At 36.7% G+C, this 57671-nt stretch carries 44 protein-coding genes and 1 pseudogene (1 of these 45 running past the window's edge); 43 read left to right on the forward strand and 2 right to left on the reverse strand.

Annotated features, from left to right (window positions below; translation table 11 throughout):
• From QUH73_RS18550 to QUH73_RS18585, 8 genes and pseudogenes are all read left to right on the forward strand, one after another.
• A partial coding sequence (locus QUH73_RS18550) for an FISUMP domain-containing protein (RefSeq protein WP_289531933.1) occupies positions 1 to 1469 on the forward strand: 1469 nt, incomplete at its 5' end.
• A gap of 1138 nt (positions 1470 to 2607) precedes the next feature.
• Positions 2608 to 3957: a peroxiredoxin family protein gene (locus QUH73_RS18555; protein ID WP_289531934.1), complete on the forward strand. Its 1350-nt coding sequence runs from the start codon at positions 2608 to 2610 to the stop codon at positions 3955 to 3957.
• A 137-nt stretch (positions 3958 to 4094) separates the two neighbouring features.
• Positions 4095 to 4679: a TMEM175 family protein gene (locus QUH73_RS18560; RefSeq protein WP_289531935.1), complete on the forward strand. Its 585-nt coding sequence runs from the start codon at positions 4095 to 4097 to the stop codon at positions 4677 to 4679.
• Between the two features lie 151 nt (positions 4680 to 4830).
• Complete coding sequence (locus QUH73_RS18565; RefSeq protein WP_289531936.1) at positions 4831 to 6270, forward strand: hypothetical protein; 1440 nt, start codon at positions 4831 to 4833, stop codon at positions 6268 to 6270.
• 655 nt (positions 6271 to 6925) lie between these two features.
• Positions 6926 to 10279 carry a leucine-rich repeat protein gene (locus QUH73_RS18570; RefSeq protein ID WP_289531937.1) on the forward strand — a complete coding sequence of 1118 codons (3354 nt, stop codon included), beginning with the start codon at positions 6926 to 6928 and terminating at the stop codon, positions 10277 to 10279.
• Positions 10280 to 10363: 84 nt separating this feature from the next.
• Positions 10364 to 11542 (forward strand): annotated as a pseudogene (locus QUH73_RS18575) (IS3 family transposase).
• A 35-nt stretch (positions 11543 to 11577) separates the two neighbouring features.
• Positions 11578 to 11751 (forward strand): hypothetical protein, encoded by a 174-nt coding sequence (locus QUH73_RS18580; RefSeq protein ID WP_289531938.1) that lies wholly within the window; start codon positions 11578 to 11580, stop codon positions 11749 to 11751.
• Positions 11748 to 12002: an IS3 family transposase gene (locus QUH73_RS18585; RefSeq protein ID WP_289531939.1), complete on the forward strand. Its 255-nt coding sequence runs from the start codon at positions 11748 to 11750 to the stop codon at positions 12000 to 12002. The genes QUH73_RS18580 and QUH73_RS18585 overlap by 4 nt, the downstream gene beginning before the upstream one ends.
• A 255-nt stretch (positions 12003 to 12257) precedes the next feature.
• Here QUH73_RS18585 and QUH73_RS18590 read toward each other — a convergent pair whose 3' ends face one another.
• A complete protein-coding gene (locus QUH73_RS18590; protein ID WP_289531940.1) occupies positions 12258 to 12842 on the reverse strand; it encodes a hypothetical protein in 585 nt (194 codons plus the stop codon).
• 386 nt (positions 12843 to 13228) lie between these two features.
• Here QUH73_RS18590 and QUH73_RS18595 point away from each other — a divergent pair, with 386 nt between their 5' ends.
• The 24 genes from QUH73_RS18595 (at position 13229) to QUH73_RS18705 (ending at position 47511) form a co-directional block, all read left to right on the forward strand.
• Positions 13229 to 14878, forward strand: coding sequence for a helix-turn-helix transcriptional regulator (locus QUH73_RS18595; protein WP_289531941.1), 1650 nt, complete (start codon positions 13229 to 13231; stop codon positions 14876 to 14878).
• A 113-nt stretch (positions 14879 to 14991) separates the two neighbouring features.
• Positions 14992 to 15378, forward strand: a complete 387-nt coding sequence (locus QUH73_RS18600) for a response regulator (protein WP_289531942.1) — start codon at positions 14992 to 14994, stop codon at positions 15376 to 15378.
• Positions 15379 to 15518: 140 nt separating this feature from the next.
• Entirely contained in the window at positions 15519 to 18023 is a 2505-nt protein-coding gene (locus QUH73_RS18605) for a PAS domain S-box protein (RefSeq protein ID WP_289531943.1), read from the forward strand.
• Positions 18024 to 18143: 120 nt separating this feature from the next.
• On the forward strand, positions 18144 to 19322 hold the full coding sequence (locus QUH73_RS18610) for a T9SS type A sorting domain-containing protein (RefSeq protein WP_289531944.1): 1179 nt from the start codon (positions 18144 to 18146) through the stop codon (positions 19320 to 19322).
• 258 nt (positions 19323 to 19580) lie between these two features.
• Positions 19581 to 20117: a hypothetical protein gene (locus QUH73_RS18615; protein WP_289531945.1), complete on the forward strand. Its 537-nt coding sequence runs from the start codon at positions 19581 to 19583 to the stop codon at positions 20115 to 20117.
• A 99-nt stretch (positions 20118 to 20216) separates the two neighbouring features.
• Positions 20217 to 21023, forward strand: a complete 807-nt coding sequence (locus QUH73_RS18620) for a hypothetical protein (RefSeq protein WP_289531946.1) — start codon at positions 20217 to 20219, stop codon at positions 21021 to 21023.
• A 194-nt stretch (positions 21024 to 21217) separates the two neighbouring features.
• Complete coding sequence (locus tag QUH73_RS18625; protein ID WP_289531947.1) at positions 21218 to 23752, forward strand: COG1470 family protein; 2535 nt, start codon at positions 21218 to 21220, stop codon at positions 23750 to 23752.
• On the forward strand, positions 23749 to 24282 hold the full coding sequence (locus QUH73_RS18630; RefSeq protein WP_289531948.1) for a hypothetical protein: 534 nt from the start codon (positions 23749 to 23751) through the stop codon (positions 24280 to 24282). The genes QUH73_RS18625 and QUH73_RS18630 overlap by 4 nt, the downstream gene beginning before the upstream one ends.
• Positions 24282 to 24779, forward strand: coding sequence for a hypothetical protein (locus tag QUH73_RS18635; RefSeq protein ID WP_289531949.1), 498 nt, complete (start codon positions 24282 to 24284; stop codon positions 24777 to 24779). Before QUH73_RS18630 ends, QUH73_RS18635 begins: the two co-directional genes overlap by 1 nt.
• 674 nt (positions 24780 to 25453) lie before the next feature.
• Complete coding sequence (locus QUH73_RS18640; RefSeq protein WP_289531950.1) at positions 25454 to 27211, forward strand: hypothetical protein; 1758 nt, start codon at positions 25454 to 25456, stop codon at positions 27209 to 27211.
• Between the two features lie 304 nt (positions 27212 to 27515).
• Entirely contained in the window at positions 27516 to 29564 is a 2049-nt protein-coding gene (locus tag QUH73_RS18645) for a glycerophosphodiester phosphodiesterase family protein (protein WP_289531951.1), read from the forward strand.
• 378 nt (positions 29565 to 29942) lie between these two features.
• Positions 29943 to 31454 carry a PAS domain-containing sensor histidine kinase gene (locus QUH73_RS18650; protein WP_289531952.1) on the forward strand — a complete coding sequence of 504 codons (1512 nt, stop codon included), beginning with the start codon at positions 29943 to 29945 and terminating at the stop codon, positions 31452 to 31454.
• Between the two features lie 128 nt (positions 31455 to 31582).
• Positions 31583 to 31885: a hypothetical protein gene (locus QUH73_RS18655; protein ID WP_289531953.1), complete on the forward strand. Its 303-nt coding sequence runs from the start codon at positions 31583 to 31585 to the stop codon at positions 31883 to 31885.
• Positions 31886 to 32372: 487 nt separating this feature from the next.
• Positions 32373 to 32561, forward strand: coding sequence for a response regulator (locus QUH73_RS18660; RefSeq protein WP_289531954.1), 189 nt, complete (start codon positions 32373 to 32375; stop codon positions 32559 to 32561).
• Positions 32558 to 32734: a response regulator gene (locus tag QUH73_RS20965; RefSeq protein WP_442913427.1), complete on the forward strand. Its 177-nt coding sequence runs from the start codon at positions 32558 to 32560 to the stop codon at positions 32732 to 32734. The genes QUH73_RS18660 and QUH73_RS20965 overlap by 4 nt, the downstream gene beginning before the upstream one ends.
• 91 nt (positions 32735 to 32825) lie before the next feature.
• A complete protein-coding gene (locus QUH73_RS18665) occupies positions 32826 to 33188 on the forward strand; it encodes a response regulator transcription factor (RefSeq protein ID WP_289531955.1) in 363 nt (120 codons plus the stop codon).
• 50 nt (positions 33189 to 33238) lie between these two features.
• Positions 33239 to 34363: a hypothetical protein gene (locus tag QUH73_RS18670; protein WP_289531956.1), complete on the forward strand. Its 1125-nt coding sequence runs from the start codon at positions 33239 to 33241 to the stop codon at positions 34361 to 34363.
• A 129-nt stretch (positions 34364 to 34492) separates the two neighbouring features.
• Entirely contained in the window at positions 34493 to 35884 is a 1392-nt protein-coding gene (locus QUH73_RS18675; RefSeq protein ID WP_289531957.1) for a glycosyltransferase family 2 protein, read from the forward strand.
• A complete protein-coding gene (locus QUH73_RS18680) occupies positions 35874 to 40757 on the forward strand; it encodes a PAS domain S-box protein (RefSeq protein ID WP_289531958.1) in 4884 nt (1627 codons plus the stop codon). Before QUH73_RS18675 ends, QUH73_RS18680 begins: the two co-directional genes overlap by 11 nt.
• 105 nt (positions 40758 to 40862) lie before the next feature.
• Positions 40863 to 43415: an LTA synthase family protein gene (locus QUH73_RS18685; RefSeq protein ID WP_289531959.1), complete on the forward strand. Its 2553-nt coding sequence runs from the start codon at positions 40863 to 40865 to the stop codon at positions 43413 to 43415.
• Positions 43416 to 43621: 206 nt separating this feature from the next.
• Entirely contained in the window at positions 43622 to 44752 is a 1131-nt protein-coding gene (locus QUH73_RS18690; RefSeq protein WP_289531960.1) for a hypothetical protein, read from the forward strand.
• A 31-nt stretch (positions 44753 to 44783) separates the two neighbouring features.
• Positions 44784 to 45239, forward strand: coding sequence for a bacteriohemerythrin (locus QUH73_RS18695; RefSeq protein WP_289531961.1), 456 nt, complete (start codon positions 44784 to 44786; stop codon positions 45237 to 45239).
• 392 nt (positions 45240 to 45631) lie between these two features.
• Positions 45632 to 46972, forward strand: a complete 1341-nt coding sequence (locus tag QUH73_RS18700) for a YaiO family outer membrane beta-barrel protein (RefSeq protein ID WP_289531962.1) — start codon at positions 45632 to 45634, stop codon at positions 46970 to 46972.
• 122 nt (positions 46973 to 47094) lie between these two features.
• Complete coding sequence (locus QUH73_RS18705; RefSeq protein ID WP_289531963.1) at positions 47095 to 47511, forward strand: hypothetical protein; 417 nt, start codon at positions 47095 to 47097, stop codon at positions 47509 to 47511.
• A gap of 74 nt (positions 47512 to 47585) precedes the next feature.
• On the opposite strand, the gene QUH73_RS20970 is transcribed toward QUH73_RS18705, so the two are convergent.
• Positions 47586 to 47729, reverse strand: coding sequence for a transposase (locus QUH73_RS20970; protein WP_442913428.1), 144 nt, complete (start codon positions 47727 to 47729; stop codon positions 47586 to 47588).
• A gap of 1229 nt (positions 47730 to 48958) precedes the next feature.
• Between QUH73_RS20970 and QUH73_RS18710 the strand changes: the two genes are divergently transcribed.
• The 11 genes from QUH73_RS18710 to QUH73_RS18760 all read left to right on the forward strand — a co-directional run.
• Positions 48959 to 50002 carry an RteC domain-containing protein gene (locus QUH73_RS18710; RefSeq protein ID WP_289531964.1) on the forward strand — a complete coding sequence of 348 codons (1044 nt, stop codon included), beginning with the start codon at positions 48959 to 48961 and terminating at the stop codon, positions 50000 to 50002.
• Positions 50003 to 50138: 136 nt separating this feature from the next.
• Positions 50139 to 50432 carry a helix-turn-helix domain-containing protein gene (locus tag QUH73_RS18715; protein ID WP_289531965.1) on the forward strand — a complete coding sequence of 98 codons (294 nt, stop codon included), beginning with the start codon at positions 50139 to 50141 and terminating at the stop codon, positions 50430 to 50432.
• A gap of 45 nt (positions 50433 to 50477) precedes the next feature.
• Positions 50478 to 50822, forward strand: a complete 345-nt coding sequence (locus tag QUH73_RS18720; protein ID WP_289531966.1) for a hypothetical protein — start codon at positions 50478 to 50480, stop codon at positions 50820 to 50822.
• Complete coding sequence (locus tag QUH73_RS18725; RefSeq protein WP_289531967.1) at positions 50785 to 51471, forward strand: ATPase; 687 nt, start codon at positions 50785 to 50787, stop codon at positions 51469 to 51471. Before QUH73_RS18720 ends, QUH73_RS18725 begins: the two co-directional genes overlap by 38 nt.
• Positions 51472 to 52416: 945 nt before the next feature.
• Positions 52417 to 52779 (forward strand): hypothetical protein, encoded by a 363-nt coding sequence (locus QUH73_RS18730; RefSeq protein WP_289531968.1) that lies wholly within the window; start codon positions 52417 to 52419, stop codon positions 52777 to 52779.
• 19 nt (positions 52780 to 52798) lie between these two features.
• On the forward strand, positions 52799 to 53113 hold the full coding sequence (locus QUH73_RS18735; RefSeq protein WP_289531969.1) for a DUF4134 domain-containing protein: 315 nt from the start codon (positions 52799 to 52801) through the stop codon (positions 53111 to 53113).
• Positions 53113 to 53409, forward strand: a complete 297-nt coding sequence (locus QUH73_RS18740) for a DUF4133 domain-containing protein (RefSeq protein ID WP_289531970.1) — start codon at positions 53113 to 53115, stop codon at positions 53407 to 53409. The genes QUH73_RS18735 and QUH73_RS18740 overlap by 1 nt, the downstream gene beginning before the upstream one ends.
• Positions 53410 to 53412: 3 nt before the next feature.
• Positions 53413 to 55824: a TraG family conjugative transposon ATPase gene (locus tag QUH73_RS18745; protein WP_289531971.1), complete on the forward strand. Its 2412-nt coding sequence runs from the start codon at positions 53413 to 53415 to the stop codon at positions 55822 to 55824.
• A gap of 17 nt (positions 55825 to 55841) precedes the next feature.
• Positions 55842 to 56492 carry a hypothetical protein gene (locus QUH73_RS18750; protein ID WP_289531972.1) on the forward strand — a complete coding sequence of 217 codons (651 nt, stop codon included), beginning with the start codon at positions 55842 to 55844 and terminating at the stop codon, positions 56490 to 56492.
• Positions 56493 to 56502: 10 nt separating this feature from the next.
• Complete coding sequence (locus tag QUH73_RS18755) at positions 56503 to 57222, forward strand: hypothetical protein (protein WP_289531973.1); 720 nt, start codon at positions 56503 to 56505, stop codon at positions 57220 to 57222.
• Between the two features lie 10 nt (positions 57223 to 57232).
• Positions 57233 to 57671: the 5' portion of a hypothetical protein gene (locus QUH73_RS18760; protein WP_289531974.1), read on the forward strand. Its footprint extends 512 nt past the window's final position; only the first 439 of its 951 coding nucleotides appear in the window; its start codon is at positions 57233 to 57235; its stop codon lies beyond the right edge, outside the window.

Raw genomic sequence — 57671 nt, forward strand, 5'->3', positions numbered from 1 at the left:
CCTCCTTAAAAGAAGTGGTGCAACTGCCCGTGCTGGCCATCGCCCCAGCCCCCGCCGGCTTAAGCGCAGGGGCCATGTACATAAACAGCGCCGGCAAAACCCTGCAGTTTTACAACGGCAGCGCCTGGGCCAGCCTAAGCTGCAACGCGGCACCTGAGGCACAAAGCCCGGCCATTAGCGGCTCTGCCATGGTGGGCAGTACCCTAACGGCAAGCTACACCTACTACGATGCCGATGCCGACCCCCAGGGCGCCACCACCTACCAGTGGTACCGTGCCAACGATGCTGCCGGTACCGGCGAAACCACCATTAGCGGCGCTACGGCAGCCACCTACCTGATTGTAGCTGCCGACCTGGACAAATACCTAACTGTAGCCATTACCCCCGTGGCTACCAGCGGGATATTAACCGGGTTGCCCGTGAAACCCGCTTATATTGGCGTTATGCCCAACGTGACAGCCATTGCTACCGGAACCGGAACCTTTAGCGGCAAAACCTGTTTCGACATTGCCCTGGGTAACGATGGAGTAAACGGCTGTGGACCTGTTAGCTCCCGGACGGCGAATAAATCGGACTTTAGCCTCGCTGCCGCCAACACGCAAAGCTACACCTTTACACCAAGCGGCACGGTAAGCAACGTACGCTTTTATTACGCCAACACCAATGGCGCGCCCGTTACGGCCATTAGTGGCAATAACACCGGCAATAACATTAGCGCTGCGGTAACGGCAACTGTTACGTACGACAATACTTTAAATACCCTGGCTGCCGGATTAACCAGAATTAATGCCCTAACGGCTAAAGTGTACGTTGTTTATAACGATGCTGCGACTAACACAGGTGTCGATAAAATTTTCGCTTTATCCACCGCGGTGAAAGACTGTGCGTGTTGCGGTGCTTTGGTGTCTGACACCGTATATAAAGAATTTATGTGCCACAACCTGGGCGCCGACCAAAGTTTAGATCCAGATGTACTCGTGCAAGGCATCGCTGGCGGTTATTACCAATGGGGACGGTCCGAGATGGTGGCTGACGCATATACCGGCGCAGATGATATCGTTGGATGGAACACTGTATTTCAAGCTTCACCTGGCTGGGACGCCGTTGACAAGCCCGCCAATGACCCTTGCCCTGCTGGTTTCCGCATACCTACGCGGGCTCTCTGGCTAAGCCTTGCCGGGTCTTATAACACTATTACTACTACTGGCACCTGGTTCGAGTCGTCCACAAACTTCTCCTCTGGGGTACACGTGGCTGCCGATATCATACAGATGACTTTGCCCGCTGCTGGGCACCGTCGATATCAGGAGGGTGCGCTTGAATGGCGAGGATATCGCGGTTATTATTGGTCATCTGCTGGTGATGCAGAAACTTGGACAGCAATCTATTATGTCACGGAATCATCATGCTCAGTAGTGGACGCTTGGGACGAACTAAACGGATTTAGCGTGCGGTGCGTCGCTGAATAATAAAATTCAGTTTGCTTCGTCACGTTACTGTGTGATACTGGGTGCTGCGATCGGTTTAACAGTATTGGTTGAACACGCCTTCTACCCCAGGGGTAGCCGCGTGCTACCCTATGCTGTGCCAAAACAGGGCGTAAAATAAAAAACAGCCCTAAGGGCATGTGTTACAGTGTGTTTGGCGTATTTTTGGCAAAATGCAATTTTTAAAAACAGGTAAAAATGAATAAAAAGCAAACAAAAAACCGGCTGCAAGCCACGCCCCACGGCGTGCACAGCCCATGCGACCCCTGGTGGAATGATGAATGATGAATTTTGAATGATGAATGAAAAATTACCCGGCTTGCGTTGGTTCGGAGCATCGAACGGGTGCGGCGATTTCCGAATCGCCGGCAAGTCCATCTGATCCGATGACTGGAGTTCATCGGATCAGAAAAACCGAGTTGTTTAACCCTTTGGAGGTATAAAACCGCCCAAAGGGATTCGGCAAAATGGGTGCCGTGCTAAATACCGTGTTACCGGCCTGTAAGGCCTTGATAACTTAGCACGGGGCAACGCCCCGGGGAACGGAATACCAGACGCCGCGGCGCGCGGTAGGTTTAGATTGAAACAATACATTCGTTCGCGCCGCAATCCGGTGAATCAGTACAGCGGTTCACCCGTTCCGCTTTAGACAACGGCATAATGGTATAGTTCTTTTTAATGATGAAAAACAAATGGAGCGGCTCAAGTCAGGGCTTGACTTGGAGTCAAACCCTGACTAATTACCTCCGAACTGACTGGCATACCCGCTGCTTTCATCATTCCGAATTTATTTCGGAATCCGACATTCAGGAGTTTAACAATCGGGGGCTAAAGCCCGGAGAATGGTGGCGCTGCCCGATCCGTCGCTTAAATGTGACGGCAAAGGATACTAAAGTTCCGCTTTTGGCGAATGGGCATGAGAGTATAGTTCTTTTAAATGATGAAAGCAAATGAAGGAGTGAAAGTCAAGGCTTCACTTGGAGTGAAACCCTGACTAAACAGCACGCGAACGGCCAGGAACGAATCAGAAATTAACTTAACATGAAATCAGGAATAAAAAACAAAAAAGGCTTTATTATTTATACATAAATTCGGCATATCTATTAAAACGAATAAAAAAATGAAAAAAAATCTGATGCTTGCCACGCTATTACTGGCATGCTTTGTTGTAAAAGCACAAACAATCGATCTGGAATTTCCATATTTTGCAGGAAAAACCTATGTATTTAAAATTTTTCAGGGCACGAAACAAATCACCCTTAGGGCTGATACCATTCCTGCAGGAGGTAAGGTGCAACTAAGTGTCCCAAAAGAATATGCGGGTTACAAAGGTATGGCTCAGTGGTATTTAACCAACAGCAAGACCGGTGGCGGACTGGATTTTGTTATCAATAACGAAAACTTTTCGGTTAGCTGTTTAGATTCGGTACCCGGTATCGAAAGCATTGTTTATAAAGGAACTGCCGAAAACATTTTTAGCCGGACGAACTATGAGCAACAAGAAAAATTGTTCGCAAAACACGATGCCATGTTAGCAGCTACACGTGCTTATGCCAATGACGATAAAATATATAAGGTATGTGCTAAAGAGTATGACCGCATTAAAGAGGCTTATGTGGTTTTTGTTAAAAATTTAGCGGCATCGCCACTCTATGCTGCCCGGTTTCGCGAAATAGTAAATCTTACAAGGGGCATTGGCCCTGTTTTAACGGTTAACGAAAACGAAAGAGCCCTTACGATTAACGATTTTATAGTGAATAAGTTAGATTATGAAATTCTTTACACCTCGAACCACTGGGGCGGTATAATTTACAATTGGATACAACTACAGGCAAGCCAGAATGACGATGCAAAATTTGTACAAGACACGAAAATTATTTTAAATAGGTTGACAAACAATGCTATTTATACCGATTTCGTATTCGAACTAACCAAAGGATTGACCAGAATGGGAAAAGACAATGTACAGCAAGAGTTGGTAGCTGAAATAAAAAACGCCGACCGTTTGTTAAATTACAATGGGGTGTTGCAAATATATCAGCAAGACTTATCGGGTAAAGCGCCTGATATTGTGATCGAAGAAACTGTTGAGCAAGGAGTAATACACACCGTAAAATTGGCTGTTGATCAATTAGAATCGGCATACAGCTGTTTGGTTTTTTACGAATCGGGTTGTGGTCCGTGCGAACAAACCATGCAGGCGTTGGAAGGTAATTATAACTATTTGAAGGATAACGGTTTTAAAATAATTGCGATTTCGGCCGATACCAACAGGCAGATATTTATAAATACCGCTACCCAGTACCCATCGCTCGATAAATATTGCGATCTCAAAGGATTTGAAGGAGTAAACTTCAAAAATTATGGTGTAAATGGTACACCTACTCTTTATATTTTGGATAGCGAAGGTATTATACAAACTAAATTAGCTACAGTACAACAGTTGTTAGATTGGGTTAAAGAACATTAGAAGCCTACTCTTACCCGCTATCCGCGATTTGCAATTGCGGATCAATTAAGTCCGCCGGCGTGGATTTATCCGGGCTGATTTTCGGTTATGCTCCGCGCCATTAATAAAATAAGTAAACCCTAAATAAAAAAAAGACGATGAAAACAAACCGGTTAGAAGCCTTTAGCGATGGTGTTATAGCCATTATAATCACCATTATGGTGCTCGAAATGAAAGTTCCGCACGGGAATGCTTTGCACGATTTATATTCGCTCTTGCCCGTGTTTTTAAGTTATGTGTTAAGCTTTATTTATGTAGGTATTTATTGGAACAATCACCATCATTTGTTACACATGGTTAAAAAGGTAACCGCACCCATACTTTGGGCAAACCTGCATTTGTTATTTTGGCTGTCGCTGTTTCCTTTTGCTACAGGCTGGATGGGTGAGAATCATTTCACCTCCATTCCAACAATGCTTTACGGTGTGGTTATGATGATGGCATCTTTAGCCTCATGGTTACTTGTTGCAGCTATTTCAGCTTCTGAAGGAGACAATTCATCATTTAAAACTATTGTTGGTAAAAATGCAAAAGGCAAAGCCTCTGTTTTTTTATACTTATTTGCTGCTATCCTGGCAATTTGGGTACCCTCGGTTGCGCTTGCTATTTATGTGATCGTCGCATTGTTTTGGTTTGTGCCCGACAAAAAAGTTGAGAGAGAATTGCATGTGAAAGTAAAATAAATATCTGTTTATCGGCCTGGAATTGCGAAGAAGAGGCGTTGGCCCATTAACCTCAATTCCTTTTTTGCCTGCAAAAGTAAAGGCTGATTATATTTCCGGAATACGATGAACGCGATAAAAAAGTTAAATCCTTGATTAAATGTAACTTGCTATGAAAATAAGATTTTTACATAATGGTATATGTGCCCTCTTGTTACTGATGGTAACAACAGCAGGTTTTGCACAAAAGAAAACCCTGTTGGTAACGCCCGACGGAAAGATAATCTCCGCACCGGGCGGGGCAACTGTTTTGTCCGGGCCCGGGATACCATCGAATTTTGCCCCAAATGTAGTCGCAATAAATATTACCGGCTGTACCACAGCCAGCGGCACCTTAACAGCAACTGCCTCCATGGCCGATGCTGAAGGCGATGCATTGGGGGTAGAAACCTACCAATGGTATTACAATGCGGCAAACACCGGAAACGGAACTCCAATAGGGGGCGCTGCCACCAATACCTACACGGTTACAACCCCGGTTAACGAGGGCACTTTTGTGCGCGTGGGCGTTACCGCGCATGCCTTGGCCGGTACGCTCGACGGTACCGAAAGGTATAGTGCTTGGCAGGAAATAACACCCGATTCTGCGCCGTATTTTACGGCATATTCTAACGCTGCCTGTAAAAATGAGGTAGGGTGGACTGCCTCCGCCAGCGGTACATATGCCGATTGCGAAGGCACCCCCATGGGAACACCCCTTTACCAATGGTACCGCTCTAACAATGCTGCCGGTGGTGGCGAAGAAGCTATTGCCGGGGCTGTCTTGGAGTCCTATAATTTTACCACGGCCGATCTGGGTAAATACATTCGCGTTGGCATTACGCCTGTAGCAACAGCTGGTACACTATTAGGCGCCGAAGTTAAGGCAGCCACTTTTATGGGCCCTATTGCCGCCGGCAACGGGGGCCTGGTGGTGCAGCACCGCACCACCGACGGGGTGTCTCCGGTTGACATCGACATTACCTACGGGACTACCGTTATTACATACCTTGGTACAAAACATTGCTGGATAACCCAAAACCTTGGAGCCAGTAGACAAGCTACATCGCTCTATGACAACTCTGATGAAGCTGCTGGTTGGTACTGGCTACGAACCAACCCTTCCGGCATAGCCTGGAACTCAGTAACTAACAGCCGAACTCCGGACGTGACCTGGACAGTACCACCAGAGTCTGATGCGGATTGGGACTCCAGCTCAGACCCTTGCACAATCCTTTTAGGCTCCGGCTGGCATATTCCGGAAATTACTAATGAATGGTTGTCATTCGGTTGGGAATATGAAGGCAACGGCCCGGAAACAGTTACCGAGAAGCTATTTAGACTCAAACTCGTATATGCTTATACCCTGTATGACGGTCAACGCACAACTCAATCGGATATGAATAATATGGAATTCGGTGGCTTTACCGTGAAAGAAACCACCCACTGGGGCAACGGACAGATAACCTCAGACGCCGCTTCATTCTATGAATGGGAGGGTGAGATGTATCAAGAAGCTATCTGGACCCGCTGGGGTGATGCTTACAATGTACGCTGTGTAATGGATCTGTGAGATTTTATCTGGAAATTTGCCCGTTATTTAGGTCTTTGTTGACCCGTGAAGATAATGCCGAAAAGAAGTGAATCTGGAAAACCGTCACTAATGACACGGCTGCCCCATACCGGGACAAAACCGGAAGTAAAATAAAAACTAGCCGTAACAGTATGTTTTTTCATTGTATTGAGCTTGTTTTTTGATTAAATACAAATATTAAAAACAGGTAGAAATGAGTAAAAAACAAACAGAAAACCGGCTGCAAACCGAATGAAATGATGAATTTTGAATGATGAATTACATGGCTTGCGTAGCTTAGGTTAAATATTAGATGTTTAAACCTTTTGGGGTATAAAAGCGCCCATCAAGGTTTCGACAAACCTGATATCGACCTTACACACTGTGTTTCCGGCCTGAAAGGCCTTGGTAATTCATCCCAGGGCAAGGCCCCGGGGAACGGAACACCCACCAACCGCCGTACGCGTAAGGGTTTGATTGAAACTATACATTAGTTCGCGTCGCTATTCGGTTAATCTGTATATTGATGCAATGACTGGAGTTCATCTGATCTGTGAGTCAATAAGGGCTAAGCCCGGAGAGTAGCATCGTCAACTTGATCCGTACCTTCAAATATGAAGGTATATGAGTATTAACGGAATTATATAAAGAAAATATGAAAAATACTTATTTAGATGGTAAAACAATTGTAAACAAACTGAGTCTGTTCTGGTTCCTTTGCATCGTGCTGCAAGCCTTTCCGGCTACTGCCCAAACCAATTATTTTAGGGTATTGGATGGGGTTAGCCATCTTCCGGTGTTCGAAAGTACTGCCGACATATCAGCACCTGCCGCCGGCATGTTTATCTATAGCACAGCCGATGCCAAGCCGATGCTGTATAGTGGGAGCGAGTGGTCGGGCTTGTGCACGATCACAGAAATGGTTACCGGTGCCAGTTCCTTTCAGGTTCTTGACGGGATACCTTACCTGCCTTCGCCGGACGTTATTACAGTAAGCCCCGCTGCAGGAAGTATGTATTACGGTAAGGCCGATAGCACTGTTAATATATACAGTGGCACAGCATGGGGAAACATGCTGCGTATGGACACGTTGAGTTACACCGTAAACAGCGGTTTTGCCTCGCAAAAAGAAGTGATGCAGTTACCTGTGCTGGTTGCCGACCCGGCACCTGCCGGCTTAAGCGCCGGGGCTGTTTATATAAGCAGCAGTGCTCAGTCGCTAAGGTTTTACGACGGCACTAACTGGCAATCGGCTGATTGTGGCTTTAAAACCAGCTGGAGTATGGCCGTTGGCAGCTTTGCCCTTCCGGTTTATCCTGGAGGTGTATATCAATGTTCAATCGACTGGGGAGATGGTACAAAATCGGAAATTACCAGCCCAATTGATGTTGACCTGGTACATACATACGCGTTGGCAGGGCAATACGATGTGTGTATTACCGGCAAGTTTTCCGGTATTCATATCAATAATGATCCGGCGGTTAAAAGTAAACTTTTAGCCGTTAAAAGCTGGGGTGATGTTGATATGCGTTATTACGATGCGGCTTTTTCGGGCTGCGATAATCTGGCATCCTTGCCTGCCACTTCCATACCAGCTAAACTAGCCACCAGTTTCAAACAGTGTTTTTATCAGTGTTCGTCGCTGGCATCACTGCCTGCCGGTATATTCGGTCTGGCCACTGCCGCTACCAGTTTCGAGTCGTGTTTCGAAGGGTGTACCAGTCTAAGCACCATCAGCGGAGCGATGTTTTCGTCGCAGGCCGGGCAGTTGGACGCCAGTTTTTTACGTACTTTTTACGGTTGTACTGCTCTTATCAGCTTGCCCTCCGGAGTTTTCGATGCCGCAAAAGGCTCAGGCACCTACGAATTGTGCTTCTCTAATTGCACAGCTCTTACCGGGCTTCAGGCTGATTTGTTTAGTAACGCAAAAACTGCCACCAGTTTCAAACAGTGTTTTTATCAGTGTTTGTCGCTGGCATCACTGCCTGCCGGTATATTCGATCAGGCCTGGGCTGCAAGCAGTTTCGAGTCGTGTTTCGAAGGGTGTACCAGTCTAAACACCATCAACGGAGCGATGTTTTCGTCGCAGGCAGGGCAGCTTGATGCCAGTTTTTTACGGACTTTTTACGGTTGTACTGCTCTTACCGGCTTACCTTCCGGAGTTTTCGATGCCGCAAAAGGCTCAGGCACCTACGAATCGTGCTTCTCTAATTGCACAGCACTTACCGGGCTTCAGGCTGACTTGTTTAGTAACGCAAAAACTGCCACCAGTTTCAAACAATGTTTTTATAAGTGTTCGTCGCTGGCATCACTGCCTGCCGGTATATTCGATCAGGCCTGGGCCGCAAGCAGTTTCGAGTCGTGTTTCGAAGGGTGTACTGCCTTGAGCGCCATCAGCGGAGCGATGTTTTCGTCGCAGGCAGGGCAGCTGGACGCGAGTTTTTTACGGACTTTTTACGGTTGTACTGCTCTTATCAGCTTACCCTCCGGAGTTTTCGATGCCGCAAAAGGCTCAGGCACCTACGAATCGTGCTTCTCTAATTGCACAGCTCTTAACGGCCTTCAGGCTGATTTGTTTAGTAACGCAAAAACTGCCACCAGTTTCAAACAATGTTTTTATCACTGTTCTTCGCTGGCATCACTGCCTGCCGGTATATTCAATCAGGCCTGGGCTGCAACCAGTTTCGAGTCGTGTTTCGAAGGGTGTACTACCTTAAGCGCCATCAGCGGAGCGATGTTTTCGTCGCAGGCAGGGCAAGTTGACGCGAGTTTTTTACGGACTTTTTACGGTTGTACTGCTCTTCCCAGCTTACCTTCCGGAGTTTTCGATGCCGCAAAAGGCTCAGGCACCTACGAATCGTGCTTCTCTAATTGCACAGCACTTACCGGGCTTCAGGCTGACTTGTTTAGTAACGCAAAAACTGCCACCAGTTTCAAACAATGTTTTTATAAGTGTTCGTCGCTGGCATCACTGCCTGCCGGTATATTCGATCAGGCCTGGGCCGCAACCAGTTTCGAGTCGTGTTTCGAAGGGTGTACTACCTTAATCGCCATCAGCGGAGCGCTGTTTTCGTCGCAGGCCGGGCAGCTGGACGCGAGTTTTTTACGGACTTTTTACGGTTGTACTGCTCTTACCAGCTTACCCTCCGGAGTTTTCAATGCCGCAAAAGGATCAGGCACCTACGAATCGTGCTTCTCTAATTGCTCAGCTCTTACCGGGCTTCAGGCCGATTTGTTTAGTAACGCAAAAACTGCCACCAGTTTCTATCGGTGTTTTTATAATTGTTCGGCGCTGGCATCCTTGCCTGCCGGTATATTCGATCTGGCCTGGGCTGCAACCAGTTTCGAGTCATGTTTCGAGAGCTGTAGTTCTTTGAACAACATCGGCGGGGCATTATTCTCATCTACGTCAGGTCAGGCATATGCTAGTTTACGGAGCTGTTTTCGCGATTGTGGCAATCTGATTTCTTTGCCTTACGGAATTTTCGAATCCTCTAAAGAAATAAATACATACGAGTCCTGCTTTGCAGGGTGCCGAAGACTTGTGACTCTACCGAATAGACTATTTTGGAATGCCTGGAGGACAAAGAGCTTTGCGAACTGCTTTGAAAGTTGTAGTGGTCTAATAGTCGTACCCTCAGACCTCTTTGCGAATGCGTGGGAGGCAACGTCGTTTTCTGCTTGCTTCTCCAATTGTGATAGGTTGAGCACTGTTGGTGAGGGATTATTTAATTATTGCTATGCCGCGAAAGATTTTAGCTATACGTTTCGTAATTGCAGGAGCTTGCATTTCTTTTCTAGTTTCACCGATTATATATTGATCAACATTGATCAGAATACTGCTATGAACAATATAACTGGCTTCTTTTTCGGGTGTAGCGCGCTCTCCGGAATGGTTCAAACCGGTTATTACTCATTGTTAAACCTGATACCACATACCTTGTGTTTCGATGGGTGCTCTATGATCTGGAATCGTAACACTCTGCCTGCCGGCTGGTATTATAATTAGCCGGGCCTCGCTCCTTGCGGCACGCTTTGGGCATGCTACATTTGTTGGTACAATGGTTACGCCCGAAATTCTTATATTTAAATTATGGCAAAACATTATGAAACAGATTTTAAGTTGATGATCGTGAATCTACTTAAATCGGGACAAATCGCACGGCAAGTATCTGAATATTACGGATTAAACGCCAGTATGATTCGCAGGTGGCTTAGAGAAAATTTAAGCGCCAAAGAATCTTTTACAGGGAAAGGTAATATTTCACTAAGTCCGGAACAAAAAGAGATAGCCCAGTTAAGGGCAGAACTAAAAGAAACTAAATTAGAACGTGATATATTAAAAAAGGCGGTAAGCATCTTCTCCAAGAGCGACAATTAATATATGATTTTATGGATAAGCATAAAAAAACATATTCTGTTGGGAAGATGTGTAAGTATTTAAAAGTAAGCCGGAATTCTTATTACCACTGGAAGTCTGTTAAACTTGCTAAAAAGAAATACTCAAGAAGAACTGTTTTGGTAAATGAGATTAAAAGGATTTTTAAAGACAGTAGACAAACTTATGGAAGTCCTCGTATTCAGGCTGAATTGGAGAAGCTTGGATATAAGATATCCAGAGCTTATGTTGCCAGACTAATGAAGGCAGAAAACATTCGATTCAAGCCTAAAAAACGATTTGTTAATACAACTTACTCTAAGCATGATTATAAGATCGAAAAAAACACTCTAGATCGACAATTTAAAGTTGAACAGCTAGGTAAAGTATGGGTGTCTGACATTACTTATATAAGAGTTAATGACAAGTGGATTTACCTAACAACAATGATTGATTTAGCGGACAGACAAGTTGTTGGATGGTTATTAAGTGAGGATATGACATATGAAAACACGGTTCTTAAGGCATGGAATATTGCATGTAAGCGACGACAAATAATAGATGGATTCTTACTTCATTTCGATAGAGGTGTTCAATATGCCTGTAATAAAATAAGGGATATGTTTATGGATAATAAGAAGAAGAAAATGAATAGGAGTATGAGCAGAAAGGGGAACTGTTGGGATAATGCCGTAGCTGAAAGCTTTTTTAAAACCATTAAGTCGGAAATGATATACCGAAATGAGTTTAAATCGTTTACTCATGCATATAACCAAGTATACGATTATATTGAAAATTGGTACAATATTAAAAGAATACACTCTAGTTATAGGATATAAAACACCTTTAGAAAAAGAAATTGAATTAAGAGCATATTATAAATTGGCAGTCTAATCTTTTTTTTACCAAATTTTGTTGCAATTCCAATCATGGATTTATATGACCGTAAAATTATTGGCTGGTCGCTTTCTGAAAACATGACAACAACCGATACTGTCGCAAAAGCTTGGATGATGGCTGTGATTAATAGGCAGATAGAAAGGAATGATTTTTTCATTCAGACAGAGGAGTACAGTACTCTTCAATTGAATTTCGAGAATTGATTGAGCCATATGATATTGCTCAAAGTATGAGTAAAAAAGGAAACTGTTGGGATAATGCAGTTGCGGAGAATTTCTTCAAAATTATTAAGTCAGAATTAGTTATGCACAAACAATTTTACTCTTTCTTTCAAGCGAAAATCGCTATCGTTGAATTTATTGAAATTTGGTATAATAGAAAAAGAAGACACTCATACTTAGGCTATCTAAGTCCTGCAGATTTTGGAATTAAATATTATAAAAACAAGGCTTAACTTTTTGTCCAGTTTTTTGTAGGAAATCCACTTTGTCGTATTCAACTTAAAAGGTTACGAAGGTTGAAGTATGAATGTATAATAAAGAACAGACAACCATGTATGTACAGGTTTTGCAATGGAATGTGTTTTTTATGTACCAGATATAAACTATGCTTTATTTACCCAATAATTTAACTAATAAGCCAGATAAAGATTTGTTACTTTATCTGGCTTACCAGATTTAAAACTGAGTATTTGATTTATTGTTGTCTGTTACTTATTTTTTAGCAATCTAACTTTCATACGAGCCAAAGTAGTGTAGTGTACTCCCAGGTAATTGGCAATCATTCTATCTGATATAGTATTAAAAATGTCGGCATACTCTTCTTTAAAAATCTGGTAACGTTTTTCTATATTTGCTTCTTTAAGCATTTTAAGTTGACAGTAGGTAGAGTTTATATCATTGGTTAGCAAACCGAAATAAAAATCTGAAAGTTTTTTGTCTTGGAATGTACAAGAACATAGGTGATCTCGTTTAATAGAATATATAGTAACAGGTGTCAAGCATTTGGCATATAATTCCCCACACTTTACGCTTCCGATTTCAATGGCCGGCCGTAACACTTCTCCTTTTCTTTTAAAATTAATAATCGTATTATGTCTTTGATCTTTAGACCAATACAAAAAGATTGTACCTTTTGTAATTATTGAGAAATAATCTGGGCTCAAGTTCAGTTTAGGAATACGGGCATTTTTTTTAAATTCAAGTAGGCTTATATGAGGGGTAAAGTCAAATCTACTCGCACTTTCAATATCGTATCCTGTGGCTTCTTTAATAATTTTTGTAAATGTATCCATGCTTGTTGTAAAGGTAATAAATTCTCCCTATTGGATTGCAATCTATTAAAAAAACATTCTATGTTAGAACTTCTAAGGAGAATAATGTGCATTCACAAATTATGCAAAAAAAATATATAATGCTAGCATTTTGAAACTTATTCGGGTTGGTTTATTCATGTTTCAATTTATCGGATTTAGTGGCTTTATAATCTACTGGTCACTAGCAATTATCACTGTAAAAACACTATTTATTAGCGTTTGCTAACACAATTGCTATTTAAATGTTAGCATTCACTAATGGCCTGAATGAAACTTATGGCGTAAAAACAATAAAGAATTAAAGCATTTGTAATTGCTTACGATTGTTTAATCTTTATTAATAACTCCTTAAATCTACTCCGACTATGAAACAAGTTTACTTCAAATTAATTCTTCTTACTGCAGTAGTGATATTTTTTGGATTGCTGCATGGGCTTTCTTCCAATAGGGAACAGACTGGATTATCTATTCTGCAGGTAACAAACTATGATCTTATTGAGGGGCAGCATTTATCCGATATTCTTGTGAATGCTAACAATAATTTTCAATTGGAGAAAGAGGTTGTAGCCAAAGGAAAACTATTTTTAAAACTTTATATTCCGGAAGAGTATCGGGTGAGTGGAGGGATTAGTATAAAAGGGAGACTTAAAATAGAGAATGTTTTTCAAACAGATTCTGCAGGTATACTTAAATCGATTACTGCGCATTGGCATGGTTTTAACGATAAATCCTTGTCTTTAAATCAAGCATATTATAGGTGTGTTGGTAATGAGGATTACATATATGTATTAATTTCCAATGATAGTGATGTAACAACTCAATTAAAGGAAATTACCTGGTTAACTGAAGAACAACTTAGTGGAATGATTTTATCACAGTTTACTGAAGAGTTTCTGCTGCTGGCAATTGTTTCTTTTCTAATAATCGTATTTGCAATTATAAGTTTGGTTCATCGGCGTAAAAAGCATTTGTATTATTTTTTAGGTTTGGTATCCATCTTAGCTTATTCCTTTTATTTATTTGATATAGAAACTAATGAAAGAGTAAAAGACTTGTTGATTCGTTCTTTTGGATTGAGTATGCTTTTTAACTATGTTTTTATTATCGAAAATATATCAGATTACTTAAATGAACAACAAAGAAAAATTGCAGCTGTTGGTCTTAATAGTTTAGTTGTAATTTCTGCTCTTTCCATTTTGTCTGTAGTATTTAATTTCTGGTATTTCTTTTCAATGGAATTATTTGTTTGGGCTGTAATGCTGATTGCAGGCAGTATTTTTTTCTTATCCGTAAACAGCAGAGTAAAGTCTGTTGATAAATTGTTGATTTTTAAAATTATGGTATTCAATATTACAATGTTAATAATGATATCTCAATATTTTAATGCCATTAGCCATGATTATTTAAGAATTTTCCTTTGTGGAATAATCATGAAAGAAATCATCTTGAGTGCGTATTATATCAAGCGAATTTCAATTTTGAAAACCGCAGATAAACGTAAGCTCGATTTTATTAAAAAGCTAAAAGGGGACTACAATGAGGAGATGTATACCAAAAATTTTCTAAAAACGGAATTGCAGAATACCGAGGAAAAGATTGTTCAAAATACAATGATGATAGAGGATAAGGAAAGACTTATAATTGATCTGGAGAAAATGTTGAAATCGAACCTGGATGCATTTAGTATGGCAAAGGTAAGGCCAATAATAAATAAAATACAAGAAGTCGAGAAGCATATAGGGATTAAGCAATTTGATTTCCACTTTCAACGGGTAAATCAGGAACTGTTCGACAAATTACAGCACAATTTTCCTCAATTAACAGCTAATGATTTAAAGTTGTGTGCTTTTATTCGAATGAACCTAAATTCAAAAGAAATAGCTGCCATAACAGGAAAGTCGCCTAGTAGTGTTGATGTTTCGCGTTTTCGCCTGCGCAAGAAATTATCAGTTGAATCAAATTCAGATTTGCTGGTATTGTTGTCTGCTTCATTAAATGAGAATATTGCATCATAAAATAAATTGGATTATGAGATTATAATATTCGTCACGTAGCGGATTTTAATCTTAAATATTGCAAAAAGGCCCTGAAAATGAAAACTTCTTGTTGAACTTAAACTATTTGGCTTATGAAAATTTTATACTGCGATTCGGATAAGTATCTGTTGGATATTATAGCTCCTGTTTTTAGAAAAGCAGGGCACGAAATTATTGTTGCCGAAAACTGTATTATAGCAATCGACCAATTAAGGGATGAACAGTTTGATGTTTTTATTACGGGAATGCTAATGCCTTTTCATAGTGGTTTGGAAATGATTGAAATAATTAGAGATAATTTGAAATTGGCATTGCCTATAGTGGTGGTTACCAAAGTGAGAGATTCTAAAATCAGAGAAACAGCATTTACATTAGGCGCTGATTCGTATTTGTTTAAGCCTCTTAATCCACAGCTATTGTACGAAGTAGTAGAGGGATTAATATGTAAAGGAGCAGGGCGAAGCAGAACAGCCATTTAACTCATTCAAAAAAAGTATATTTTTCTTAAAGTATCAGCATGCATATTGATGTTGTAGTCACAATCTTATTATTTAATTTAAAATAAACTTGAGTTATACAATCATATAAATCAAAAAAAACAATTTTATCCCTAATGTATATGTTCGATATTTTATCAATTCCAATACTGGATTATTCCATAAGTGAAGGCATTTTTGTTTTTGAAAATTGTTTGTCTTGCGCTGAAAAAATAGAATTGCAATCTGTTTTTAAATCATTTAATGATAGTAAAGAGAGTTTAAAAGAAAGGACAGATTGTGAAAATAAGATTAGAAATATATTAAAGAGATACTCTGCCGTTTTTGTGAGGTTTTATGAAGAACCTAAAAATACGCACATAGTAATATTAATACCTGAAGCTGAAATAAGAACCGGTGAAAAAAAATACATCGCACCCTCCATAGTTCAACATATTGACTTGCCATTATTTGTGATTAATAATGATGATGATATAATTTTTGTGAATGATGCATTGCTGAAACTTTATGATTGTTCGGATTATGATCTGTTGGGGAAGGGAATAAGACAAATGAATTATTCGGAGATGTGCTTTCTTTTTTCAAAAGAATTTAAAATGAAAAGAGAATTGCCGTCATTTAATATCGCAACGTTTCATATTTTCAGAAAAGAAATTCTTCTCTTGGTGGAATTAGAGTTTTTCAATCTTAATAGCAATACTCTTGTTGTGGTTAAGGAATTGGAAGTGAATAAAATAGATGCAAAACTTGAACTTCTTACATATGCTTCCGATGAAAACAGCGAAATGGTTGTAATAACGGATATTAAGGGAGTAGTTAAATATACAAATAAGGCATTCAGGGAATTTACAGGATATGAAATGCAGGCTATCATTGGCGAGAAAATATCTCTTATTAAATCGGATTATCACTTGGCTGATGTTTATAAAGTGTTGTGGAACACCATTCTTGGAGGGAATGTTTATAACAACTTGTTATGTAATAAGAAGAAAAGTGGTCAGTTGTTTTGGGAGGATTTAAAAATAGTTCCAATAATGAATACTCATTATCAGCCATTATTTTTTGTGAAGATTTCACATGATACCACATCTCAAATAAGAAACCAGGATTTAATGGAAGAAAGCATGTATCGGTATGATTGTTTGTTTACAAATAATCCTGCTATCATGCTGCTGATTTCTCTGAAAGATAATTCTATTCTTGATGCTAATAAAAAGGCATGTGAATTTTATGGTTATACTAAGCAAGAGTTGCTTAAGACTGAACTTGAAGAACTTCATGTATTGAAAGGAGAAGAATTAGTAAACAGTTTGAGTCGAACATTGGAATCTTTTAGCAACAATCAATTTTATCAGCATAAATTAAAATCCGGAGAGATTAGGGAGGTTGAAGTATGTCCTAGTGCGATAAATTTGGATAAACAGTTGAGGGTTTATTTGCAGGTACAAGATATTACTGCGCGGGTAAAGTTGGGAGGCAAAATGATGGAGATGAATGAATATTTTACATTTTCTCAAAGTTTGGCTCATATTGGCAGTTGGGGACTTATTCCCGGAAGAAAAGAAATGTTCTGGTCAGAGGAGTGTTATAAAATACTTGGTTTTGAGCCCTATAAAGTAACATCGTCAATTGATAATTTCATTAAACTTTTAGCAGGTAGTAAAAGGAATGAGTTTAAAAGATACATCAGGTCTAAAAATGGTAAAGAAAATTATTTGTTGGAATGTGAAATTCTTGTGAACGAAAGTGAGCCCAGGATTATTAATATTATAGGCAAAGCAATTTATGATTCAGACAAAAAATTTAGTCGTATCGTGGGGTCTGTACAGGATATTACACAAATAAAAATGATGGAGCGGAAGCTTTTGAAATCTATCGAGAAAACGGAAGAAGTTGCCAAGCTCAAATCTTCATTTCTTGCATTATTGTCGCATGAATTAAAAACACCATTGAACTCAATTATAGGGTTTTCGTCCATTATAAGTATGGATAATAAAATAAAGCGAAGTGATATTAATAGATATGTTGATTATATTAAAGAGAGTGGGGAGAAATTAAGTAAGTATTTGGATGAGATGGTATCGATGGCTAACATTGATTCTGAAGCTGTAAGATTGAATATGCGGGAGTTTTCTATTTCTGACTTTTTGGATGAATTAAATGAGTGGGCTCGTTTCGAAGTTGAGGAGAAAGGCTTGCAATTTGAGGTTGTAAAGTGCAGTAAATGTAAGACGTGTTCTAACTCGATATTGCGGACTGATTATAGAATTTTTAGGAAAGCTGTTGAGCTATTAATAAGTAATTCTTTGAAATTCACCCACGAAGGAGGGATAACAGTAGGCTTTAGTTGTGATTATTCAAATCTTTCATTATACGTGAAAGATACGGGAATTGGGATAAGAAGGGAACAATTGGAATTCATTTTTGATAGTTTTCGACAGGTTGAACATTATTCTACCAGACAATATGAAGGACTTGGTTTGGGGCTTTATATGGTTAAAAAATTTATTGATCTTCTTGGGGGAACAGTGTCGGTAGAGTCAGAATATAATGTTGGGTCAGTATTTAAATTAAGCCTGCCAATTGTTAAAAATAAATTAACAGAGGGTGAAATTTTCATAATTTAATTTTGGGGAGTTAAATATTTATTAACCAATTCGGGGTGAAATAGACTGATTTTTAATAATATATGAAGAGTGTTTTAGTTAAATGTTATTATATGTTTAATTGTTAAAATAATTATTGTGATGAGAATATTTATAATAGCCTTTTTTTTGATATTAAAATTGTGTTGCGCTTATAGTCTTGGAGCGTGTCTGCCATTATCAGACGATTCTAAAACAGATACAACAGCTCCTGAAATAATTCGGTTTGAATGCAAAGAAAGAACTTACAAAGATTCTGTATCGCTTTTTATAGACGTGAGAGATAATTTTGGAATAGGGGGCTTTATTTTGAAGACTTATGATGAGAAACCTGATTTGGAGGATAAGGAATGGGGTGATTTTAAGCCATCTCATTTTTATTTTGATCAATATGGAACTTTTAATTTATTTCTTTGGGTAAAAGATACTTCTGGAAATATAAGTGAAAGTAAAATGTGCCGGGTGACTTATTATCCGTATGATGACGAAAGACCATTAATTACTGAATTCTCATGTCAGGAAACGGTATATGACAGTAAGCTTAGTTTTGATATTAGGGCAAGTGATAATATTGGCGTTGTAGGGTATTTTTTAGCTGCAAAAAGTGACATTTCAAACAAATGGACCTCAATAAAACCAGAAGTGCTTTTATTACCTGATCCAGGATTTTACACCTGTTCCTTGTGGGTTAAGGATTACGCGGGCAATGTTAGTTATCCTAAAGTAGCAAATGTAGAATATATTCAGGATACCATAGCCCCCCAAATAATAAGGTTTGAATGTCCAAAAAATACAACTACTGAGACTATTCAGGTTAACGTATCAGCTGAAGATGATTTTGAGATTAAAAAGTATTATCTGGGCTTGCTCCAAGATTCAATAGTAATAACAGAAGAATGGACTGAACATGCACCTTATATTGTAAAACTGCCATCGTATGGAGATTATTCAATTGAAGTTAAAGCTGTTGATTGTGCCGGAAATATAAGTAAGATTGCTATGGCGAATGTCAACTATTCTGATATCGTGTTAAGTGAGAATAGTTTGACTAATTGTGAGACGAAAATTTATCCGAATCCAACAAAGGGAAAAATAATTATTGATACAGATCGCAATCAAAACTATAGTGTTTTCAATTCATCAGGGATATTAGTTAAAAATGGACGAATAGAAAGAGGATCAACTGAAATAAGCTTAATCGGCATGTCTTCTGGAGTTTATTCCTTTAAGTTAAATAGTAATAACAATATTGTCGTGAGAAAGATTATCAAAAACGATTAAACTTATTTTAGTCTAACCGCTAACGTGTTTTAAAATATTAAAGCGTGGTAAAATCTGGTATGCTTGGATAAATGATACTTGCTTTTACTAAAGGTATTGGAAAATAGATAAATGTAAGGATGTGTAGGTTTATGCGTTAGAGAAGTAATGTATTGTAATCTCTTTCATATAATGCATTTCAGGAAAATCAGGTAACATTACAGCAACTTAAAGTAGTGAGTTTAGTAAGAAAATTTTATTAATTAAAAATTAGGTGATATGAAAAAAATTAAATTACTAATGCTGGGTTTATTTACCTCCGCAGTTTCGGTGTATGCTCAAGATACACAGTCTGATAATCATACGTTAACAATTACTGTTCCGGAGGTAGCGATTTTGGATATTGAAGGGGGAAGTTCTATTTCATTGGGATACACAGCGCCTGTTGAAGCTGGTTTAGGAGTTGCCGGGGCAAGTAATTCTGATTTATGGTTGAATTATTCTTCGATTAAATCATCGATTAATCCAACAAGAACAGTATCAGTTAAGCTAAGCGAAACTGTTGGAGGAGCAGATATAAAGTTAACCACCGGGGCCTATTCAGGATCAGGAAGCGGAACCACAGGTACAGTTACTGGAGAAATAACCTTGTCAACTACTGATCAAACCATTGTTAGTGACATTGGAAGTTGTTATACCGGTGACGGTGTGAATAATGGTCATAATTTAACTTATAAGTTAGACGTTGGAGGAACATATGCTGACTTAGAAAAACTGACTACACCCGTAACCGTTACTTATACAATATCAAATTAAAATCTACAGATAATTATAACGGAATTCAGCGATTGCTGCACTTGCAATATAACAGCAATCGCTGAAAATTTTGAGTCTATTTAATATATTTTTTTGCAAATGAAAAAGATTGTTTTATTCTTCTGCTTGATCAGTTCTTTATTTACGGGAGGAAATTTAAGAGCAAATGTGTGTGTGTTAAATGGGCTTTCACATATTTACGATATTCAAAACAAAGAAATTTATACTGGGGTTATTGAGCTTAAAAATACAGGAACCAAACTTCAGCGGTTAAATGCGTTTACAACGGACTATACATATAATGCAAAAGGGGAATCGTTTTATGAACAAGGGAATAATGAGAGATCTAATATTACATGGCTTGAGTTGGGAGCGAATCATGTGGAAATTGAACCAGGAGATACGTATTACCTTACATTTAGAATTAGCACGCCGGATGAAATTAGATTGCCTGGAAGTTTTTGGAGTGTGGTGATGATTGAACCTGTTGAGGATATTGATATTAATTCCATTGATCGAAATGCTGGTGTAGGAGTGCGCTCTATGGTAAGATATGCCGTACAGGTAATCTGCAATAACCTAAAGAATGCTAAATCGAGTTTGCTTTTTGAAAGAGCTAAATTAAAAAAGGGAAATGAAAGACTTTTATATGTTGATTTAATCAACAATGGAGAGTTGTATCACAAAACTTTGATAAAGATTGAGTTTTACGATCCAAAATCCGGAGAGTTATTGTTAGAGAAAGAGTCGGCAAAACAAAGTATCCACCCAAATAATTCAAGGAGATTTTATGTTGATATTTCAGATATTCCATCGGGAAAATATACATCTGTTATTTTGGCAAAATGTGATGATGAAAATGTTTTTGGTGTTAATGCAGACTTTATTATTGGTGGGATAAATTAGATCTATTGTGTAAGTGCATTGAATGGTTGTGTGTGATAGGTCGAATCCATTTTTAATCCATGAAAATTTACAGATATTTTACAATTATTTTATTGTTTCATACTTGCATTTGTTTTAGTCAAGATATTAAAATTAGAAAATTAAATTCATTTCCTATTGAACAACAACCAGGAGAAACATTTTCAATTCGATTAATGGTAATAAATAATTCCTCTGCAAATGATGTTTTTAAATGTCATGTAAAATTGGAGTTTCCTAATGGTTGGCACAAAATAATTGGACCAGATGTTATTGAACTCACAAAGAATGAAGAAAAACTACTATTACTTAACCTTCAATCTTCGGGTAATGCTTTAGTCGGAAACTACAATGTGAAGATTCGATTATTTAATGATTCTGGGGAAGAATTGGCTTCTGAAAATATTGAATGTTCTATAAAAAAACGAATTAGTTTTGGTGTTAAATCTTGGGATATAGAAAAATATTATCATAGTGGAGATACTATATGGACTCAGTTTCAAATTGAAAATACTGGTAATTGTGCGATTATAGCTAACATTGAAACGGTTAATTGCAGCTATTTAGGTAAGAGTAATATAGATTTTGAGCTTGATTCTATTCGGAAAATTCCAATTTGTATTCCTTTACCTTCTGATATTTTAGTACCAATTCAGTATAGTTTTAGTATTATTCTGCAGTACAAGGATGGGTGCAGGTATATTAGTAAAACAATTAAAGTTTTGCCATTGAATAAAGTAAAATTATTTGACACTAAGAGTTTCCCCATTTCATTTGGGTTAAATGCAATAAACGAAAGAAATGCTTCTGTTTGGAGATATGGAAGTCAGTTTGAATTGTTTTCGGTTAGACCTATAGAAATTTTTGAGAATCATTTTCTTGATTTTAGTTCACGAGGGCCCAATAGGTTTAGGAAATCTGTTTTGGGTCAAATGGATGAGCATTTTGTAAATTATAAAAATAAATTTGCGGAAGTAAAAATAGGTGATCAAATATTTTCCAGTTCCCGATTAACCGAATTTGTAAGATCAGGAAGAGGTGTAAATACAAGGTTTGATTTTAAGAAATTTGAGTTTGGAGGTTTTTATAATACCCCAAGATTTTTTAAAAAAATTAATGAAGAATATTCATTTTACACAAAATACAAAGGAGCAGATACATATGAAATTGAAACTGTTTATTTATCAAAAAAGATTGATAAAGAACATAATGAATTGTTTTCAGCCATATTGAGATCAACATTAAGTAATAATTTTAATATGGAATCAGAGATTTCTTACGGAAAATCCTTTTCAAAAGATGGAATTGGTTTCCTGTATACAGGAAGATATTCATCAAAAAAGTTAAAGGGAAATTCGACGTTTATTTATTCTTCTCAAAATTATCCGGGCTATTATCAAAACTCCTTTTTTTGTAATGCAAATTTAAGCTATCGAATTACTAAGGGATCAACTATTGCTTTATTAGCTCGACGTGATGAACAAAATTCTAAAAGAGATACACTTTTAGGACAAGCACCTCTGACTAAGAATGTTATGCTCAGGTATGGTTATGATTCTTCAATTGATTCGCGTTTCACTTTCCAAGTAACACTTCAAGAAAGGAAAGATCGATTAGAGGAGGTTAAGTTTGATTATTCAGAAAAATATTCAAGATTAGGATATTGGAAGAGATTTGGACAGTTTGATTTAGAGGTTTATACAAGGTCGGGTTATTATAAAAATAATTTAACAGGTTTAAATGGCTATATGTTTTCATTTGAAAGTGAACTCGGATTTAAAAATAAATATGGGAGTTTACGAGGAGGAATCAGTTATGAAAATAGTCGAAAATATAGTGAGATTCATTCGCAGGATTTAATTTACGATCTGACTTTAAATATGAATTTAGGGAAAAAGGCAAATTGTCGTTTTAATTATCGTAATGCATTTTCACCTGAAGAATATTATCGAAATAGAAGCTTTTTAGATTTCAATTTAAATGTACAATTTGGCAAAGGAACTAGTTTGGAATTATTTGGAAATCATTCAATTGTTAGTAAATCATTTAATGATCGAAATATTGCATTTGGTGTGAAATTGAGAAAAACGTTTAATATCCATATAAATAAAAAGAATGATTTTGGTTTCGTAATTGGTTGTATTGATAATTATGGTGCAGAAAGTGTTGAAGGGATAGTCTTATATATGAATGGTCACGTTGCAATAACTGATAAGGAGGGTTTTTTCAAGTTTGTAAATTTATCACCTGGTACTTATGATCTCCTAATTGATAAAACATCCATTGCAATTCAAGATATACCAATTTCAAAAATGCCAATAAAGGTTGTTGTACATAAAGGAGGAAATCGGGTTCAGTTTGGGATTACTAAATCAGCTAAACTATCGTGTAATTTTTATTTAAATGGAGAAAAGGGAATACTTTCAGGAATATTGGCTGAGATATATGAGGGAGTGATGGTAGAACTAAGCAATGGTACAGATAAGATTCAAAAATTTGCAAAAGGACGAGATGAACTTGTGTTTAATAAAATAACACCAGGGGTTTGGAAAGTAAAAGCATCGTATGTAGGTGATCGTTTTAATGTAAGATTTTTAACTGATGAAAAATTTTTAACTATTGAACCAGGAGGGAATCACGAATTTGCAATAAAGTTATTTTATGAAGATAATAAAGTCAAGTTTATGCAAAATAAAATTAATATAGAATGATGTTGAAAATTGCAGTTTTAGCTACTCTTTTTTGGATAACACCATTGCTTCTCATAGGGCAGACGTCAGATGAGCATATAATTCGTGTTAGACTACAAGAAATATCAATTGTTGATATAGAACCAAGTGGTGATTTTACGATCAGCCTGGAAACACCAACGGAAGCTGGGCGGAAAATGAAAAGTAATGTGAATAGTTCGAAATGGATTAATTATACTGTTAGTAAAAAGAATGCCAGTAATGCTGGAAGTATATCCGCACAAATAGTAGGTGTTATTCCAGAAGGAATAGATTTGATTTTAAATGTGGGATCGGCTCAAGGAGGAGGAGGGGAGACTGGAATAGCTATTGGAGAAATAGAATTAAGCTCTTTACCTACCGAAATTATATCTGGAATAGGCGCTTCATATACTGGGTCGGGACAAGGAAATGGGCATAACTTAAGCTATGAGTTGAGAGTGTCTGATTATAATAATCTTTCTAAGGTTGAATCAGAAGTTGTTACGGTTATGTTTACAATTAGTCAATGATGAAGAATATAAAATTTTTGATACTCCTGTTATTTTGTTTTGAGACAGAATTGTCACTTTGTCAGTCGGTTACTTCTACGGGTAAATGGAATTTCAAAGTTGCCACATCGGATATAATAGATGCAGGATTGGATTATAATGAAATATATGAAAGTTCTGCTCAGAAGGTTAGAATAGAGATTTCAAATGGAATTTGGAAAGAATATGTGGGATACGATTGGACTGTTAATATAAAAAAAGTAGATGATAATTGGGATTCTAGCTTAAAGATTTATGCAAGAAGAACGGATGATGGAAAGCCTGCCAATAATTCTTATGAAACTTATGTTATTGGAGGGGAGAGTTATATTGAAATTACAGATTTTAGCACTTATTTTTTTTCGGGATTAAGAGGCAGTACTAAAATAAAAATTCAATTTAAGGTAGAAGGTGTTTCAGTATTGATTCCTGTAGATACTTATACGACCAACATTGTATATACGGTAACATCACCGTGATGAATTGTTTTCATTTTGAATATTTACTAAAAAACAAGACATGAACATTCGAATTGATTTCTTACTTCACACGAAATTACAATACATAGGAGTGTGTGAATATGGTTAAGAGATTCATTCATATATTTTGGAGAAATAAGAGTGCCATCTGGGAAAGGATCTTATTTCAAACCACTGATTTATTCCTGTTGATACCGCGATCGCATAACTTGTAATAAAATGTAACAAAATTAATAGGTGTATGAAATATTGTGTAGTGTGTTGTTTCGAACTTTCCAGTGGCTCTTGTGTATATTGGTTAATATACAATTAAATATTATGCACTTGTCAATAATTTTTTAAGAGTGAAATAATTGTTGAAATGAGGAGGGAGTCTTTAATTAATTATGATGAAATTTTGCTGACAGCCAGTTAAGTAAGACTCCCTTTTTTTGACTGATTGAATTTCTAGCATCTATTCAGATCAGATATAAAAAATTGGGCAGGTGCTATAAAATTTGAATATTCAGACATGAGAATAGTAAGAAAGTTGAGATGAAAAAACACGGGAGAAAGGTTAAAAGTATATTTAAATGTGGACTGTAGTATATCACAATTATCTTATTGTATTTTGACAATCAAAATAATATAAACGTATTCCAAATTTAGTCATGTATTATTTAAAATTGAAAAGAATGAAAAAGTTAGAGAGTATTGTATACGCAAAAGGAAACCCCTCAATTAAAAGAATTGGTTTTTTTCTTTTGATATTATTACCCTTAATCGGATTCTTTGGATGCAACAATGATTCCGATAATCCGACAGAAGAAAAAGTTGGTGTTGTTATTCAGGAGGGAGATGAGAGCCGTATTAGTACTGATAATGCCGGAGTTGTTTCGACAAGAAATGAGGAAAAAACACCGTCGTTGAATAGTATCTCGAAAAGTACTGGTAGTGAGCCGGTGAGTGATATGCCATTGGTTTTGGTAGCTGAGGTTGATGCTCTAACCTACAATGGAACGATAATGAGGTCGACACATGTCTGTTTAAACGGCGATTACGCATATGTATCGTACAATTACGAAGGAGATACCTATTTAGGAGCAGTAGATATGATTGATATATCAGATCCGTACACGCCAAAACTATTAGCCAGCGCAGTATTTACTGATACCGATATTAGTTCCATTGCCTATTCAAACGGTGTGCTTTATTTAGCCGGAGCCAGAGAGTTTATTGATGGGGAGGATTCAAATCCTGCGGTACTGTTAAAAATGACTTTAAATGACGGTAAGTTAACCGATGATATAGACCTTATTGATATGCCAGGCTATGTTGGAACCGATGTTGCAATTGGTGACAATTACGTTTATGGAGTGTCGGGCGATAATGGAATACTGGGTGCATACAGTTACAGTGATAATACAATGGCAGCAAGTGTTACTATAAGCGATTTGCAATCCGTTGGTGTTAACAACGGTCAAGTGGTTATTTTACAAAACGGAGCAATACAGGTTTTTAATGCATCAAACTTGAGCCAAGATCTGAAATTTGTAACAAGTTCGGATGTGCCGGATTCCAAACGTACCATTGACTTTTATGGATCAAGCGTATTCGCTGCAGAAGGTGCATCTGGGACAGGTATTTATAGCTTGTTGACAGGAGAAAAACTAAATACAATACCTGTAGCTGATGCCACAGGTTTGGATCTGGTGGCTAACGAGATTGTAACAAATGCTGTTTCGGTAAACGACCAGCATATATTTGTTGCCAACGGTGGCGTTGGGGTTTCTGTATTAAAAATTAATTCAGAAAGTATAACAGACCTAACCGATTTCGGTAGTCTTGATTTGGATGGTTCATCTAATTTTGTAAAAAGTGAAGACGACCTTGTTTTTGTTGCTGACGGGTTTGGTGGTTTAAAGATTTTAAAGATGGTAACAGCCGAAGATGCACCAGTTGCTGGTAGTGGCTCGTGTGATAATTGTACATCTTACCCATCATATAGCGGCGGAAGTTGGTTGAACGTTAACAGTGGAGAAACCTTGGCATATAATGGATCTGCAAGTCTTGCTGGTATAAATGTTAATGAATCTCTTACCTGGTGTGGGTCCCTTGCTGTAAGTGAGCAGTTAAATATAAACAGTGGCGGCACCTTTGTAATGTGCGGAGCACTTTCTTTTGGAGCTCAATACAAAACCATGTTCATTAATACTGATGCTAAGTTAGATCTTTATGGAACCCTTACAGTTTTTGGTAATTTAACACTTCAGCCTAACTCTACACTTGAGGCAGAGGGAAGTATAACGATAATGGGTGATCTTTTATGTGAGCCAGGATCGAATATCAATTTTACTGGCAGTGGTTCAACCTTAACAATTATGGGAAATGTAACAAACAGAGGAGTTAACGTTATCGGTACATATACCGACACCTATAATAAGTTGAACTAAAGAAATCAAGAAACAAAGATCTAATGATTGTATTAATTGAAATAAAAATTCTGACACAAAGAGTTTTTATTTCAATTATCTCGTCCTGAAAAGGGTTGACTTTTACATCATGTAAGTATTATAAATAATAAAAAAAAGATTGCTGAGTGTAAGTTGGAATGATAATGATTTATTCAATGTCATAGTAGAAATATGCAGATACAGCTCATTATACTAGAATTAAGAGTACGTTATTTTTGTAAATATATGATTTTGACAAGAATTGTCTAATTAACTAATGTCTATTGTGTTAAAACAACTTGAAATGAAGTATTTTGCAATCTTGTTTTTGATCCTGTCTTGCTTTTCAGGAACCGGTCAATCTGTCCAATCTCCTGTTGATTTTCAGAGTTTCGGTTTTACCGCCGTAGCTCATCGCGGATATTCTGAGTTTTATCCGGAAAATACTCTGATTGCTATCGAAGAAGCTTTTCGTCGCGGAATAAAATATTGCGAAGTAGATGTTGCCATAAGTTCAGATGGTGTTTATGTGTTGCACCACGATCCTTACTCAATCGCACGTACAACAAAAGCTACTGTTTCTGACCTTAGCTGGGAGGAGTTAAGTCTTCTGGATGCTGGAAGTTGGAAAGCATCATATTTCACTGGAATTAATGTCCCTAGCTTGGTTGATGCCTTAAAGGTAGCGCAGAGGTATGATGCCCATTTATATCTGGACATTAAGGCTTTTGATGCTGAAAGACTGGCCAATGCCTTGAATGAATCGGGTGTTGATCCTAAACGCATGATTCCTGCAATAACAAGTTTAGAGTCGGCTCGTGAGTTTAGGCAAAACTGTCCGGATTCTGGGTGGGTTTGGTTTGGCGCTGACCCAGATAATCCTGGTGATGAAAACTGGTTTAGTGAGCGTGTTAACCTTGGGTGCCATATGTTTGAACTGGCAGAGGATAAGATATTGTTCGAGCAGGAATGGGCAGTACAGTTTATTGAACATGCCCATGCTTTTGGAGTAAAGGTTTGGGCTTATACTATTAACAACGAAGATCGGATCAAGGAATTTGCCGATTTGGGAATAGACGGGGTTGAAACGGATCGCCCTTATGTTGCTCAACTCAAAGTGTGCGGTTACGAACCTGTTTCAACATATCCGAAGAATGAAACTACAGGAAACTGGGATTTTAAGAAGCGTAATCTTGTATGTTCAGGTGTTGGTTCCAATCTAAAATATTTAAGCAATGATAATTCGGTACTACAGCCATTGACTTTTGGAAATACCAGAGAATTCGGCATTGTGCCTGTAGATGGAATTGATACAATTGTAGCAAAGGTACCAGCCTTCGATTTCAATAACGGACTTTTCGCATACGATAATTTTATGATGGAGGACTCGGGATCTGTTGATCATTCCTATTCGGTGATTATGGATATTTTAATTGAGTCGAAATATGAAGGGGATTATATAAGTTTGATTCAGACAAGTCCGGATAATCTGAATGATGCCGACTTTTTTATTGGACCGGATGCTGGTATCGGAACATATGGCAATTATTTTGGTGAATTTATCTTTGATGAGTGGCATCGTGTTGTATTTGTTCATGATGGAAACATGCTGAGAATGTATATCGATGGTTTTTCTGTTGGGGACATTGCTATTGAGGGTACGCGTTGGACAGTGTTTAATAATATGGCTTATCACGGAAAACATGGTTTGTTATTCTTTGCTGATGATGATGGTGAAACTGCTGAAATATACGTAAATGCCCTGCAGTTACGCAACTACTCAGTAAGCGAAAATGAGGTTGATGCTCTTGGTGGTGCTAATGCAAATGGAATACCTGTGAATAACAAAAAGGTGTTTTCAACCGGAATTGCTAATCTGGAAAGTGAGATTGTAGATTGGGAGCAACAAATAATTTTCATTAAAGAAAATACAGGTGATTTAGAGCTGGGAATTCCGTATTCACTCCAATTGAGTTATGGGGCAAGTACCGATATTTCGGAAAGCGGTATGTTTAACTTTGGTAATGGAGAACAAACTTTTCAGGTTACTGCAGCTGATGGTTCATCAACAAGTTGGACGGTGCAACGATTGTTACCTGTAGGGATAAATGATATGGAACAAAAACAATTACTTACTCTTTATCCTAATCCGTGCAAGGATCATATAATTGTTGTTATTGATAGAGGGGCGCAGTTTGAGTTATATGATGTTTCAGGTCATGTACTCATTCAAAGAAAACTTGAAGAGGGAAAAAATAGAGTTAACACCCAAAACCTTCCTCAGGGAGTTTATTTTTACCGGGTTGTTGATAAATCAGGTAAAATTAATACAGGTACTCTAGTAACTGTTTAGAATGTTAAAATATTTGGGTTCTTTATTCAAATTGAATTAATATATCGAGATGGTAAACAGCATAAAGGATTGAATAATTTTTAAGTCCGAAATGAAAATAAATTGAACTTTCATTTTAACATATTCTAAGCTACTGTCAATTTGGCTAAAATGACATTTTTGTTAAAAATGCCAAAAGAAGAACGGGGAACATTTTCAATGGCAAGTGTAAATACAGCGCTTTCTAATCAGTTATTTCTCGATCGATTTTAGATATGTTTGTCAATTGATCCAAGCAGTATGAAAAATAGAAACAGAATAAGACCTCTCACTAAATTAGGCGTAATAGCTACCTAAAACCTAACTGAGTATTGCAAAAAAAACGATAATAATTGCGAAATGTACAAAAGGGAAGTGAATAATAGCTCCAGTGTTATATTGACTGCATATAAGGAGTATGTAGATCCTGTTATAATTCTAACCAAAGATTTTCTAATTGATAGAGTGAATGATAGATTTTGTGATTTGTATTCTTACAACCGGAGTAAAATTATAGGGACAAATTTTAAGGACTTAATTGGAAATAATAGGATAGGATGGGATGATTCTCAGTTTGGTGATAATAATTGGAACAACAAGAGTATTACTGCCTGGATGAAGAAAGGGGGTGGTGAAACAGTATACGTAGATATTGTAGTCAAGGGGTTCATGTATGATAATGATTTATTTTATAGTTGTGTTATTTACGACAATCAAAAAAATATAGAATTGATGAATCTTGTTAAAAACTATGATCGAAATTTTAAATCGGTAATTGAAAATTCAACTAATATTATATTCCGGTTTAATAAGAGAAAGGAATGCTTGTATGTAAATAAAGCATTTAATGATATAACTGGTATGTCACGATTTCTGATTGTTGGCCTTCAACCTTGTGTTTTTTTTTCTGATAATAAGGAAGCTGCAAATTATTTATCAGCGTTAATTGAAAAATCGTTTTTAACGGGAAGTTTGGTTGAGGGGAAAATTGTATTGAAACATAAGATTACAAATCAATTGATGTATCTAGATGTAAATGTTCTACCAGACTATAACCAAGAGCAAGAAAACTCTGAAGTTATAGTTGTCGGGAATAACATTACGAGTTTAAAGGAAAAGGAGAAAGAATTAATAAAGGCTCAAGAATTGGCCAAAGAAGCTTTAATGTTAAAAACAACTTTTTTATCCCTTGTAAGTCATGAAATTAGAACACCTCTAAATGCTATTCTGGGATTTTCAAAACTTATTGAAGAAAATATGGCTTTTTCTGGTCGTGATTTGGAATATTTTAATCACGTACAAGCAGCAGGTTATAAATTAACTGAAGTGATTGATGATCTTATTGATATTGCTAAAATTGAATCTGGTAATTTGGTGCTTAGGGAATTGAATATTGATTTGGAACATCTGTTGCGTATAATTTCAACCGATGTAAAACAGTTTTATGATGCACACAATAATGGAAGAACATTTCTAAAAATTACGCAGAAAGGTAAGGTAGACGAACACCTAAGTAATCGATACTTGTTTGATGAAAAAAGAATCAAACAAATGGTTTTGAGCCTGCTGAAAAATGCGCTTGAATATACCGATGTTGGATCTGTTTTAGTTGAATTTAGAGTTGTGTGTAAATGGTTGGTTATTTCTATCACTGATTCAGGGATAGGTTTCGAAAAGCATGAACAAGAATTGATTTTTGAACCTTTTTTTCAGCTGAAAGATCCTCGGGGAAGATTACATGGAGGATTGGGAATAGGATTGTCATTAACCAGGAAAATAATACAAACTATGGGAGGGAAGATTACAGTTAATTCAAAACTTGATGAAGGGAGTCAATTTAGTTTAATAATACCATTAAAGAGGGGTAACTAATTACCTGTTCCCAATTTTGATTTCTTCATAAGAAAGAGTCGATTACAGAGAAAGCATATAAAGCTAAGGATTTGAGATTGTAAAATAAAAGTGACACTTCAAACAAATGGATTTCAATAAAACCTGAAGTGATTTTATTGTCTGAACCAGGATTTTATACTTGTTCTTTGTGGGTAAAGATTACGAGAGAAAGTAAGACTACTATTGCGAATGTCAACTATTCTGGTATTGTGTTAAGAGAGAATGTTTTGGCTGATAATGAGACTGAAATTTATCCGAATCCAACAAAAGGAAAATTAATTATTGAAATAGATCGCAATCAAAATTATAGTGTTTTCAATTCAGCAGGCATATTAGTTAAAAATGGCCGAATAGGAAGAGAAGCAAATGAAATAAGCTTAATCGTATTATTCAGGTGTTTATTCCATTAAGTTATATGGTAATAAAAATAATATCGTGAGAAAGATTATCAAAAACGATTAAACTTATTCAGCATGAAATTTAGCATGCTTTAAAATCTTAATGTGTCGTAAATTCAGTAAATGAATTCTATTTGACGTGCTGATCATAGAATATTTTGAAAAACTACAGTAACGTCACCGTAATGGCTAATTATAATTCTTTTTCGTACTGAATTCTAAATATTTTTCTAATATTTTGAGGCAAATCTATGTATGTAAGAATATGTAATGAATTTATGATTGATCGAATGCTTTTGTAAGAGTAATATATAAACATTTAGATGGCTTTCTCCCGTAAAAAAGCTAAAGTTGCAATTGTTCTTTAGACCTGTTTTAATTTCAAAACAGGCTTTAATTAAAGAGTACTTATTAATCAAATGCTTACTAATCTAACTCAGATTAGTAAGTAAATGGGTTGAATAAGAAAAATTTATCGAATCACGTTAAAAAAAAAGGAATGAGAATACTGATTGCGGAAGATGAGAAAATGACTCGCGAAATGTTATCAATGAAACTAGAAAAAGATGGTTATGAAGTAATTCAGGCTGAAGATGGAGGAATGGCAATAGATTATCTTGAAAAAAATGCCTGTCCTGATTTGGTTATTACGGACATTATGATGCCTTTTTTTCTGGACTTGAAGTGATTGAAAAAATTCGGAAAGATTTACAGAGTGAAATTCCCATTATCGCTTTGTCCGCTAATAGGCAAGAAGATTTTGTGATAGAGGCTTTAATGCTGGGAGCTGACATTTATATCACTAAACCTTTTAAACCGGGAGAATTGTTTCTGAGAGTAAAGCGATTACTTGGCTCATGATATTAGGTAAGAGGAAATGGCTTACTTAGATAATTATGTAAATGGAAACAACAACAAGCAAAATTTATTGAATCACACTAAAATAAACGGAATGAAAATATTAATTGCGGAAGATGAGAAGATGACTCTCAAAATGTTATCGATGAAACTACAAAAAGATGGCTATGAAGTAATTCAGGCTGAAGATGGAGGTGTGGCAATGGATTATCTTGAAAAAAATGCCTGTCCGGATTTGGTTATTACGGACATTATGATGCCCTTTTATTCCGGACTTGAAGTGGTCGAAAAAATCCGTAAAGATTTAAAGAGTAAAATTCCCATTATTGTTTTGTCGGCTATGGGACAAGAAGATTCTGTGGAAGAGGCTTTTAAGTTGGGAGCTGACGATTATATCACTAAACCTTTTAGTCCCATTGAATTATCTTCAAGAGTGAAGCGATTGTTTAACGCATAATATTTTAAGCTATTTTTTCAGAGTATTCTTATTATTTTAATAGTGAATTTATGTTGTTATTAATACTTGTTAGGTGGGATTTAGAAGCACAGTTGATTTTTTTCGCCATCTTATTTATTGGTGCTGTCAGCGCAATATTTTTCATTGCTTATTTTTCTTCACTGCTGATGCAAAAAAAGGAAGATGCAATTCTGGAAAAAAGGGACGAAAGGGAATCTTTATTGCTTACTATATTGTTTGAGGAAAATTCGGAAAAGGATGATTTATTGGTTGGTTTCAAGGAATTCAATATAGATGTAAAAGGGAATGGCCTACGAAAAGGGAAACGAAAAATGCTTCGTCAAATCATGATTGACGAAATATTGAAGATGAAAAAAAATCTGTCTGGAGCCGGGCTTGAAGATTTATATAAACTCTACGAAGAGTTGAGACTGTATAAAGATTCTTATAAAAAGCTAACAAACAATCACTTTCAGCTTATGGTGATGGGAATAAGAGAGTTGTCTGAGATGAATCATAAAGTCTACTATCGATCAATATATCGTTGCACCAATCATGTGCAGGAAGATGTCAGAATAGAAGCTCAGCTTGCTATTGTAAGGCTCTTTGGCGTAAAGGGATTAAGGTTTCTTTCCCGTGTAACATACACGATTTCGGAATGGCAGCAGATGACTTTACTTTACCTGCTTACCAATATGAAAAATGAAAGACCGGTGGATATTGAGCGATGGCTCGATTCAAAGAATGATTCTGTAGTTATTTTTTCACTCCGCCTGGCTGATAAATATAATTGTTTTGAATTGTTGGAGAAAATTGGTCATTGTCTTTACCATCCCAACGAAACGGTAAAAATACAAGCTGTTTTGTGCCTGAAAAACATCTACAATGAAAATACTGAACTGGAGCTGTTGGCTTATTATCAGGTAGTAAGTAAACGGGTACAGATAGCCGTTTTGGAGGTGTTGAAATCACTTGCCACTCAGGATAGTGTATTTTTTCTGTACAAGTATTTAGTTAGTTGTGAGTTAGAAATACGTTTTAGTATTGTAAGGATCTTAAATGGCTTGTGTGAAGGTATTGATATTATTAGGGCCGTAGAAAAGGAGCCTGAAATTAAAGAGTCTGTAATCCAAATGTTGGAACAGATTAATAATGAAAAATTACAATATAATTAAACTTTTACTATGTGTTGGGAACTTTGGTTTTTTTATTTCTTTACCTATGGTATATTGATATACTCTATCATGTTAATATGTATATATCTACTAATTGGTATTTATTCTGTTTATGAGAATATTAATCACATGAGAAAACATGAATTTACCGATTATTCCATGGTAGCGAGTTCTTCTGTTGTTCCTGCAATCAGCATTCTTGCCCCTGCTTATAACGAAAGTGCTTCGATTGTCGAAAATGTGCGATCTCTGTTTTCAATATACTATAATAATCTTGAACTTATAGTAATTAACGATGGAAGTAAAGATGATTCCCTGCAAAAATTGATCGATGCATATCATTTAGTTAAAGTCCCCTATTTTGTAAATGAAAGAATTGCAACGAAACCGGTAAGAGGTGTTTATAAAAGCACAAATGCGGCGTATAAAAAATTGACAGTTGTAGACAAGTATAATGGTGGTAAAGCTGATGCACTGAATGTAGGATTAAATATTGCGACAAAAAAATATGTTACCTGTATTGATGTAGACTGCGTTTTAGAACAGGATGCCTTGTTGCGTATGGTAAAACCTTTTATGTCGAGCCCGGATAAACATGTTATTGCTGCCGGAGGTGTTATTCGTGTGGCAAATTCGTGCGAAGTGCGTGGAGGAAAAATCACAAAAGTACATGTGCCTAAAAATATGCTGGCACGAATACAAACGGTAGAGTATATAAGGTCTTTTTTACTGGGAAGAATGGCATGGAGCAAGCTAAACGGACTGTTGATTATTTCAGGTGCATTTGGCATGTTCGACAAAGAAATAGCAATAGATGCGGGTGGCTACGACACTAAAACAGTTGGAGAAGACATGGAGCTAATCGTGCGTATGCGGCTTTATATGGAAGATGCCAAACGCCCTTATGCTGTACGATATATTTCAGACCCATTGTGTTGGACGGAAGTGCCAACCAGCTACAGGGTTCTGTGGCGTCAGCGCGACAGGTGGATGAGAGGAACAGTAGAAACACTTTGGACCCACAAAAAGATGTTTTTCAACCGCAAATATGGTGTCCTTGGTTTGTTTAGCTATCCGTATTGGGTTTTCTTTGAGTTTTTAGCTCCCATTGTAGAACTTCTTGGTTGGGTATTTTTGATCGTTTATGCCGTATTGGGAATGGTAATATGGAAATTTTACTTTCTCTTACTGATCTTTATAGTAAGTTTTGGCTATCTATTTTCAGCATCCTCAATTTTAATAGAAACATTTACTTTTCGGCAGTACAAGGAAAAAAGAGATGTGCTAAAACTGCTTCTTGCCGTATTGTATGAACCTGTTATTTTCCATTTGTATGTGGTTGCCGCTGCTATTAGAGGAATATTGAAAATTTTATTAAAGTCAGAAACAGGTTGGGGTGAAATGACTAGAGGAGGTTTTGCAAAAAAGAATGAGAGTGTAAAGTCGGATGAAAATCAGAAGTTGCAAACTGAAACAGAAGAAACAGCCAATCATGTAAAAGAAGAGAATCATGAAAAATAAACCGGCAAAATTAAATAAAAAACTGTCTGATAATTTTAATTCAGAGCGGTTTGAAATAGAAGACTGTCAATGTCAGGATTTTATTCAAAATTTGGCATTACCTGTTGTTTTTCTTTCTTCAGAAGGAGTGATTACATATGCAAATCAATCATTTCTTAATATGCTTGGCTATTCGTATTCAGAAATAGTAAGTGTTTCTGTTTTTTCTATTTTTGAGTGGGAATCTGTTGGAGAAGACCCAAACACAATATTTACAAACCTGTTAAAAAGACAGAAGAGTGAAGACAACGCTTTTGAGATTCAATTTCACAGGAAGACAGGTGAAGCAGGTTGGGTGGCCATTGAGTCGTTTACCTGCAATAAAAAGAGTGTTAACGGAGATTGTTTGATTCAGTGTGTGTTAAGAGATATTACACGGGAAAAAGAGTTGCAGGCTAAAACAGACCTATTGCTCAAAGAAGCTCATAATAAAGATTTTTTGTTTCATAATCTGATTGAGAATAGAAGGAAACTGTTATCGGGTTTTGTAGATAATGCTATAAATCCAATGTTTGCTTTGGATCTGGATAACAGATTTATTTTGATGAATCAGGCTTTTATTAATCGTCATGGCTTGCAGAAAGAAGAACTTTATGGTAAAAGTGTCGAGGAATTTCAAACACTTACAGGTTTTTATATCCACGAAGATGTTTTGGAAGGTTTTCGTAAAGCTTCTGACAATCGTGTAACATTTTCATTTGAGTGTGCTACGTTTCAACCGGTTTTAAATAAATTGACTCATACCCATTACACTGTTTTCCCACTTTTCTCCGACAATGGTACTACTCTATTGGGTACAGGTACTATTATTACTGATGTAGCAGAGTTTGTAGAATATCAGGATAGATTAAATTACGCTGAAAAGCAGTCGGATATATTCAAAACGAAGGCAAGATACCAAGAATATTTGCTTCAGTCATATATGGATAGCATACCGTTTTATGCCAGTATCATTGACTTGGATGGAATTTATAAATTTATAAATAAGTATGCTTTGGGGTTGTTCGAAGACACCGGAGAGTCCGCTATTGGTAAACATTATACCGAATTTATAAGATGCAATGATTATTTGAATAGTATGATTATGGATGTGGAATTCGTGCTAAATAATCATAAAGAAGTTGAGAGTGAAAATGTTCTAATCAATGGGGATGGAGGGGAACTTACTTTTCATTCAAATCTGTTTCCATTGTTTGACGAAGAGGGAAAAATATTTGCTGTAGGAATCATCGGAGCTAACATATCTAAACGGAAACGGGTAGAAGAAGAAAGTAGACTTTTTTTTAATAAAGTCCAACAATCTGAACGCCTACTAAGCGCATTGATGAATAATATTCCATTACCGGTTTATCATAAAGATGTGAATGGTGTATATTTGGGCGGAAATACAGCTTTTGCAAATTCAATAGGATTTTCGGAAAATGAATTTATTGGCAAAACTGTTTTTGATTTATTCCCAAATAATGATTTAACAGAAATATATCATCAGGCAGATTTATTGGTGTTTAAAAGTTGCCAGGCACAAAGCTACGAGGCGAAAATTAAAAATAAAGATGGCAGTTTCAATGATGTTATATTTAATAAAGCCCCATTCTTCAACCAGGATGGAACACTGGGAGGATTGGTTGGTGCAATAGTAGACATAACAGAGCGCAAGCGTGATGAAGAAAAACTATGGGAAAGTCAACAGTTGTTCAGATCGGTCTTAGACAATATTCCGCAATCGGTTTTCTGGAAAGATAAAGATGGGATTTATTTGGGTTGTAACATTTCCTTTGCAAAAGATGTAGGGCTTGTATCGTCGGATGAAATAGTTGGTAAAACGGATTACGATGTGGCATGCGCTTCGCAGGCCGATTTGTATCGTGCAGATGACCAGTTGGTAATGACCAATGATGCTCCGAAACTTAATTTCGAAGAATCACAAATGACGCCGGAAGGTAATCAAATTTGGGAGAAAATCAGTAGAATACCAATGCATGATAGTAAAGGGAATGTGATTGGTGTGTTGGGAACTTACGAAGATATTACCGAACGCAAACAAGTGGTTGAGATGATGCGTCAAAGCGAAGAGAAATTTCGATTGCTGTACAATTCTACTCCGGCAATGCTTTACTCAATAGACCAGGAAGGTAACTTGCTCACTGTAAGTGACTATTGGCTTATTGTTATGGGATATACCCGTGAAGAGGTGCTTGGGCGGGCATTATCTGATTTTGTAACAAAGGAATCTCTTCAATATTCAAGGGAAGTTGTATGGCCGCTTTTTTTGAAAAATGGCAGTTGTACTGATGTAGAATTTCAGTTTGTTAAAAAAAATGGTGAAATCATCATTTGTATGTTGTCGGCAATTGCACAATGGAATTCTGATGGAAAGTTGGTTGGTTCTCTGGAGGTTATTGTAGATATCTCGGAATTGAGAAAAAAGGAGGAAGAGGTCGCAACTGCTCAGCGTTTGCTTCAAGACTTTCTTGATAATATTCCTTATTCTGTTGCGATACTTGATTTGAGAGAACGGCTTTTGTTTGCGAATGAACCATTTTCCAAGATCAATTTTTCAACCAAACAAGAGTTAATCGGTAAGCATCATAACGAGTACATATCCTCTCAAAAATTACAAAGGAAAGCGAGTGAAGGCAATGCTTATGTTCTAAGTAATCAAGAGTCTTTGAGGGCTGAGGTGTCAGATGTTAGTCCTGATGGTGAAGAATATCATTTTGTAACCATTGAATTTCCACTTTATAACTCTAAAGATGAGTTTTCATATATAGGGGTTATTATTGATGATGTTACAGAGCAAATTCATAGGGAAAATGAACTGAAGGAAGCGAAACAAGTAAGTGAAAACAGAAAGCAGTTCTTGCAAAGTTTTATGGATAACGCATCTGCAGCTATGTTTGCTAAAGACTTAAGTGGGAAATATTTATTGACTAATAATAAAAAACAAGAGTTTCATGCACTGAAAAAGAAATCATTGCCTGAGGGTCCAAGGAAGAAATTACTGAAAGGATCACCATCGAATGATTTTAATGATGAGGATCTTTCTGTTGTAAAAGCGGGCAAAGTATTGGAGTTTTTCGATTCTATTGAAAGAGAGAACGGAAGAATGGAATATTTTAAAACGCTGAAATTTCCTATTTATGACCCAGAGTCAAAATTGATTGCTGTTGGAGGCATTACAAATGATATAACAGATTCTGTTACTCGCGAAATTGAAGTGGAAGAAGCAAGAAAGATAGCTGAAGAGGCGGCAAGTTCTCAGGAACGTTTTCTGGCTTCTATGAGTCATGATATGCGTACTCCACTTAACGGTGTTGTGGGGATGGTTAATTTGATGGAGCAAACGTCATTATCGGCCGAACAAAAAGAATATCTGGATGCAATGAAAGTATCTTCCTATAATCTTAAAGTTTTGATTAATGACATTCTTGATATTTCAAAAATTCAGGCCGGGAAATTGAATATTGAAAGCGTACTGTTCGATTTGGATGAGATTTTGCATTCGATTGATAATGTTTTTAGGCACGAGGCTAAAGAGAAAGGAGTGCGTTTTTCGATTGAAGTTGCTTCTGGTATGCCAACTATGTTAGAGGGAGATCCTTCCCGTTTGAACCAGATATTAAATAACCTGATTGGGAATGCGTTGAAATTTACCGCTAAAGGGTTTGTTAAGTTAAGCTTATTTTATAAAGTTCTGACAGAGAATAAAGTTAACATAGAGTTTGTGGTAGAAGATTCAGGAATTGGAATAAGCGAAGAGGGACTGACGAAATTATTTAAACCTTTTATGCAGGCAAGTTCCGATACCACTCGCAAATTTGGTGGATCAGGCTTGGGATTGTCTATATGTAAGAGTTTGGTTGAATTGCAGCTGGGAGAAATAAGCGTTAGCAGCGAATTGAACAAAGGAAGCATTTTTCGATTTAATATCTCTTACCTAATTGCAGAACAAGCAAATATTCAAAGTCACAGGCAAAGCATCAAAAACTCTGTCTCCCTTGAGGAATTACCTTCTATGCGTTGTCTTCTTGCAGAAGATAATCTGATTAATCAGAAAGTTGTATTTCATGTACTAAAAAAAGTTGGCATATCTATGGACATTGCCAATAATGGGAAAGAGGCCGTGGAAATTCTCAGGGAAAAGGCTGCTTTATATCAGTTTGTGCTTATGGATATTCAAATGCCGGTGATGGATGGCTATAAAGCTACCATTATCATAAGAGAGGAGCTTGGCTTACAAATACCTATTATTGCAATGACTGCTTCGGTTTTGAAAGGGGATAGGGAAAGTTGTTTAGAGGCAGGAATGAATGACTTTGTGCCGAAACCATTTATGATTGAAGAATTACTGTATGTCATTAGGAAGTTGACTAAAGAACAAGGTAAGAAAGAGAAGTCTTTATCGCAACCACTTTTAACCGATGTTATGCCTGAAGTGCTTCAATCGGAAACGACAAAGCCCCAAATGGAATTTGGAGATGAGCCTTTATACAGCATGATGAATGTGGAGGACATCGACGATGCTGATTTTAAACTGGAAATCTTGAATATGTTCTTAGATATAGTTCCTAAAGCATTGCAGGAGTTGACAATTCTTATTGCTCAGGCTACAGACTGGGATACGGTTACCAAAGTTGCTCATAAGCTTAAGGGGAGCGTCGGTATATTGCTAATGAATGAAATGATTAAACAACTGTCTGTAATCGAAGTAAATTCAATAAATAGAGAAGATCTTGATGAGCTTCCCAAAGCCCTCGGTATTTGTTGTTGCATTTACGATGCGGTTAAAGATGAAATAACAAAACTTAGAGATGAAACGATAAATAATATATAAGTAGTTACAAACCTGTTTAATTGTGTATTGATTTCACAAAACAGATTGTTAAATATGATAGTATACTTATATGAGTATGACTTATTTAATCTTAACATGTTTATCATGGAATACGATCAATTTAGATTAAACAGAGAACCCAATGGCTCAAATATGAAAAACAAAAAGATAGAATCCAAATTAGAGAATGTAAACAGTGCCTCGCCACTATTGAAAGGATTAGCACCAACTATAAGTGTAATACCAGCTACTGATTTTTTTATTTCAGAAGTTGGGAATGAGTCAGCAGTTCATGCTTTTATACTTAAAGGGACGAATTTGTTGTCGGAAATTAAGGCGATTGCTCCAGACAATTATCAGGTAAGTTGCGACAACATCACATGGGGAAACGAGACAAGCATTGCCCCGGAAGGAGGCACATTGTACGTAAAATATCAACCAATTGAAGTCGAAACCGAGCTTGCGGTTTCGATTTCAATTGTGTCGGCCAATTTGCCCACACAAATAGTTGAAGTAAAGGGATCGTCACATGAACCAGATGTTGAGTTGCCACAGGTTATGCAGTCTTCGGGAGATTCTGCAAAAGAAGTCATATCGGGCTCAAAAAAAACTCAGAAAAGTACAGATGATTCTCAGCCGGAAGACAAGCGATTTTTTGCTCTGCTAAAAAACTTCGTGTCATACGCTTTTATTTTTCTGGTTTTTATTTTGGCAATGCGGGTTTACGAATTAAACATTAATCAAATAGATACAGGGATCAAGTCTCACTTGATTAGTTATATAAGCACATCATTACTATTCGATTTGCTTTTCTACTTTTCGGTAATAGGATATTTAGTGATTTTCACCTTAATTGTATCTGTCTTTTTGCCAAAAGTTTCAAAAATTTTGGCAAACGTATTGTTCATTATTGTTTCATTAATAAATATTTTTCTGATAAAATATTTTTCAGAGGCTCTTAACCCTCTGGGTGGAGATGCATTTCAATACACATTGCCGGAAATTAAGCAAATTCTGGGAACTGCGGTCAATCTTAATATGTTTTTTCTTTTTTGTGGTATTACGGTTGTTATTATATTGGTTTTTGTTTTTTTACCCCGGTTTGTAAAAATTACTAAAACGGTAGGATTAACGATGTTGGTTTTTGGTTTTGCGGGTGTTCTTGTAAGTTTTAGTGAAATATCATTCTCTCCTGACTTTGGTTCGGAATATAACAATAAGCTGGCATTAAATAAATCAGCTTATTTCTACAAGTCTGTATTGAAGAATTATATCAAACAACCTGAGGCTGATATTTTTGATGAAATGTCGGCAATGTTCGCAGACGAACTGGTTGGTAATGGTTCCGATAACAAGCGTGTCAATGATTTTGAATTTACAGATGCTGCAAATTATCCTTTTCTTCATACAGAAAGCAGTAAGGATGTATTATCTCCATTTTTTGAAAAAAGTGAAGCACATCCTAATATTGTTTTTGTTGTTGTTGAAGGTTTAGGGAGGGCTTTTACCAATGAGAATGCACATCTCGGAAGTTTTACCCCATTTTTGGATTCATTATCGCAACATAGTCTTTATTGGGAGAACTGCATCAGTAGTGCCGGACGGACTTTTGGTGTTTCTCCATCTATTTTGGGATCTCTTCCCTATGGTAAACACGGGTTTGCGGAGCTCGGAGAGCAAATGCCTTCAAACCTAAGTATTCTTAATGTATTGGCAGCCAATGGCTATTCTTCTTCATTCTTTTACGCCGGAGATTCGAAATTTGATAATATGAATATGTTTATGAAGCAACATCACATCAATCAGATTTGTGATGAATCAAGCTTTGATTCTTCCTATGAACGGTTACCTGGAAATGCTAGTGGATTTTCCTGGGGCTATGGCGATTTTGAATTATACAGAAAGTATTTTACAGAGTTGGATAAGCATCCTAATGATAACCATATTAACATGTTACTTACAGTTGCAACACACAGCCCTTTCAAAGTAAACGATCAACATAAATACGATGAAATGTTCGAAGAGAGAATGTACGATTTGCAGTTTGATGATGCAGCTATTAGTCAACATCGGGACTATAAAGCACAATATGCCAGTATTCTGTTCATGGATGATGCCTTGCGCCATTTTTTTAAATCCTATGCTTCACGTCCATTCTTTGCGAATACTATTTTCGTTATTACCGGCGATCATCGTATGCCGGATATTCCAATGAGCACAAAAATCGATAGATATCACGTGCCTTTGATTATATACAGTCCTTTGCTGAAGCGGACTGCAAAGTTTTCTGCAGTGGTGTCGCATTTGGATATTACCCCAAGTCTGTTGGCCTATGTAAAGAATCAACATCACTTTAAATCGCCTTCTTTGGTAACATGGATTGGGGCCGGATTGGATACGGTTCGTTTTTTCAGAAACATCAGTAATTATCCACTAATGCCTACGAAACAAGGTGTAAGTGAATATTTATCGGGGAATTATATGTTGAGTGGAGGTGAATTGTTTCAATTATTTGAAAACATGGGATTGGATCCTGTTGAAAATGGGAACAAACAAAGAACTAAAGTAAAGTTTCTTCTGGAAAAATTTATAGAGCGAAATGATATAATGCTGACAAAGAAAGTAATGTTGCCGGACAGTATATTGATGAAATATTAAATTGACTATTCTTGATTTTTAGTAAGGCTTTTTAAATGGAGTATTTAGTTCTGAACAAATAGTTACGTGTAGTAAATCTTTTTCTGTGAATATTTCTTTCGTAATAAACATTGTCAAATCTAATCAATCACATTTAATAGTTGGATGAAAAGAGAATCAAATAGATGAATCATTTTTGTATTAAAGAAGGATTTAAATTATAAAATATGAAAAAATTACGAAAATGGACTATTATATTTTTGCTTGCTCTACCTGTAATGACATTGGTAGGTATGAGAGTTGGCTGGTGGTTTGTACCTAAGAAACCATTGAAAGTACTTGCTATGGATAAAACAGGTTTGACTCCGGAAGGACAAGAAAAGCAACCTTTGTTTTGGGTATTGAATAATGATAGATACGTTCGGAAAAACGGACTGTTGTACGATGGACGCAGAGATTACCTAGGTTTTTTTCCCTTAGAAAATAAACAGTATCGTGTTAAAGATTTCCAGCATATGACTGAAACTGAAATTCAACATGTCGTGTCAAATATTGATGTTACTTACTATATCGGCACGGCAGGTGTCTCTGCAGATATCGCCAAACATTCAGGATTTGTACAGAGAGGCATGACTGAAAAAGATATGAGTTTTCTAAAAAAAATGAAGACCGATGGAAAGCTAATCTTTGCAGAATTTAATACAATAGCCTCGCCTACCAAAGCAAATGTAAGACGGGATTTTGAAAATGAATTTGGAATACATTGGAGTGGCTGGCTGGGTCAGTATTTTACTTCTTTGGATTCAACAAGTACCGAACTGCCCCAAGGGATAATTAATAACTATAAGAAACAACATGCCGGGACATGGCCTTTCTCTCACTCTGGGATAGTATTTATACACGAGAAGGGGATCGTGGAAGTATTGGATGGAAAGAGGGATCTAATTAATCCCGTACCGATGATACATACCTTTTCTTACGGAATTAATAGCTTGGGAATGAAGAAAAGGATGCCGTATTCGTATTGGTTCGATATTGTCCAAATTACTGATTCTACTAATCATGCTATTTCTGCATACGAATTGAAGGTGAACAACAGTGGCCAGAAACTTTTGAACAAAAATGGAATACCGGCTGTATTTCCTGCTGTCATTATGCATAATGACAAGGATTACAAGTTTTACTATTTTTGCGGTAATTATTGTGACAATAAAGTCCCGTTGAATTCTTCATATTTTGTTGGAGGACAATATCTTTCTCTTATGTTAGATGGAACCTCAAGTAATTTGTTTTTTTACAAGTTGTTTCAACCAATGGTATCTTCCATTTTAGAACAATATAGTGACATACATCATTGAATAAATAAATGCTAATCTTAATAATGTTATTATGAATAAAAATCCTGCTAATAAGAGTGATTCTAATATATCCTATGGTAAACTACTGTTAAGCATTGAGATTATTGATGAACAGCACAGTAAAATAAATGAGTTATTTGATAAAATGGTAGAAGTAAGTGAGCATAAAAATTACAAATCCAGATTAGTTATTTTTGATGAATTGGATGAGTATTTAAAATATCATTTTGAAACAGAAGAAAACTTAATGAGAAGTGCTGGAACAATTGATATTGAAAAACATATACAACAACATGATTTTTTTAGGAATCGACTAATTGAAATCCGAAAATTGGATCAGTATAATAGTAAATATTTAACTGATTTATCGGTTAATCTAAGGGTTTCTTTATTAAGAAAATGGATTACGTCTCATTTTCGAGATTTTGACTCTCTGTATGTGGATTCTGTGAAACAGTATCTCGCGACCACAGGAAATAAAAAATGAATTTTTATAAAGCCTCCTCAGGGATATTCATTTTGGATTTGGTTATAAAAAGGTTTATTAAGCCTTTTTTAGAGCTTAATTTTCAATAAAAAAAATGGACTTGATGTTTGCATTAAGTTTGGAGTTGTCAAGTCTGTTTCGCGAATTACTCATGACTCTTGAATTGAAAAACAGATGAAATTTTAAAAGTATTTATCAATCAAAGAGTAAAAGTATGATAGGATTATTATAAAAGAGTTACTTAATTATATGGTCTGGGGAAATCTATCTTTTACGTTTGCCTATTGAATTTCTTAAAAATCGTTACAGTATATAATTGAGAAAGCCTTTTGTTGATTTTTAGGTCATACTATTTGTCAATATACAAAACTGAATATAAATTTATTTAACTTATGTATTTAGAAAATATGATTCAAAATAGACTTTATTTCTGTTCTTTAAAAGCAAGAAGCATTCAAAAGTTTATTGGAAACCGCTCAATATGGCGGGGAATTATCCTTTTACTTTTAATTAACATCTTTTCAGAAAAGATTCATGCTCAGACTGATTATACATCCGACGAACTATTTCAGCAAGCCCGTTCGGTTGCTTTCGATCAAAAAGATTATCCAAAAGCAATGAGCCTTGTTTTCAAGGCGCTGGGAATGAGTCCGGACTATAGTGATGTGCGAATTTTTCTGGGACGTTTATACACCTGGAGTGATAAATATGATTTGGCCAAAGAGAGTTTTCTTTACGTGCTAAAACAAAATCCTGATTATGAAGATGCCACATTAGCCATTACTGATTTGGAATATTGGAACGATCATTACGATTCAGCTCTGTTGTTTTGTAATAATGGCTTGCAATATCATCCAAACTCAGAAGAGCTGTTGTTAAAGAAAGGGAAAATACTAAATGCTTTAAGACGATACAAGGAAGCTTACAGCGTAGTTACTGATTTAATTGAAAAATATCCGAAAAACGAATCGGCTAGATCGTTACAGCAAGCAATACGTTTTGATTCGGCTCTTAATAAAGTCAGCTTATCTCATGATTTTAGTTGGTTTGACGGGAATTATGGTGATTACCTGCATAAATCTCCCTGGCATATTATTGCAGTGGATTATAGTCGGTATGCCGGAATAGGATCTGTAATTGCCCGGTTAAACTATGGAAACCGCTTTGGTAATAAGGCTTTTCAGTTCGAAATGGATGCATACCCGCGTTTATTCAAGAATCTATCCGCTTATGTAAACTTTGGAATTTCAGATCAGTCTGCTGTTTTTCCAAGGCACAGGGCGGGTATGTCCCTATACGCTAGTCTTCCTCATAGTTATGAGGCAGAAGCAGGTTTCCGTTTTTTGCACTTTAGCAACAGTACATGGATTTATGTAGGAAGTGTATCAAAATACTATAAAAACTTTTTGTTTAACGCACGAGTATACATTGTGCCGGATAAGCAAAAGATATCACATTCTTATTCATTCACTACTCGCTATTATTTTGGAGGAGCCGATGATTACTGGAAATTTGGTGTTGGTTACGGTCTTTCGCCCGATGATGCTGGTTCAGCTCAAAGTTTTGCCAGTGATTACAGGTTGCGTTCTGTACAGTTTTCTGCAGGCTATCGAAAAAGTATTACTAAATTCGATGTAATTAGTCTTTCAATGTCTGTCATTAATCAGGAATTTAGAAAAGATACCTTCGGAAACCGGATTAATACATCAGTAACGTATATCAGAAAGTTTTGAATTGTTTGGGTGAGATAATGCAGTGAAATTTGAAGATAATAATTTTTGTACCTGTAAATATATTGTTTACATGCTGGGGTTTGACATGTAGAATATTTAGATGTAGTTTAAAACAGCTTGTTATGGAGAAATTATTGGTTATTATAGAAAAATCAAAATGTGGGTTTTGTGCATATCATAAAGGGAATTGGAATTTTAGCGTTGAGGCTAAGAGTATTGATCAGGTAAAAAGAATGGTGAATTTTGAAGTTTCTCTTTATCTCTTTAATAAATTAAAAAATATTCACTGTTGTTCTTTTAACCGGGACATGTATCCAACGGTAAATTATCAATATAATGTTAATAAATTACTGGATGAAGTGCGTCCATTAATTAAATTGAAAACATTAGCTGATTTTGCAGGATTAACAAGTGTTTGCTTGAGTTATTATTTGGGAGGGCAACGGAAAGTGTCTGAAAAGGTATTTTTGAATTTGGTTAATGCGGTTCACAAAATTACTTTTACTTTAAATGAGATAGTTGGAACAAAACAAAGTTGAGGAGAAAAAACAGTAAGTGTAATAGACGAATATAAAGTTTTTTTATTGAATTTGTGGGAGTGCATTGCATCTAATCAGACACTTGCATACAGGTTTTCTAAAGGTCGATTTGGGCATTCTTTCACTTTAGGAATTACACGATTGGTTATTTCACTTAGCGTGCTTGCAGAAACCTCAACATTGTACATCTCTTTTATGTGATCTGAATGTCTCTTCATCTCATGCTTTTGCCATAAAGAGCGATGATTTTTAGTGATAAATTATTTACTGGAACAGTCTCTTTTTTATTGGTCGAAATTCTATGTTTTTGCTCCTAATCTATAGTATTCTTTGGTCGTAATAATATATAATGAAATATTGTTTGACTGAATGTTTTAGTAAGATTAAAACAAAAACCATTCGGTGGATTTCTCGTGTAAACAAGCTAAAATTGCAATTTTTTTTCAACAAATTATTTAGAAGGATTTATATGAAGAGAGCTATTTACTATTTGATTATTACGTTATTTTTCATGACATATTGTAGCAGCGACGATGGGGATAAATCTACACCTCAACAAAAGAAAGATAGAATTAGTATTATAAGTGGAGATCCCAATTCTCGTGTAAATTTATCAGAACAACAAAAATAGCCTTAAATAATATTGGTACCCAAACTAAGGCGTCAATAGCAAAAAGCTGTAGATTAGTTTTGAGAGCTGAAGTTGATGCTCCAGTGTTTGATGGTCAGTCTGTTCTATCGACACACTTAGAAATTGTTGATAATTATGCTTATGTGAGCTATAATTTAGAAGGCGATGAATACCATGGAGGAATTGATGTTTTTCTCTTTGAATATTTCTCATTATGTCAATGGGCAAGAAGGTTCAATTTGTGATTCTATATTTATAATGAATTAAAGTATGCTAGCAGTCTGTCGGACTTAATTCCCAGCCATGTTTTCATCATATTTAGGATAATTATTGGCAGGATAATATGTAGTCAACCTTTTGAGTTAAATCATTTTTTTTTATGTTTTTGTCGGAAATCCATCTTGATAATCGTCGAAAATTCAACTCATGAGACAATTGAGACTTCCGGCTTTAATCATTTGGGTCATTTGCATTTTAAAGAACCTCTTAAGGTTATAAACAGTACACACTAGTTTAGCCCCGAAAAAGACTGGAGTAAAACTTCAAATTTATGTTAGAATTAACAATCATTACTAAGCAAGAGTGGAATACTCTGGAAGGAAAAATAATTGTTGCTATTGAGAAAATTATTATCAAAAGGTAAATATTGATGTAATATTATGCGTAGAAAATATATAATAAACAGAATAATTGATATTTCTCTTAAAATATTCGTTTAATTTATCTTAGTTTTCATAAATTTATAAGAACAGTATTAATTTTATGGTGTAGGTGTGTGGTTGAATAAGATCGTCAGCTTCATTTATAAAAGATGATATGGAGGATTTATTTATGATTAAAGAAGATAATTTTTTAAATCTAAAAGCTGAATTGTCTAAAGCTACTATTGCATTTGAAAAAAATAATAATGGATACAATATCTATTTTAATAATTATTCAGATTATCGTAATTTTGAGTATTATTTGGGGACTTTGTATTATGAATTTATTAATGAAGTTCGAAATAATTTAATCAGTTTTAAGTTAGATAATGAGGCGGAGATTTATTTAGAAATGTTGTTGCATGTTTTTGAAATTTTAGATGGGCAAATAAAAGGATGTTCTGATTTTGTACAGCCACTTAATAAGGTGAAAATAGTTTCAGAAAGTAATTTGAAACAATCTTGTATCCATTTCAGTTGTGATGATTTTTCAGAGTTGTTAGCATATTTCCAATATCAAAAAAGAATCATTCATAAGTCTGTGCAATTCATTCTGGTCATACAAGAGCAACGAAAGAAGATTCAATTAAACAATAATACTAAGGTTGTTTCTTGGAAGAATGAGCTAGAGGAATTTTATCCCACTATGACAAGAATAAAAGATAGGACTAATAAATTTTCATTATTACCTGAAAAGATAAAGTATCTACAAAAGGAAAGAAGAAATCTTTCAAAACAATTTCAAAAAGAAGGAAAGAATTTATATTCATCACTTTTAAATTTCTTTTTTGAGTCACGTATTGAATGTCTTAAAGATTTATTGTTAGTTCTGGTGGATGTTCCTGTTGCTAATGAAAAACGGAAATTTATTGAAGACTCCAAATTTCAATCAATTAATTCTGATCGGTTGAAGTGGACAGAAAGTAAAACTGCGATGGTTGAACTTATTTATGCTTTGCATAGTTCCCAATCTATTAATGAAGGGAGAGTAGAGATTAAAAAAATAGCTCAGGTTTTTGAAAGTATGTTTGGTGTTGATTTGGGAGATGTCTACCATATCTTTTCTGAAGTTCGAAATCGGAAAATAGAACAAACTAAGTTTCTTGATCTTCTAAAAGATTCACTTTTAAATAAGATGAAGGAAACTGATGAAAAATAGTACATTAATCTCTTAAGAGTGAATAAATTTCATGCGAGAATTTCTTTCCCAACTTGGGACATACTTGGGGAAAAATATTTGTTAAAAATTGCAATTTGAGGGCTAAGTTATTTTGTATCATTTAAAACAGAATCCTATGCCAACAGAAATTGTAACGACAGATGATTTGAGAGAATTCAAAATTGAATTACTGGATGAATTCAAAACAATTCTAAAAGAGCACTATGGTCAGCCAGCCAAGAAATGGCTGAAATCTTACGAAGTGCGTGAACTACTGGGGATTTCACCAGGAACTCTGCAAACCCTGAGATCCAACGGAACCCTTCCTTACACAAAAATTGGAGGCATGATGTTTTATAATTTTGAAGACATCAAAAAAATGCTGGATAAGAATCTAGTCAAGTGTCGATTTTCCATTAATGGTCATTGATGAATTACATCCGGCATCTCAATGGATTCTTCCAAAGACTGGAACATGAATCGCTTCAAAAATCCTTTTTCGGTGAATCGCTTTGAGATGATGACGCTCTCCGGAATAGGATTCGTAAACACCTATGCCCGTTGTATGAAAGAATTGAATCAGTGGAGCTATATTGAGTATTTTCCTTCGGCCAATTTACATTCCGGCAGTCACATTAGCTGTATCAGATTTGATATTACAACAGATACCGGATCTGATACAGCAAGTGATACACTTTTAATAAACATTACAAACAAAGAAGGGTATTCGGATAATTTGAAAAAGGAAAGAGGAAAAAATGGAAATAGAAAAAATCGATTGAATGCCAGTCTCGACAAAGATTATTCAGAACCCTTATGAGGATGTAGCCAAGCTGATTGGGAATAACTACCAGTTCGATTTTCCTTCCTGTTTAAATTGGTTGGAAAAGGTGGGTAAGAAGCAATTTGGTTCCCATTTCACCATTCACAAAGAAGATGTGGGCTTGATCTATAAACTACTGATTTATGCTATCGGTGATGAGTTGAATTGCAAAAAGAAGGGACTCTGTTTACGCAAAGGAATTGTATTGATAGGGCCGGTTGGCTGTGGGAAAACCTCCTTGATGAGGCTGACTAACCAATTCTGTCCTCCAGTCCGGCAATTTCAGATGAAATCTTCTCGTGAAGTGAGCTTTGAGTTCGAACGGGAAGGATGCAAAGTGGTTAGCCGGTATGGAAATACTTTTCTGCACAGCACAGGAGGGACGATAACATCGGGAATTATCTGTTTTGATGATCTGGGTGTGGAACAAAGTCAAAAGTACTATGGGAATGAATGCAATGTGATGGCTGAAATCTTGCTTAGCCGTTATGATCTTTTCGTTCAAAAGAAAATTGTGACCCACCTGACTACAAATTTATCCGCTTCAGAGCTGGAGGCACTTTATGGGAACCGCGTCCGCAGTAGAATGCGGGAACTGTTTAATCTCATTGCATTTGAGAAGACTTCCAAAGATAAAAGACTATAGTTTTCACCCCTCATGGGAAAGGCCTGTTCCTTTTATTCATTTTAGTTTGCATCATCTTCACACGTATACTCAGTTGTGTGAGTTAAGTATTTGCATTTCTTTTCGGAAAAAGCCTTTCCCATCCCTCCAGCAAGAGCATCCCCTTCATTTCATTCCAGTTCTGCACTTGCTTTTTCCTACCTTCAGGAAGAAGTTTTTTGTTGTTGATAACTCAAGGATATCTGCCTAGATATTTAGGGCTTGAGGCCTGTGTGCTGGCCTGTTTGGCTCAGCTTTTTAAGCTCCCATGCTGTTTGTTGCGCTCAGCTTAGGGATGCTGATTTCATCGCTTCACCAAACAAGCCTTGGACACTCTGCAGTAAGAGTATCCCTTGCATTTCATTCCAGTCCTACACTTACTTTTTCCAACGCTTTCAAGAGATTATTTTGGTTTAAAAATCAGCCAAAGAAAGACAAAAAGAAAGCCCAATATAGCCGATTACCCCGCAGGCTTACCCCTTTTAAAATACAAGGCCAGGCTTTGTGCCACAGGTAAATTATGTTTTCAGTTGCTTCCCTATTTTTTATTGAGCTGTGGCAGCCTTGTATTTTAGCCTGTCATCGGCTGGCGAATTGACTTTCTTTTCTTTTTTTGACCGTTTTTTCTCTTCTTTTTTTGAAAAACAAAAACAAACAAACAAAAACAAATAGAAATAAACAGAAGCAAGTTGAGTGGTTTAAAACCTCAACTTGGGATGGAAGATGATTTTTGGAGGTCAATTCAGATGAAATCAGATCAATTCTCTACAAATCACTTGATTTTATCTGAACAATAAAAAACTCCCCAGTTGGGAACAACTTGGGAGTTTTCTGTATTTGGATTCCAGATATTTATCCTGTCGATTCAAAGGGGATTCTCTTGGTTTCGAATAGTTATTAGATGGTTTAATAAAAACGGATAAGCATATGTTTGGATTCGATCACATTAGCTGGGCCAATTTTTTAAAACTCACGGCCTTTGTTTTGATTACATGGTATCTGGGATTGATGGTGCTGGCTTGGTTGAAAAGCAAGCACAAGGATCAGCCAATTCAGTTTGAAGATCAATCAGAAGATGATTTTCAAAAGCAAGAGTTTCAGCCGATACTGGTTTCTGCAAAAGATTTTACCTCAGAATTGATCCCGCCTCTTTCCCTGTCAGGGATCTTGCCAGATATTTCTTTTCAGGAAGAAATGGGCATGGATAAAGCTTTTGAGCTGGATGCCTTTTTACAGCCTGATGAATTAAGGTTTAAAGAAATTTTAAATCAAATTCAATATCAACAATAAGTACTAAAAATTAATTTCCATGAAGAAAAACAGATTGAAAATTTATCAAAAGGGGATGACTCTTTTGATTGGAATGCTTTTCATGGCATCACTTGTTTTGGGACAAAGTGCAACAGGAATTGATCAAGCTACCAGCGAAATCAATTCCTATGTTGATCCGGTATCTAATTTGATCATTGCCATTGGAGCGGTGGTTGGCTTAATTGGAGGAGTCAGAGTCTACATCAAATGGCAAAGTGGAGATCAGGACACTCAAAAAGCCATCATGGGCTGGTTTGGTGCTTGCCTGTTTCTAATTTTGGTAGGTGTTGTCATCAAGGCATTTTTTTCCTGATGGATAGCTATCAAATTCAAAAGATAGACACCAGCTTGTATGTGAAAGGTTTTTCAGGTGAATTGGTTTATTTAGCTCTGTACAGTATCATCGGTACTTTTATCCTGTTTGTTTTGCTTTACATACTGGCTGGTGTTTTTCCTGCTGTTGCCATTTGTTTCCCCTCATTTTTTGCCACTCTCTATCGTCTGAACCGAATTCAGAAAAAATACGGTCACAAAGGCTGGACCAAAAAGAGACATGCCAAAAAACTACCTCAGTTTATCTCTGTGAAAAGAAGAATCTGTCAAAGCTAAGTCATGAATGTAAAATCAATAGAAGAAAGTTTGTCCATACTGGGCTTCAACGGTGATTTTTTAATTTCCAACAACCTGGATCTCAGTTTTGGTTTGAAACTGCAATTGCCGGAGCTGCTCTCTTGCAGTCGGGAAAAATTGTACCTGCTGCATGATACCTTTCAGCGTGTGGTGAACCTTTTGCCACAAGACAGCTTTTTGCACAAACAGGATTTCTTTTTTGTGGAACAATTTAAGACAGAAGAGTCTGCTGCTGGCAGCAAACAATCAAAACTGGATGAAAGCTATGGAAATCATTTCAAGGGAAGAGACTACCTCAGGCATGAATGCTACCTCTATATCAGTCTACTCAACAAAGGTCTAATGAAAAATTACCTGGGTTCCTCTTTGATCTTTTCTCCCAAAGTAAGGCAGGCAGATCAGTACCGAAGTGAAAAGGCTTTGGAGCTCCGGTCCAATTTGATGGCTTTGTTTTCTCAATCGGACATTTCCTGTGAAATCATCAGCCGGGAGCAGGCCGTCGGAACGGAAGAATCTACGGGACTCATCGAATCCTATCTGACCCTTAATTTCCAAAGGGAGAACACCTTGCTGGGAGGAATCGATTTTCGGGACCGGCTGCGGGTGATGGATCAGTTTGTGGAAATCCTAAGTCTGAGCGATTTTTCACATATGCCTTCCAGTGTAAAACCTGTGGGCGGACATCCCGGGACAGAATTGCCCTGTTCATTCGTCTATCCGCTGACTTATCATTTGCCATTTTCCCACATCACCAACCAGTTCATCTACATGCCAGGACAACAACAGATAAAAGCTATGCTGGAGAGCAATTACAAGAAAATTTACAGCTTGTCCCGTTTCTCCTCTGAAAACAAAATCAATTCCGGATTGATCGAAAACTTTCTGGATACGGTGCAAACTTCGGGAGAGAAAATCGTGAAAACTCATTTCAATGTGATGGTGATGGATCAGTCCATCAAAAGGCTCAAGCAAAACAAGAGCGAATGCAGTTCTGCTTTTTCACTGATGAATTGTTTTCCCTACCAACACAGCTTTGATTTGCCCCTGCTGTTTTTTTCCTGCCTGCCTTTTTCTACCCAGTTGCCGGAAATGGAACTTTTCATTACCCAGGTTCCTCAGGCCTGTTGTCTTTGTAATTTTGAAGGAGAAGTGAGAAATTCCAATTCGGAATTTACCCTTCAGTTTTCCAATCGCATGGAGGGTTGTCCGGTGAAAATAGATCTTTCGGACGAACCCATGGAAAAGCATTGGATCCACAACCGGAACAAACTCATCATTGGGGGATCAGGTTCCGGGAAATCATTTTTCACCAACCATCTTTTGCGCCAATATGCCGAGAGTGGCAACTGCCACGTGGTACTTCTGGATGTGGGACGCAGCTATGAGATGCTGACCCGATATCTCAATGAGAGTTTGAAGGAGCAGGGGGGAGCCATGATGGTAGAGTTTACAACAGAAAGCCCCATCTCTTTTAATCCATTTGTATTGGAAGGGGAACTCAGTGTGGAACGTAAACAGACCATTTTATCGGTCATTTATACCATCTACAAGGAAGAGCTTTCAGACATGGAAAAAGATGTGATTGCTCATTCGGTTACGGATTTTTTGCAAACACCAGACTTGGAACGCTCTTTTAATGACTATTACAGCTTTTGTAAGGACTACATTCCAGACTTGGTGGAAAAGCAAAGACTGGAATTCAACACGCATGAGTATTTTTTCATTCTCAGCAAATACTTTGAGGGAGGAGAGTATGACTACCTTCTGAACAAACCCATGCAGACGGATGAGTTTTTCAATTGCCCATTTCTGGTATTTGAGTTGGACAATATTAAAGATCATCCAGTGATCTTTCCGGTAGCCACTTTGATCATCATGGATATTTTTCTTCAGAAAATGAGAAGACTTAGCGGAGTAAGAAAGGTGATCTGCATTGAAGAAGCCTGGAAGGCCATAGCGACTCCGCAAATGGCATCTTATCTGAAATACTTTTTTAAGACCATTCGCAAGTTCTTTGGAGAGGCTATGGTGGTTACTCAGGAGGTAGATGATATCATCTCTTCTCCCATTATTAGAGATGCCATCATCAACAATGCAGATACCAGAATTTTGTTGGACATGAGTAAGTTCAAAAATAAATTTGGTCAGATCAGTCAGTTTTTGGGTTTGTCAGATTTTCAGAAAGAACAAATTCTCTCCATTAACAAAAACCTGCCGGGAGATCGGAAACTAAAAGAGGTATTTATTGCCTTGGGATCCTATTCCAGAGTCTTTGCACTGGAGGTGAGTCGTGCAGAATATTTCTGCTATACCACAGAACAGAAAGAAAAAGAAATGATTCTGACCAAACTCTCCGGGGAAAATTCCCTGATTGAAATACTAACAAATATGTAATCAAAAAATAAACGAAGATGAAAACAAAAATTACAATACTGATAGTGATGTTTTTGCTTTTTGGAAGCCTGTTTCAACAAGCAATAGCGCAAGCAGCTGTTACCGATGTGGGAGCAGGAATTCAAAGGGAAGCCCTTTGGACAAAGGAAAAAGGCATCCTGTCCAAAATCAATTGGTACAATGTGCTGATCAAAGCCTTGAACGGAGACATCAAAGGTCTGACCGGTGAAATGTTGGGCATTGACCAGAAGATGCTGGAAAGTCTGGAGAAAGTATCTGCCTTGATTAAGGATTACAAAAGGGTACAGGAAACCCGTAAGATGCTGGATAAAGTCATGAACATCTATACTGATAAATTGCCTCAGCTCATACAAGATGAGAATTTCACCAATGAGCAGGCTGTGGCCATCGTTCAATCTTTTGATCTGATTCTGGACGACAGCAGACAACTGGTGAATACCATCCTGAAAACCATTTTGAAAGACAATCTTTTGATGATGGATGACAAACAGCGCTACGATACCATCAATGGAGTGTATCTGAGTGTGAAACAGCATTACGGAACCATTTGTTACCTCTACAACAAGCTGCTTTATGCTTCCTATCTGAAAAGCTATGAAAACAATACGCTGGAAGGTTTTGCCATGTATTATTCTTTGTACAAATAAATTTATTTCCATGAAAAAATCGAAATTAGTCAGCATCCTGTTCGTAGTTTTTCTGCAGTTTCAGTCAGTAGGAATAGTAAATGGACAAGCTGTTGCCATCAAAAAATGGAAGGGCAGATATCCCAAAATGAACAACAATTATCCGCATACATTCATTGCCTTTAAGGGATGGTTGCCTCCTGTGCCTCACTTGTTTGTTAAAACACCGCTCACGCATTACTACTGGAAAGTGAAGTCCGTGCCTGTAACGGATTCTAAGGAGATCACAGGAAAAATAAAAACAGGCTTGATGCGATTGGCTGCCAAACTCATGGAACGTTCTCAATTCAAAGGAAGATATAAGGAAACAGGCTGGATCAAAATCATGAATACTTTTCAAAAAAAGATCGATCAGAAATTGTATGACAGCCGTTTTGATCAATTGGAAGACCTCTATGGCCTCACTGAATCTTTCATCAGTTTGTATACAAAAATGGATGGTCTGGAGCATTTGAAAAAGGGAAAGCAAGTAAAAAAACTACTTCGAAAAGATGCTAATGAAATGTTGGAGCAGTTTCTAATGGTTAACTTTTTAGAATCTGAGCAAGGAGACAAATTACAAGCTTTCACAGATCTGAAAATCTCGGTACACAAATTCAATGGTGAGTTGGATTATACCTGCAACAAACTGAAATTCTTCAATTTATTTACGACGCAGCATACCAGTTCTTATGCCTTTTTAACCCAATAAAACGAATGTCATGCTCTTACAAGTACTCACAACAGACGAGTTTTTTGCCTTTACAGATACTTTGATTGCCAGTGGAATCGATCACGCCAGGCTTTTGGTGGATATGGCCAGAGCCATTGGAGGAATTGCGGCCTTCTTTTACATTTCCAAGCGGATTTATGAGGAGCTCATTGCAGACAATCCCATTTCACTTTTGCCTCTATTGCGTCCTTTTGCCTTTGTATTGGTGCTGAGTTTTTGGGGTGTTTTTGTGAATTTGCTACTGGTGCCGACCAAAGGCCTGGCTTCACTTTCAGAAAGCATCTACGCCAATAAAAAACTGGAGGTGGCTCAATTGCTGGAGGAAAAGCAGGATGCCATGCTGGCATCGGATTTACCCATTTTCTATGAAAATGAGGAGAAGGAAGCGGCCCTTTGGGACAAGGGCGTTAATCTACTGCTGACTACCT

The organism is Labilibaculum sp. K2S, from assembly GCF_030372765.1.
Lineage (GTDB): Bacteria > Bacteroidota > Bacteroidia > Bacteroidales > Marinifilaceae > Labilibaculum.

Coding starts and splice junctions, on each gene's coding strand:
- QUH73_RS18630 (WP_289531948.1), top strand. CDS start 23,749: ATGATGTTGAAAATTGCAGTTTTAGCTACTCTTTTTTGGATAACACCA.
- QUH73_RS18615 (WP_289531945.1), top strand. CDS start 19,581: ATGAAAAAAATTAAATTACTAATGCTGGGTTTATTTACCTCCGCAGTT.
- QUH73_RS18635 (WP_289531949.1), top strand. CDS start 24,282: ATGAAGAATATAAAATTTTTGATACTCCTGTTATTTTGTTTTGAGACA.
- QUH73_RS18605 (WP_289531943.1), top strand. CDS start 15,519: ATGTTCGATATTTTATCAATTCCAATACTGGATTATTCCATAAGTGAA.
- QUH73_RS18610 (WP_289531944.1), top strand. CDS start 18,144: ATGAGAATATTTATAATAGCCTTTTTTTTGATATTAAAATTGTGTTGC.
- QUH73_RS18740 (WP_289531970.1), top strand. CDS start 53,113: ATGGATAGCTATCAAATTCAAAAGATAGACACCAGCTTGTATGTGAAA.
- QUH73_RS18670 (WP_289531956.1), top strand. CDS start 33,239: ATGTTGTTATTAATACTTGTTAGGTGGGATTTAGAAGCACAGTTGATT.
- QUH73_RS18690 (WP_289531960.1), top strand. CDS start 43,622: ATGAAAAAATTACGAAAATGGACTATTATATTTTTGCTTGCTCTACCT.
- QUH73_RS18580 (WP_289531938.1), top strand. CDS start 11,578: ATGGATTTATATGACCGTAAAATTATTGGCTGGTCGCTTTCTGAAAAC.
- QUH73_RS18730 (WP_289531968.1), top strand. CDS start 52,417: ATGTTTGGATTCGATCACATTAGCTGGGCCAATTTTTTAAAACTCACG.
- QUH73_RS18660 (WP_289531954.1), top strand. CDS start 32,373: ATGAGAATACTGATTGCGGAAGATGAGAAAATGACTCGCGAAATGTTA.
- QUH73_RS18665 (WP_289531955.1), top strand. CDS start 32,826: ATGAAAATATTAATTGCGGAAGATGAGAAGATGACTCTCAAAATGTTA.
- QUH73_RS18600 (WP_289531942.1), top strand. CDS start 14,992: ATGAAAATTTTATACTGCGATTCGGATAAGTATCTGTTGGATATTATA.
- QUH73_RS18650 (WP_289531952.1), top strand. CDS start 29,943: ATGTACAAAAGGGAAGTGAATAATAGCTCCAGTGTTATATTGACTGCA.
- QUH73_RS18745 (WP_289531971.1), top strand. CDS start 53,413: ATGAATGTAAAATCAATAGAAGAAAGTTTGTCCATACTGGGCTTCAAC.
- QUH73_RS18565 (WP_289531936.1), top strand. CDS start 4,831: ATGAAAATAAGATTTTTACATAATGGTATATGTGCCCTCTTGTTACTG.
- QUH73_RS18680 (WP_289531958.1), top strand. CDS start 35,874: ATGAAAAATAAACCGGCAAAATTAAATAAAAAACTGTCTGATAATTTT.
- QUH73_RS18720 (WP_289531966.1), top strand. CDS start 50,478: ATGAATCGCTTCAAAAATCCTTTTTCGGTGAATCGCTTTGAGATGATG.
- QUH73_RS18595 (WP_289531941.1), top strand. CDS start 13,229: ATGAAACAAGTTTACTTCAAATTAATTCTTCTTACTGCAGTAGTGATA.
- QUH73_RS18560 (WP_289531935.1), top strand. CDS start 4,095: ATGAAAACAAACCGGTTAGAAGCCTTTAGCGATGGTGTTATAGCCATT.
- QUH73_RS18710 (WP_289531964.1), top strand. CDS start 48,959: ATGGAGGATTTATTTATGATTAAAGAAGATAATTTTTTAAATCTAAAA.
- QUH73_RS18555 (WP_289531934.1), top strand. CDS start 2,608: ATGAAAAAAAATCTGATGCTTGCCACGCTATTACTGGCATGCTTTGTT.
- QUH73_RS18715 (WP_289531965.1), top strand. CDS start 50,139: ATGCCAACAGAAATTGTAACGACAGATGATTTGAGAGAATTCAAAATT.
- QUH73_RS18570 (WP_289531937.1), top strand. CDS start 6,926: ATGAAAAATACTTATTTAGATGGTAAAACAATTGTAAACAAACTGAGT.
- QUH73_RS18675 (WP_289531957.1), top strand. CDS start 34,493: ATGAGAAAACATGAATTTACCGATTATTCCATGGTAGCGAGTTCTTCT.
- QUH73_RS18620 (WP_289531946.1), top strand. CDS start 20,217: ATGAAAAAGATTGTTTTATTCTTCTGCTTGATCAGTTCTTTATTTACG.
- QUH73_RS18695 (WP_289531961.1), top strand. CDS start 44,784: ATGAATAAAAATCCTGCTAATAAGAGTGATTCTAATATATCCTATGGT.
- QUH73_RS18705 (WP_289531963.1), top strand. CDS start 47,095: ATGGAGAAATTATTGGTTATTATAGAAAAATCAAAATGTGGGTTTTGT.
- QUH73_RS18590 (WP_289531940.1), bottom strand. CDS start 12,842: ATGGATACATTTACAAAAATTATTAAAGAAGCCACAGGATACGATATT.
- QUH73_RS18725 (WP_289531967.1), top strand. CDS start 50,785: ATGCCAGTCTCGACAAAGATTATTCAGAACCCTTATGAGGATGTAGCC.
- QUH73_RS18700 (WP_289531962.1), top strand. CDS start 45,632: ATGTATTTAGAAAATATGATTCAAAATAGACTTTATTTCTGTTCTTTA.
- QUH73_RS20970 (WP_442913428.1), bottom strand. CDS start 47,729: ATGAAGAGACATTCAGATCACATAAAAGAGATGTACAATGTTGAGGTT.
- QUH73_RS18755 (WP_289531973.1), top strand. CDS start 56,503: ATGAAAAAATCGAAATTAGTCAGCATCCTGTTCGTAGTTTTTCTGCAG.
- QUH73_RS18625 (WP_289531947.1), top strand. CDS start 21,218: ATGGTAATAAATAATTCCTCTGCAAATGATGTTTTTAAATGTCATGTA.
- QUH73_RS18750 (WP_289531972.1), top strand. CDS start 55,842: ATGAAAACAAAAATTACAATACTGATAGTGATGTTTTTGCTTTTTGGA.
- QUH73_RS18685 (WP_289531959.1), top strand. CDS start 40,863: ATGGAATACGATCAATTTAGATTAAACAGAGAACCCAATGGCTCAAAT.
- QUH73_RS18640 (WP_289531950.1), top strand. CDS start 25,454: ATGAAAAAGTTAGAGAGTATTGTATACGCAAAAGGAAACCCCTCAATT.
- QUH73_RS18735 (WP_289531969.1), top strand. CDS start 52,799: ATGAAGAAAAACAGATTGAAAATTTATCAAAAGGGGATGACTCTTTTG.
- QUH73_RS18645 (WP_289531951.1), top strand. CDS start 27,516: ATGAAGTATTTTGCAATCTTGTTTTTGATCCTGTCTTGCTTTTCAGGA.